This window comes from Acinetobacter nosocomialis (genome assembly GCF_041021905.1).
GTDB classification, from domain to species: domain Bacteria; phylum Pseudomonadota; class Gammaproteobacteria; order Pseudomonadales; family Moraxellaceae; genus Acinetobacter; species Acinetobacter nosocomialis.
In genome coordinates this window covers 2,076,171-2,133,841 of sequence record NZ_CP157432.1, presented here as the reverse complement: position 1 = coordinate 2,133,841, position 57,671 = coordinate 2,076,171, and the positions used below count along the sequence as shown (strand labels likewise).

Below are 57,671 nucleotides of genomic sequence, written 5' to 3'. Positions count from 1 at the left end.
CACTTGGGTTACGCTGCATGAGGGCTTTAATCGGCACAGCGCCAAGGTCATCGGCACGGACGGGTGCAAGGCCACCGGCATAACGGCCGAATGGAGTACGGATGGCATCGATGATATAAGCGTTTTTCATTCTTACATTTCCATTTTGAAATCTGTTGCTGTCATTGCTACATCGTGAAACTTTTTAGCATTTGCTGGTGCTGATCATGGTTACTAAGTTCGAAGTAGTCATGACGGAGTCTTATCGTGTTGAGTCAAATGCCAGTAGTTAATTCATGTCACTTTTTTAAAAAAGTAACCAAAAACCTTTGTTGAACAGAGGAGGCTTCCATGCCTCCCTGTCCAACGGGCGACATCCATGTCGCCTGTCACAATAGCGAATTACGGTAAAATCCAAATTAATAAGCAAGAACCGTATTCAAAGAGTTCCATTCAATGTTTCGCGTTGGCGACATGGATGTCGCCTCGTTGCTCAGCACAACAGGGATGTTGTGTCTGAGTAACAAAGGATTTTTGTTACTTTTTATCCTTAAAAAGTAAGGTACTGCCTATACAAAGGGCTTTCGAAGACCACTATCATTTACAGGCAATGACAGTAGTAGCATTGGCTATGCTGTGTAAACTTTACCCTTGAGTGGCATCGATCAAAGTTGCGCCCGTAAAAGCCTGTAACTCATCAAAGTTAAGACCTTCAACTTTCTCAATCACCTTTAAACCATCTTTGGTCACATCAATCACACACAGGTCGGTGTAAATACGATCCACACAGTGCTTACCCGTTACCGGATAAGTGAGCTCAGCGACAATCTTTGGTTCACCTTGTTTGGTCACATGGTCTGTGGTGATAAATACTTTCTTGGCACCAACTGCCAAATCCATCGCACCACCCACCGCAGGAATCGCATCCGGCGCACCGGTGTGCCAGTTCGCCAAGTCACCATTGGCTGCAACCTGAAAGGCACCAAGCACGGCAATATCAAGGTGACCACCACGCATCATCGCAAATGAGTCACCATGGTGGAAAAAGCTGCCGCCTTCAAGCATGGTCACAAACTCTTTACCTGCATTAATCAGTTCAGGGTCTTCTTCACCTGCAGCTGGTGGTGGGCCAAATGCCAATAGTCCATTTTCAGAATGAAGGAAAATATCTTTATCGTTAGGTAAGTAGCTGGCAATCTTGGTTGGTAAGCCAATGCCCAAGTTCACATAGGCGCCATCTGGAATATCTTGTGCCACACGTTGTGCAATCTGGTCACGGCTGAGTTTCTGGTAGCTCATGTTATTTCTCCTTATTGCTTACTGTGCTGGCGTTACTTGTACAACATGCTGTACAAAGATACCCGGGGTAATGATGTGTTCTGGGTCTAATCCACCCAGCTCCACCACTTCAGAAACCTGAGCAATGGTGACATCAGCAGCCATGGCCATGATCGGGCCAAAGTTACGTGCAGATTTACGGTAAACCAGATTACCCCAGCGGTCGCCCTTATAGGCTTTAATCAAGGCGAAGTCAGCCTTGATCGGATATTCAAGTACGTAATCTTTACCATCAATCTCACGAGTTTCTTTACCTTCGGCCAAAAGAGTTCCAAAGCCTGTTGGAGTAAATACAGCACCTAAACCCATACCGGCAGCCTGAATACGACAAGCCAGATTACCTTGCGGTACAACCTCAAGTTCCACCTTTCCGGCACGGTATAGTTCATCAAACACATAAGAATCTGACTGACGTGGGAAAGAGCAAATGACTTTTTTTACTGAACCGGCTTTAAGCAGTTTAGCCAGACCATAGTCACCATTACCGGCATTGTTGCTCACAATGGTTAAGCCTTTAACACCGAGTTCAATCAGACCGTCAATGAGTTCAGCGGGTTGTCCTGCGGTACCAAAACCACCAATCAGTATGGTTGCACCATCTTTAATCTGCGATAAAACCTCGCTTAGTGAGGACTTACTTTTGTCAATCATGTGAGAAACCTTAGAGCATGAGGTAACGTAATGTATTACTACCGCTAAAAATTTATTGAAATTCTTAATGGTAGTAATAAATGGAGTAAATTTTGTGAGTCAAAAGCGAACTTTTAACTCACATACACTTTCAATTAAGCACTAGCGCGACGACGTTCAACTTCAGTTGAAGGAGCAGCAGCGGCTTCTTTAACCAATTCAATGTTAAATGTGATGTGTTTGAAAGCGTGATCTAAACCACGGCGTTGAATTTCAGCAGGGTCTGTTACATCTACTGCTGTTGCCACTAAACCGTCACGAGTAGCGAAGGCAAAGTCATCCCATAAGTACTCATCACCTTCAATGTTGAATTGAGTAGTTAGCTTGCGGTAACCCGGTGCAGAAACGAAGTAGTGAACGTGAGATGGACGGTTACCATGACGGCCTAACTTGTTAAGAAGAGCCTGTGTTGTACCTTCAGGAGGGCATCCATAACCAACTGGCATAGTGGTTAACGCTACATATTTACCATCTGTATCAGTGAAAATGGTACGGCGTAAGTTAAAGTCAGATTGAGACTTATCAAAGAATGAATAGTTACCTAAACTGTTGGCATGCCATACTTCAACTTTAGCATTTTCAATAATATTGCCATCCGTGTCAGTTACTTTACCTTCAATAATTAAGGTATCGATTTTGCCAGTTTCAGTTCCATCATCCATACGTGCAAAACCAACTGATTCAGGCGCGCCAGCTACATAAAGTGGACCTTCAATAGTACGTGGTGTGCCGCCAGTAACACCAGCTTTGGCATCTGCTTCATCTGCACGTAAGTCAAGATAATGTTCTAAACCTAAGCCAGCAGCCAAAAGACCAAGTTCATTTGCTTGACCTGCATCGGTAAAATATTCCAAACCTTTCCAAACTTCAGAAGGCTGGATGTCTAAATCTTCGATGGCTTGAAATAAATCCCCAAGAAGGCGCACTACAATTTGTTGAACACGTGCATCGACTTCACCTTTTGCTGTGTCGACATTCATTTGTTTTACAAGCGCATCAATTTGTTGACGGTTCATACTAAAACTCCTTAAGTATGCAATACGGTTTTGGGTGGCAGCGCTGCGGGCATTTTGTTTTGCTAGCGAATAAGTGCCGCCACGTTCCTTGTTACCTTCTGAATAATCTGCTTGGTTTTTAAATGGACTTCAGAGATCACATTTAAAACATTCTTTGGATTTACGAATCATCATCACGAACAGAAGATGGGTGACGGTTCATTGCCATCACTTCAATGTCCATGTATGGATAGAGAGGTAAACCCTGTAAAATGTTGTGCAATTCTTCATTGCTCTCGACATCAAAAATGCTGATGTTCGAGTACTGGCCTGTAATTCGCCAGATATGACGCCATTTACCTTGGCGTTGTAATTCTTGCGAATAAGCTTTTTCAACGGCCTTAATTTCATTTGCTTTGTCGGCTGGCATATCAAGTGGAATATGCACATCCATACGTACATGAAATAACATGGGAAACTCCTTATCCTGTTGCCTTAACGACGTAATTTCTCAATCTTATCTTCATCAATTTCAATGCCTAAGCCCGGAGCTGTTGGCAAATGCAATTCAAAGTTTTCGTAACGTAGCGGCTCTTTTAAAATTTCTTCGGTAAGTAATAACGGACCAAATAATTCAGTGCCGAACGCTAATGTTTCAAAGGTTGCAAATACATGGGCCGATGCAATACTTCCTACAGGACCTTCAAGCATGGTGCCGCCATATAGGTCGATACCAGCCAAACCAGCAATTTTGCCAACTTCACATGCTTCAATCAGGCCACCAGATTGTTCAATCTTGACGGCAAATACATCTGCACCATGATTTTTTGCAATACGGTATGCACTGTCAGGTCCAGTTAAAGCTTCATCTGCCATAATGGCTACATCAAAACGATGGGTGAGGCGAGCAAGAGCTTCGGTATTTTGAATTGCACATGGTTGTTCGATTAAATCGATTCCACCATCTTGGAGCTGTTGAATACCATGAATACATTCAAGTTCTGACCATGCACGGTTTACATCTACACGTACACTAACATCAGCACCTAATGCTTTTTTAATCGCAATCACATGGTCAACATCTTGCTGTAAAGGACGTGCACCAATTTTAAGTTTGAACGTGTTATGGCGCTTTAGCTCAATCATTTTGCGAGCTTCAGCAATATCTTTTTCCGTGTCACCAGACGCAAGCGTCCAAAGCACAGGTAAACTATTACGCAGACGTCCACCTAAAACTTCGCTTAATGGCACACCTAAACGTTTGGCCTGAATATCAAGTAGGGCAGTCTGAATTGCACACTTAGCAAAGCGGTTACCATTAATATTTTTACGAATCAGTTTAAGTGTTTGTGCAACATTTAAATCTTTAACTGATGTCAGTAATGGTGCAAAGTAGGTATCAATATTGGCTTTGACACTCTCAGGACTTTCTTCACCATAGTTCAGCCCACCAATGGTGGTGGCTTCACCCCAACCGACAATACCATCCGTGGTCGTAATTTTAACGAGTACCAAAGTCTGGGTACGCATAGTAGTCACAGACAACTGGTGAGGACGGATAGTTGGAATATCCACAAGTATGGTTTCTATGGTTCTATACATGAAGTTTCAACTATTACGAACTTGTTTGTATACCATAGAAGAATGTAATAGCCTAAAATAGATATAGAACGGTATTTTAAGATACTAAAAAGGTATATTAATGGAATTAAGACATCTACGTTATTTTGTTACCGTTGTTGAAGAACAGAGTCTGACGAAAGCCGCAGAAAAGCTTTTTATTGCTCAGCCACCTTTAACACGCCAAATCAAAAAACTAGAAGAAGAATTAGGGATCGATTTATTCGAAAAAGGCTCTCGTCCATTAAAAGTAACGGAAGCAGGGCTGTTTTTTTACCAGCATGCGGTGCAAATTTTGACTCACACCGCTCAAGCTGCTTCGATGGCTAAAAAAATGAAGCTGGTCGAGAACGTTGTTAAAGTGGGTTATGTGAGTTCGCTTCTTTATGGGCGATTACCACAAGTCATCTATCTATTTAGGCAAAAAAATCCTGACATTCATGTTGAGCTTATTGAGTGTGGTACACGAGATCAGGTAGAAGCATTAAAACTTGGCAAAATCGATTTAGGATTTGGGCGATTACCAATTAGTGATCCAGCGATTAAGCGACTTCTGCTTAGAAAAGAAAAGTTAAAACTCGCAATCCATAAAAAACACCCATTAAGTGATTTCCAAGAGACAGGAATTTATTTATCTCAAATTATTAATGAGACAATTTTTTCTTATCCAACTACACCTAAACCAAATTTTTCGACCACTATTCAAGCTTTATTTACCAAATTAGGTCTTGTCCCAGCCAAGCTGACTGAAGTACGAGAAATTCATATGGCACTTGGCTTAGTGGCGTCCGGTGAGGGTATTTGTATTATTCCGGAAAGCGCCTGCGACATTGGAATGAAGAATCTAACTTATTTAAATATCTTAGACCTAGAAGCCTATAGTCCCATCTCTCTATCCATGCGCAACATGGACCAAAGTTCCTATATTCCTAAAATTTTAGATTGCATTGAAGAGATCTATAGCGAAGAAGATGTGTCTAGAAACTTGAATTTATAAACTTTTAAGGTTCTTAAACTGGATATTTCATGTTATTTTAAAACTTTAAACCTATAGGTAATATGTAAAAGGAATTATTGAATGAGAAAAATTTTAGGTTTAGCTTCACTTATTATGTCTACTAGCGTTTTACATGCGGAACAATTAAAAGAACAAGAAAAAACTTCTCCTTATAGCGCGAATGTGACTTTTGCTAGTCAATATATTTCACGTGGTTTCCAACAAACTTGGGGTAAACCAGCCTTACAAGGTGGACTGGATTATGCCAATCCTAGTGGTTTTTTTGTAGGAACTTGGGCATCAAGTGTAAGTTCCAACTATCTGCGAGATGCTTCAGTTGAATGGGATTTTTATACAGGTTATTTAAAAACAATCGATAAATTCTCGATTGGTATGTCTATTTTTTATTATTACTATCCAGGCGCGAAAAGTACACCAGAAACGGGAAATACGAGTTATAACTATGGTGAAATCGTACCTCAAATTGGCTATGGTCCTTTAAGCCTCAAATACTTTGTGACTTACACGCCAGATTATGCTGGTTATAACTCTAAAACCATGGGTGGACCTGCTGGTAAAAGGTCAAGAGGATCAAGTTATTTAGATGTTAACTTTACCCAGCCGATCAGTGAAACTTGGACTTTTGGTGCCCACTATGGCTATGAAAGAATCAAAAACTTTTCAGAGTCGAACTTTCAAGATGTTAAAGCCGAAGTAATTAAAGATTTAGGTGATGGTTGGAGTACAGGATTAGCCTATACCAAGGCATGGGATAAAAATGCTTATTATAAAAAGTATAGCAATGGTGAGCCGGGCGCACCTATTTCAAATCCAATTGATTCAACTTTTACAGTCTCTGTAAAAAAGGTGTTCTAATTTATAAATAAAAAGCCTGATCACTTTAATTTAGAGTCAGCAGGCTTTTTCTAATACATAGAGAAAATTATTTTTTAATTAAATCATAAGCCATCTTAGTGTCATCTAGCTGAACGAGTGAAGCATGGCGAGCAGAGAGCGGATCTTTATTTTCAATTGCTGTCAAAATTGCTTTATGTCTTGGTAGCGAATGGCCTTGTAAATTTGGACGTAGACTTGTCACTTGAATTGATTGCTGCAAAGGTAAAACCAACATTTTTGACATATAAGCCAATAAATCATTATGCGTTGCTTTAGCAATTGCTAAGTGAAACTGAATATCGGGTTCTATAAACTCTTCAACTGTTGTCGCTTTTTCCATGCCTTCATAGGCTTGCTTAATACGCTCAATATCTTCTTCATTTGCTGTACTTGCGGCAATATAAGCAAGCTCTGGTTCTAAAACGCGTCGTACAGTAGAAAGGGTTTTAAAAAACTCGTGTTCAGGGGTTGTTTGAATCAACCAAAACAATACATCCGGATCGAGCAAATGCCATTCTTCTTTAGGTCTAACCACAGTCCCGATTTTAGGTCTTGAGTAAGTTAAACCTTTAGCATTTAAAACACGGATGGCTTCGCGAAAGACAGGGCGGCTGACTTTATATTCCTCACATAAATCAACTTCACTTGGGAGTTTTTCATTTTCTGAGATTTCTCCAGAAACGATTTTTAATCCCAATTGTTGAACAATTAATGCATGTTGGCTTTTGCTTGGAATAGGATTTTTATAGTCAGCTTTACTCATATTTCACTATTACGAGATGTTGAATATCCTATGGTATAGATGACCTTGTGTTTTAACAAGATCATCTTTTTCAAGAATAAATATTAATGAGAATGACGTGGAACTTCCGAGCCGCGGCAACCGACCAAGAAATCAAAATCACAGCCTTCATCGGCTTGTAAAACATGTTCTACATAGAGCTTACGGTAGCCGCCAATAAAACTTGGTGGAGCTGGAGGCGCTAAATTTTCAAGACGTTGCTTAAGTTCTTCATCACTCACTTCTAGGTGAAGTTTTCCAGCATAGGCATCAAGTTCGATAAAGTCGCCATTTTGAACTACAGCCAAAGGCCCGCCTGCCATGGCTTCTGGAGCAACATGCAAAACTACAGTGCCATAAGCTGTTCCACTCATACGTGCGTCGGAAATACGGACCATGTCGGTAATGCCTTTGGCTAAAATTTTTGGTGGTAGTCCCATATTTCCGACTTCTGCCATGCCCGGATAGCCTTTAGGGCCGGCATTTTTCATCACAAGAATACAAGTTTCATCGACATCTAGATCTGGGTCATTAATCCGGGCTTTATAATCATCGAAGTTTTCAAATACGACTGCACGACCACGGTGTTTCATCAACTCCGGTGTGGCAGCAGATGGTTTAAGCACTGCACCTTTAGGCGCTAAATTACCGCGTAAAATACACATGCCGCCATCTTGTCGAATTGGGTTATCTATTTTCCGAATCACTTCATCGTTATAAATAGGTGATTGCTGGCAGTTTTCCCAAATGGTTTGACCGTTTACGGTTAAAGCTTGTGGATTTGGCAAGAGATTGGCTTCACCCATACGACGAATTACGGCTGGCAAGCCGCCGCTATAATAGAACTCTTCCATTAAAAAACGACCCGAAGGCTGTAAGTCGACAATGGTTGGCATACCGCGGCCAACACGGTTCCAGTCATCGAGTTGTAAATCAACCCCAATGCGTCCGGCAATTGCTTTTAAGTGAATTACGGCATTGGTTGAACCACCAATAGCTGCATTGACCTTAATGGCATTTTCAAAGGCTTCTTTGGTTAAGATTTTAGAAAGACGTAAATCTGCATGAACCATATCAACAATACGCATACCAGAAAGATGAGCCAACACATAACGGCGAGAATCTACCGCTGGAATGGCCGCATTGTGGGGTAAAGAAGTGCCTAGGGCTTCAGCCATACACGCCATTGTAGAAGCGGTGCCCATGGTGTTACATGTACCAGCCGAGCGTGACATACCAGACTCGGCAGATAAAAATTCATTTAAATCAATTTTGCCTGCTTTTAATTCTTCATGCATTTGCCAAACGATAGTACCTGCACCAATGTCTTTGCCTTTATGCTTACCATTCAGCATTGGACCGCCAGTCACTACAATGGCTGGAATATCACAGCTTGCGGCACCCATTAATAATGCAGGTGTAGTTTTGTCACAACCTGTTAGTAAGACCACACCGTCAATAGGGTTACCACGAATAGCTTCTTCGACATCCATACTGGCTAAGTTACGGGTAAACATGGCGGTAGGACGTAAATTCGACTCACCATTTGAAAACACAGGGAATTCAACAGGGTAGCCGCCCGCTTCTAAAATCCCTTTTTTTACATGTTCGGCAATTTTTCGAAAATGCGCATTACATGGGGTGAGTTCAGACCACGTATTACAAATCCCAATGATGGGCTTGCCTTGAAACTCATGATCTGGGATTCCTTGGTTCTTCATCCAGCTACGATACATAAAGCCATTTTTATCCGTTGTACCAAACCAGGCAGCCGAACGAAGAACTTGTTTGTTATTCATACAAATTTCCCTATATAGTATTACTATTAGAATTAATTGAATTAAAAAATACACCATAAATTTTATTTTTAAAAGGTTTGAAATTTAAATAGTATTACTATATTTTAAATTGAAAGGATAATTTACGAGCAAGATGCTCTATAAGTAAATAATAGGAAATGGAGTCGAACATGGATTTCGAAAAGGATGTAATACGGACGGTCACGTTTAAGCTGATACCTGCATTAGTCATACTATATCTGGTGGCATACATTGATCGGGCCGCTGTCGGGTTCGCTCATTTGCATATGGGTGCCGATGTAGGAATTGGTGATGCTGCCTATGGTCTAGGAGCTGGCTTATTTTTTATTGGATATTTTCTTTTTGAAGTTCCAAGTAATTTGCTTTTAGACAAATTTGGTGCTCGTAAATGGTTTACCCGCATTTTATTAACATGGGGCCTCATCACCATGGCCATGGCGCTTATTCAGGGCCCTAAAAGTTTTTATCTCTTACGGTTTTTACTCGGTGTTGCTGAGGCAGGTTTTTTCCCTGGTGTTTTATACCTGATTACACAGTGGTATCCGGTGCGGCATCGTGGAAAAATCATGGGAATGTTTGTGCTTTCACAACCGATTGCCATGATGATTGCAGGGCCTTTAGCGGGTCTATTACTTGGAATGGATGGCATTGCAAATTTGCACGGCTGGCAATGGTTGTTCGTTGCAGTTGGCTTGCCCGCGGTTTTATTGGCTTTACCGACATTTCTGTGGCTACCCGATAAGATTGATAAAGTAAAGTGGTTAAGCATTGAACAAAAACAATGGCTTAAAAATGAACTCATTAAAGATGAAGCCGAATATGACCAAATCCGACATGCCAATCCACTACATGCCTTAAAAGACAAACGCGTACTTTTATTAGCACTCTACTATTTACCGGTAACTTTAAGTATTTATGGTTTAAATCTCTGGCTTCCTACCATTATTAAGCAATTTGGCGGAGGTAGTGATATTCAAATTGGGTTCTTATCTAGCATTCCCTATATTTTTGGAATTATTGGACTCCTCATTATTCCGCGTAGTACTGACCGCCTGAACGATCGTTACGGACACTTAAGTTTTCTATATGCACTAGGTGCTTGTGCAATGTTTTTAAGTGGTTGGCTAAACTCTCCAGTTATGCAGTTGGCAGCTTTGGCTATAGTTGCGTTCTGTCTATTTTCATCGACTGCCGTGTTTTGGACATTACCAGGTCGTTTCTTAACAGGTGCAAGTGCAGCAGCTGGTATTGCCTTAATTAACTCTGTTGGAAATTTAGGTGGCTATGTCGGTCCATTTGGGATCGGACTGTTAAAAGAATACACGGGAAATATGGCTGCTGGTTTGTATTTCTTATCTATCGTCATGCTTTTTGGCTTGATTCTGACTTACATCGTCTATGCCAAGCTCGAACGCCAAAAAACACAAACAGTGAATATTCAAAAGCCTTTGTAAGGAATAAAACATGCAAATTATTCAATTTGAGAATCGTGCAAATCAACGTGCCGTCGCGAAAGTAGAAGGCAACATGGCATATCCGGTTAAAGATATTCAATCTGTTCGTGATTTAGCACTTTTAGCAATCCGCAATAAAGTTTCACTGGAACAACAAGTTGAGGCGTTAGGGTTTGAGTCCGAAACTTATGATTATTCATCGTTATTAGCAGACTTAAAGGTATTGCCGCCTTTAGATCATCCAGATTCAACGCATTGTTTAATTTCCGGTACAGGTTTAACCCATTTAGGTTCTGCATCTGCACGCGACAAAATGCATCAACAAAATTTAAGTGATGACAGCTCGGTGACCGACACTATGCGAATATTTCAATGGGGGCTACAAAAGGGGCGTCCAGCAGAAGGTCAGATCGGGGCACAGCCAGAATGGTTTTATAAAGGCGATGGTTCAATTGTGGTAAGACCGGGAGCAGAGCTGCCTTTACCTCCATTTGCCGAAGACGGCGGCGAAGAACCTGAAATTGCAGGCCTCTATGTTATTGGAGAAGACCTAAAGCCTTACCGAATCGGGTTTGCGCTGGGCAATGAATATTCTGATCACGTAATGGAGCGTCGTAATTATTTATATTTGGCTCATTCAAAATTACGTTTTTGTAGTTTTGGTCCCGCTTTACGGACAGGCGAATTACCAAAACATTTAGTCGGAACTAGCCGTTTGCGCCGTGATGGACAAATCATTTGGGAAAAAGAGTTTTTGTCGGGTGAAGACAATATGTGTCATAGCTTGGCAAATCTCGAATATCACCACTTTAAGTATCAACAATTCTTAAAAGCAGGCGATGTACATATCCATTATTTCGGTACAGCGACTCTATCTTTTGCCGATGGTATTCAAGCACAAGTTAATGATGAGTTTGAAATAGAAATGAAAGAGTTCGGGCATCCACTCAGAAATAAACTTGCTCATATGCAACCTGAATTACCGATCGGTTCAGTTATTACTCTCTAAGGAATATAAAAATGGTCATTGGACACAACTTTATTGGCGGTTCACGTAGAGCACAAAGTATAAGCTTATTGAAAAGTGTAAATGCAACAATGGGCGAAACTTTGCCTTATGAGTTTCACCATGCAACCGAGCAAGAGGTCAATCAGGCCTGTGAAGCAGCCAGTCAAGCGTTTAAGACTTACCGCCATACGTCTCCTGAACAGCGTGCTGTTTTTCTAGAAAATATTGCCGATGAACTCGATGCATTAGGTACAGATTTTCTTGAAATCGTTTCACAGGAAACCGCTCTGCCACTTGCACGCTTACAAGGTGAACGTGCCCGTACCAGTGGACAAATGCGTTTATTTGCCAAAGTGCTGCGCCGTGGTGACTTTTTAGGTGCCCGTATTGATACTGCTTTACCAGAGCGTCAGCCTTTACCTCGGCCAGACCTGCGCCAGATTAAAATCGGTGTTGGCCCTGTTGCAGTGTTTGGGGCAAGTAACTTTCCTTTAGCATTCTCAACTGCGGGTGGTGACACTGCTTCGGCACTAGCGGCTGGATGTTCGGTAGTAGTAAAAGCCCATAGTGGACATATGGCGACAGCAGATTTCGTAGCGCAGGCAATTGAACGTGCCGTAGAAAAATCAAATATGCCTAAAGGTGTGTTTAACATGATCTACGGTAATGGCGTAGGTGAACCTTTAGTGAAGCATCCTTTAATTCAGGCTGTAGGTTTTACGGGTTCACTGCGTGGCGGACGAGCTTTATGTGACATGGCCGCAGCTCGTCCACAACCGATTCCTGTGTTTGCTGAAATGAGCAGTATTAATCCGATGTTGATGTTGCCAGAAGCCTTAAAAAACCGTGGTGAAAAAATTGCACAGGACTTGGCTGATTCGGTGGTTTTAGGCTGTGGTCAGTTCTGTACCAATCCGGGCTTAATCTTGGGTATTAAATCAGCTGAATTTAGCCAGCTCATTAGCAACCTGACTGAAATTATGGGTGCTAAACCTGCGCAAACTATGCTCAATGCCGGAACCTTAAAAAGTTATACCGCTGCCCTTGAGCACTTAACTGAGCATCAAGGCATTAAGCATTTGGCAGGTCAAACTCAACAAGGCAATCAGGCTCAGCCACAACTGTTTAAAGCGGATATTGAGTTATTACTGGCGGGTGATCAGCTTTTACAAGAAGAAATCTTTGGGCCAACCACAGTCATTATTGAAGTTGAAGATAAAGCCCAACTCATTCAGGCGCTACAAAGCATGAATGGTCAGCTGACTGCGACTTTAATTGCCGATGAAACTGACTTAACCGAGTTTGCTGATGTAGTTCCTGTACTAGAGGAAAAAGCCGGTCGATTACTCATCAATGGCTACCCAACGGGTGTTGAGGTCTGTGATGCGATGGTACATGGCGGGCCATACCCAGCCACTTCAGATGCAAGAGGCACTTCAGTTGGAACCTTGGCCATTGACCGTTACTTAAGACCTGTGTGTTACCAGAACTATCCGCAAAGTTTATTGCCGGAAGCTTTAAAAGACAGCAACCCGTTGCAGATTTTAAGACTGGTCAATGGTGAGATGACTAGAGAAGCAATCTAAAAAATAAAAAGAGACCATATGAAGGTCTCTTTTTTATATTTCGAATAATAAATCTATAGCGGAGTAGGCAAATTAAGCACGACTTGTGCATCTTCTATAACATCTAAACGCAAAATTTTTGAAGCACCTAGTTCATTTAATAACTTTGTTAAAGGGCCTTCATTTTTCACTAATCTTACTTTCTTTGGAAAAAGTTTTTGCGCGAAAGAAAGAATGTTTGATTGAACCTCTGTCTGGTGCCATTTACCATCAACAACATGTAGCATGGTTGCTTTATTAATATGTGTTTCAGAGTCAACATGTTTTAAAGGGGGGACAGCAGTCTCTAAACTTAAATCTAACTTACCATTAAGATCAAAAATATTGGCTTGAACGCTTTTTGAGTTAATGTTCACGTCAATTTTAGTCAGCCATTTCGGTAACTGGTAACCATATACACCCCGCACTCTGGCAATTTCTGTATCGACAGGTAACGCTAAAACATGTGCATAAAAATGACGTTGGCGCATCGATTTGATTAGTTCTGCAATATGTGGCACATGCGCATTAGGCTTGCGTACCACAATCGCAATCGACACTTCGTTATAAGGGTCATTGTCACAAACCGAATAGGTAAAGAACGTAACAGCGACCAACCCATAACCCGGGAAGGGTTGTAATGGTGTTAAGTCAGCAGGAAGTTTTGCTTTAATCTGTTTAATAGGTGCAAGCATCAGCAGTTGCACATTTGCGCTACGATAATAAAAGTTGGGTGCCCAAACAGGACCTACACGGGACTCCATAATTTTTTTAGGAATATGACGGAAAAAGTCGATATTGCCAGCAGCAGGGTCTTGAGCGACTTCATCTAAATCGGGATTCATTCTAAAACGGTCATAATAACCACCTTTGGGTACTTTGATTTTTTGTTGTCCAAATTCAACCTCAGTAAATTGTTGTTTTATATCCATGAAAATTCACCTTTACATTAATTGACCGAGTATCTGATGCTGTCCATATGAAGACGTGTTAATTTAGAACCACTACAGAAACTATAAGTTTAAAGTTCACTTTAAAGTCAAGATTTTAATTTTGATGGCTAAAGGCTTTGACATTTAAATGAAATAAAAAAGGGGAAAGATGAGAAGAGTTTAAGGCCGTGCTTTCATATAAATTTTATTTTAAAAATACAATTAAAGTAATTGACCTTAAAGTTAACTTTAAGCTTAGTATCAATATTCAAATTTTATAACCAATCTATAAGTAGTTGTTTAGCAGGAGAACGAAGATGGGATACGTAACGACAAAAGACGGTGTAGAGATTTTTTATAAAGATTGGGGACCACGTGATGCCCAAGTTCTATTTTTTCATCATGGTTGGCCTTTGAGTTCAGATGATTGGGATACACAATTGCTTTTTTTCCTTAAAGAAGGTTTTCGTGTAGTTGCTCATGACCGCCGTGGACATGGGCGTTCGAGTCAGGTATGGGATGGTCACGATATGGACCATTACGCAGATGATGTTGCAGAAGTGGTTAAACATCTGAACATTAAAAATGCAATTCATATTGGCCATTCAACAGGTGGTGGTGAAGTGGCTCACTATATTGCACGTCATGGTCAAGAAAACGTTAAGAAAGCTGTTCTTGTCAGTGCAGTACCACCGCTTATGGTTAAAACTGAAAATAATCCTGAAGGTTTACCAAAAGAAGTTTTTGATGACCTTCAAAATCAGGTTCTCACAAACCGTGCACAATTTTTCCGAGACCTTCCATCTGGCCCATTCTATGGTTTTAACCGACCAGATGCGAAACCATCTGAAGGTATTATTGCTAACTGGTGGCGTCAGGGTATGACGGGCAGTGCAAAAGCACATTACGATGGTATTGTTGCATTCTCACAAACTGACTTTACTGAAGATTTAAAGAAAATCACTATTCCTGTTTTGGTATTACATGGTGACGACGACCAGATCGTGCCTTATAAAACGTCTGGTGTGAAATCTGCTGAGTTACTTCAAAATAGCCAACTCAAAATCTACCCAGGTTTTTCTCACGGTATGTTAACCGTAAACCATGAAGTAATTAATGCGGACTTATTAGCGTTTATTCGCGAATAATTTAAAGCTATAAACTTTAAAAAAGAGGCCTATTAAGTGCCTCTTTTTTATTTATAAGAAATTGAAATTAAAAGTAATAAATAGAGAAATAATAAAAGGTATTGACATTAAAGTTAGCTTTAATCTTAAAGTAAAGCCATACTGAATGAGGTCATTCCAATGAAAGTGTTCGAAAAATTAGTATTCCCAAATGGCTCATATGTTCCTAATCGTATTGCTAAAGCGGCAATGGAAGAAAATATGGCTGATTTAAACCATGCACCATCAGAAGAATTAATGCGTTTATATCAGGCTTGGGCAAATGGTGGCGTAGGTCTAATCATTACCGGAAATGTGATGGTAGACCGCCGAGCGATGACTGGACCGGGCGGCGTAGTGCTTGAAGATGAAAAGCATCTAGATACTTTCAAAAAATGGGCACAAATTAGCCGTTCCAAAGGTGCTCAGGTTTGGCTTCAAATTAACCATCCGGGTCGACAAATGCAAGCTAACCTAGGTCAGCAGACTTGGGCGCCTTCTGCAATTTCACTTGATCTTGGCAAAATGTCAAATCGCTTTAACACACCAATTGAAATGACTGAATCTATGATTGCAGAAGTGATTCAGCGTTTTGCAAACACGGCACGTTTAGGTGAAAAAGCAGGATTTACTGGTGTGGAAATTCATGCAGCGCATGGATATTTATTAAGCCAGTTTCTTTCTCCACTCAGCAATAAACGCCAAGATCGTTGGGGCGGTTCTTTAGAAAACCGCGCTCGTATTTTAATTGAGATTGTGGAAGCGGTTCGTAAAGTGGTTTCGCCACAGTTTACGGTCGCAGTGAAACTAAATTCAGCCGATTTCCAGCGTGGCGGTTTTAGCGCTGAAGATGCTCAGCAAGTGGTCAAAATGTTAAATGAGCATGCAGTCGATTTGGTTGAACTTTCAGGTGGTAGCTATGAAGCGCCTGCAATGCAAGGTCAGGCACGTGATGGTCGTACACTTGCCCGTGAAGCTTATTTTTTAGAATTTGCACAAGAAATTCGTAAAGTTGCCAAAATGCCTGTTATGGTGACAGGTGGCATACGCCGTAAACAAGTGGCAGAAAAAGTAATTGAAAGTGGTGTAGATATGGTCGGTATAGCCACAGCTTTAGCGATTGAACCTAATTTGCCAAATGCTTGGAAACAAGGCCAAAATATTTCACCTGAACTCAAACCAATTACATGGGAAAATAAAACATTGGCTTCACTTGCCAATATGGCTGTGGTCAAATTCCAGTTACGTAATTTAAGTGCTGGTAAAAAAACAAAACCAAATGTTTCACCAGCTTGGGCTTTAATTTTGCAACAATCAGCGATGTCATGCCGTACTCGCCAGTATAAAAAAGGCATGCGTAACTATTCATTTGCTTCTTAAAAAGTGAGTTGTGTTATGACAAATCTTAACGATTCAAACTGGTTAATTTATGGAGCAAATGGCTACACGGGCGAATTAATCGCTCGTGAAGCTGTACGCCAAGGTCTAAAACCGACTTTGGCTGGCCGTAACAAAGCTAAGGTTGAAGCACTTGCTCAAGAGTTGGGACTTGACTATAAAGCTTTTGGACTTGATAACGTAGATGCAATAAGTGAGCAACTCCAAGGTTTTAAACTGGTTATGCATTGTGCAGGGCCTTTTTCAGCGACATCGAAACCCATGATGGAAGCTTGTATAAAGGCAGGTGCTCACTATCTAGATATTACGGGCGAAATCTCAGTATTTGAGTTGGCACAGTCACTTAACAGCCAAGCCGAAAAAGCCGATATTGTGCTTTGTCCGGGTGTCGGTTTCGATGTAATTCCAACAGACTGTGTTGCTGCTGCCTTGAAAGAAGCACTACCAGATGCGACCCATTTAGCGCTTGGTTTTGACTCTAGAACTGGGTTTTCACCGGGTACAGCCAAAACAAGTACAGAAGGCATGGCCGAAGGTGGAAAAATTCGTAAAAACGGAAAAATTACCACTGTTCCGTTAGCACATTATGTCCGGACTATTGATTTTGGTGATGGCAAAAAAAGTGCCATGAGTGTTCCTTGGGGAGACGTATCGACAGCGTTCTATACAACCGGCATTCCAAACATTGAGGTGTTTGTACCTGCATTTCCTAAAATGATTTTTGGTGCAAAAATGCTGAACTATGTACGCCCAGTATTAAAAATCAATGCTGTGCAGAAGTTTATTAAATCACGTATTGAAAAAACGGTTGTGGGGCCAAATGAGGAGCTTCGAGCGAAAGTACCTACCTATGTTTGGGGTGAAGCAAGAAATGCACGTGGGGAAATCAAAACTGCCCGTATTCAAACGGAAAACGCCTATAGTCTTACCGTAAATGGCTCACTGACTGTGGTGAATTATTTACTCAGAAATACCGTTAAAGGCGGTACACATACACCCGCAAAACTGATGGGCTATAAGCTAGTGACCGAGTTGCCGGGTTCTGGCCCGCTAGTCATTACGTAACCAAGCCTTTATTAAAACAGTACGTTTATAGATAACCCGAATAAGGAGCCATTCTTGTTCGGGTCATTTATATAATTTATAAATATTTCAGGAAGATATAGAGCTATATAGATACAAGAAAAATCAGAAAACAAAACACTCCATAAGAAATCATTTAAATTGAATATACTAAAAAGCGATAAATCTTATTCATAACAAAGGAATGAAAATGAGAAAACTCATACTGTTTCTACATGCATCGCTTGATAGTTTTGTCGAAGGTCCAAATGGGGCAATGGACATAGGTTGGATTGCTTACGATGCCGATTTGGCAAATCATGCAAAAGAAATCTTGAGCACTGCCGATACGGTAATTTGGGGACGTGCGACTTACCAGATGATGCATAATTATTGGCCAACCATGCTTTCAAACCCCGAAGCTTCGGAGCATGAACGAAATCATGCTGAGTGGATTGAAAAGACTGAAAAAATCGTTTTTTCAACCACCTTAGATACTGTTGAATGGAATAATTCCAGACTTGTGAAAGATCATGTTGAAGAAGAAATTAATAAGCTCAAGCAGCAACCGGGCAAGGATATGGTGATTTTGGGGAGTCCACGGTTTGCACACTATCTCATGCAACTTGGTTTAATTGATGAATATAAAATTACGGTTTCGCCCGTTTTAATTGGTAGTGGCTTGCCGCTATTTCAAGGTATTCAGCAAAAGACCAATCTTAAACTTATTGAAAATAAAACTTTTGCTTCTAGTGCGATAGCTCTTCACTATCAAAAGGTTGGTTAATTTTTTCTATAATATTTATATGAAAAAGACGAATTACAAGGCTGGTCTGTAATTCGTCTTTTTAGATTTATTTTATGCTGCTTAAACGTTTAACGACTGCTTCGGCAATTTCTTTACTCGACTGAGGGTTTTGTCCAGTAATAATTCTGTCGTCTGAAACCACATATGAGGTAAACGGAATAAAAGCTTGTTTATATTTTGCACCACGTTCAATGAGTCCATTTTGTAAAGAAAATGGAGCTTGAGACTTAATACCTGAAAGTGTTTCTTCTATATTTGCAAAACCCGTAACAGTTCTACCTGCAATTAACGGTTTGCCATTTTCATCCTGTAAAGGTAATAAACCACCTACGCCGTGACAAACTGCTGAAACGACTCCACCTTGGCCATAGATCTGTTCGCTAATGTTTTGCAAAGTTTTATTATTTGGGAAATCCCACATGGTACCGTGCCCACCCGTATAGTAAATGGCTTTGTACTGGGTAGGATTAATCGCGTTCGGAGCTAATGTTGTTTTTAACCGTTGCATAAATGCTGGGTCGGCTAAATGCTGACGAGCGGATTTGTCTAAGTAAATAGACTTTAAGCTACGTTCATCTAGAGGCACTTCACCACCTAAAGGACTTACAAAGTCCATTTCATAGCCGGCAGCTAATGCAACATCATAAAAATGGGTGAGCTCGGTTAGCCAAAGTCCTGTTTTATCTGAACGAGAAGGGTAAGCCGAGTGATTAGTCATTACGACTAAAATTTTTCCACTTGTTTTTGCAAGGCTTTGAGCTTTATCTGAACCTGCGGCATAAACCACATTTGTAGATAAAAGAATGGTAAAAATAATGCTTAACCAACGTTGAAAATTCCACACTTTAAACATCACAGGTTCCTCATTTATCACCTGTGGTCCATCGTATGTTTAAAGTGTACTTTAAGGTCAATAGAATTCTATAGGTTTACGGCGTTTTTGATTTATCGTAATAGAGATTCATAAGGCGTTCGGCATTTTCTTCACAGGTAATTTCATCGGGTTTGTTATTAATTGCTTCAATCATGGTGAGTAAATTTTGCTTACTGACTTTAAGCTTTTGTTCTAAAAGTTCGATTTCCTGAATTTTAGATTCAAGTGTTTGGATGAGTGCGTCATGGTTCCAAGTAGTCACTTTTGACGGTAAAAATGATTTAATTTCTGCTAAAGAAAAACCAACTTGCTGGGCCTGTTGAATTAAAGAAAGTTGCTTTAAATCGTTATCTGTATATTCACGATAACCATTCGACTTTCTTTTTGCTTTAGGCAAGAGTTTGATTTGCTCGTAATAACGAATTGTAGGGGTACTTAAACCACTTAGTTTCGATAACTCGCTAATATTCATAGCCACATACTCTATTGACATTCAAGTTAACTTTAGACTTATAGTTACTTAAAATCAAGGTTCATAACTTTACCAAGCACACACTTTCAGTAACAGCTTTCTATGCTTTGATAGATGAAAGAATAGAATTATAAATATGAAAAATGAGGTGAGAAAATGTCTAAACGCATATTACATGTCGTGACCAATATTTCACGCTATAAGGATGTAGATGAGCCGACAGGACTGTGGTTGGGCGAGCTCACTCATGCTTATGATGAATTTGAAAAGCAAGGTTATGTGCAAGATATTGTCAGCCCAAATGGCGGAAAAACCCCGATCGAGCCTAAATCGCTTGCGCCTTTGGTTGCAGATAAATCTGTTAAAGCCAGAGAAAAAGACCAAGCTTTTATTACCTTGTTAGCAAATACTTTTAAGCCTTCCGATATTCATTGGCAAGATTATGACGTGATCTATTACACGGGTGGTCACGGTGTGATGTGGGACTTTTTAGATAATCCTGAACTGCAAGAAATCACCAAAAATATTTATGAAAAAGGTGGCATTGTTTCGAGTGTATGCCACGGTTATTGCGGTTTGCTTCACGTCAGACTTTCAAATGGCAAGCGACTCATAGAAGGTAAAAAGTTAACTGGCTTTGCATGGAGTGAAGAGGTTCTGGCAGGGGTAGCGAAAAAAGTGCCGTACAATGCCGAAGAGCTCGCTAAAGAATATGGCGCTCGTTATGAAAAGGCTTTTATTCCTTTTGCGCCGTATGTCGTTCAAGATGGCAATTTGATTACTGGTCAAAACCCGTTTTCAGCTAAGAAGACGGCTTTAGCGATTATAGAAACGCTTGAAAAGAGTGCTTTGTGAAAATTATTCAAAGTTATAAATAAGATAAGCCGAATACTGCAAATGGAGTGTTCGGCTTATTTTTATCGAACTATGAACGCCACCAATAATTTTCAACATTCGGCTCGTTTAAGTTCAAAATTTGTCCCATTTGCGGTGTGCTAATGGCTAAATTATTTTCATGAGCCAAAGCCACGATACGTTCAAACGGGTCGTCCCAAGCATGAAGCGCCAAGTCAAAAGTACCATTATGTACAGGCAACAAATGACGTCCTTTTAAGTCTAAATGTGCTTGTAAAGTTTGCTCTGGTTGCATATGAACATCGGGCCATTCAGGGTCATAAGCACCAGTTTCTAACATGGTCAAATCAAACGGACCATAACGATGTCCAATCTCTTTAAACCCGTCAAAATATCCCGTGTCACCGCTAAAAAACACACGTAAGTCATTATCAATAATCACCCACGAAGCCCAAAGCGTTGCATTGCTATCGCCCATACCACGGCCTGAAAAATGATGGGCAGGGGTAGCGACCAGTTCAAGTCCATCTACATGCGTGGTGTCCTACCAGTCGAGTTGTTGAACTTTTTCTGCTGGAATTCCCCATTTAATGAGTGTATCGCCTACACCAAGCGGCGTTAAGAAATGTTCAACTTTATCGTTAAGCTGCATAACCGCATGGTAGTCGAGGTGGTCGTAGTGGTTATGCGACAGAATCACACCTTTAATGGGTGGTAAGTCTGCAATGCTAATCGGTGGCTGGTGAAAACGTTTTGGACCAATCCATTGAAAAGGTGAAGCACGTTCAGAAAAAACAGGGTCGGTTAACCAAAACTCATTTTGCAGTTTTAACAAAATGGTTGAGTGGCCCAAACGAAATAGAGAGCGGTCAGGTGCACTTAAAAGCTGTTCTTTTGACAAACTTAAAACAGGAATTTCTTTGTTGGGTACTGTGTCTTTTGGTTTGTTAAAAAGAAACTTCCACATAAGTTGAAGTGTTTTACCAAAAGAAGGCTTGTGTTGGTTCGGACGCGTATTTCTAAATTTGCCATTGTGCTGCTGAGATGGCATTAAGGGAGAAGGCAAGTTTGTTGTGTTTGAAATAGTCATCTTGTTTTTCCTTATTGGAACAAACCTATATGTACAAATAAGAACTTGGGTTAAGTGCTTATTTTAATTCATTTAAATGAGTATTTACTCACTCATTAATTGGTTTAAAAATAAGGACGCCGCGCATCCTTATTCTATGATTTATATTGAAACTGCATGCCAAAACGCTTCAAAACCAGATTTGCGATAAAGCTCGGTTTGAGAAGGGTCTTGGGCAATAAAATTAAGTGTAACCTCGGCAAGCGCACCTAAAATCGAAGCAATAAATAACGGTGGATAATCTCTTAATTTGCCATCGTTAATACGTTCTTGAATGTTTTGAGTAAAGTCACAAAAGGTTTGCATACCAATTTGTTTGCTTTGCTCAGTAATTTGTTCTGAGGTCGAAAGCTGCGCCATTACTTTACGTTTAAGGGGAGCTTCTAAACTCCAGTCCAAATAACTTTGCCAGATATGCGACATTTGTGTTTGTAAATCTGAGTTGGTAGGGTAACCAAGCATCATGACCTGACGTAGCTCAGCCTTGAGCGAAAGATATAACTGGTTAAGCAATTCTTCTTTATTACTAAAATAGGTAAATAAAGTGCCTTCTGCCACGCCAGCAACTTTAGCAATTTTTGAAGTAGACGCACGTTCGCCAAGCTCTGCTAATGTTTCGATAGCAGCACTTAAAATTGCATTACGTTTATCTTCACTACGAGGACGAGCCATATACAAACAGATTAATTGAGTGATTACTCAATCATAAATAAAAATAGAAAAAATGCAAGCAAAATAAAAAAAGCCCTCAAAGAAGGGCTTTTAGGATTGAGTTATATGACTGAGTAAAACTTTTACTCAGGATCTAAGTAAACTTTACCGAGATCAATTTTTTTATAATGTTCAAAATTAGCTTTTTCTTCTGGAACTTGTTCATTAAATTTTCCTGAGTAATCTAATGTTTTGTTTTGATAATTTTTAAAGCTAATATAAATTAATGGCGGAAGATTTTTATAATCCTCTAAACTAGGTTCAATGAAAAAATATTCTTTTGTTAATGGTTTAATAGTAAAACTACCATCATTACTTACTCTTATGGTTGTTGATTTTTCATCAGGTAAATAGAAACCTATATATCCATTTACATTGTGTAGAGGCTGTTTAGTTTTACTGTCATAAAGATAACCAGTTGCTTCAGGAGTTAAATATAAAATTTTTTTTGTACAACCTGAAGCAATTGAACACGAGAGTATAAGAAAAAAGAATATTAAATATTTTTTCATTTTTTAGAAATCCCTGAAATAAATAACAATCCCATCGTATCTTTTTCGTTCGCTACCATGCGTGTATCCCAACCAGATATGGTAAGTAGATTACCCTTTGCATATTTCATTAGATCGATTTCACCAGTTTTTGGATATATGGTTCCAGCTTTAGGATTCTGATCATAGCCTGATGATCCATGATGTGTAACTGATTCATTGAAACCTGCATATGTTTCAACAATTGCATGGCCAGTCTCATGAGCTATTGTCTCTTTAAACTTTTTATCAGATAAAGAATACTCATAAAAAGACCAACCATTATCGAATTTTAAGTATCCTGTCATGTAGGCAGTTTTTCTGGAAAGTGCCCAGTTAGAACTACGGAACATTAGATCATTCGGGTTTACATTAGTTACAAATGTAAGTTTCATTTCGGGCATAGCTTGAACTTCGGAAGGTTTAGCCTTTACAAAAACTTCATATTCATCTCCATTAATTTTTATATTTTTTCCGGTCGGATGCGTATGATTTCTACCCCAATAATAATTGATACCATCTAATGCTAATTGGCGAAGCTGATCGAAAGTTTTGGTTTGAGTACTATATGGCTTAATTTTCTTAAAGGAAATTTGCATAGGAGGGACTGAGTTACCATTAAAAAGACCTACCGCTCCTCCATCGACAAAATTTACACGTAAATCAATTAAGACATGTTTTGTCTTTCGGTTAATGACAATATCCATCCAGTCTTTATTAAAATACTTGAATTTAAATATTTTCTCATCTGAACATTGAACTGAGCCACTTGAATAGCCTTTAACTTTAAATTTGACTCCTGATGGTTTCGTCATAAATTTACTATTATAGAAATCTTTAATAAAGCCATCCCAATTGAGTGAAATTTGCTGACCAGAGGAAAAAGCTTTTTGTATTTTCTTTACTTCTACAAAGGTTCCGTCCTGCTCAACTTCTAGACTTATAGCATCACATATTCCTTTTTTTATTTTTATGAAAAATGAATGTTCTTTATTTGATGGTTTACCTTCAGAGGTAGGAACTCCAAGGGGAATAAAAGGTGTAACTTTTAAGTCAACTAGTTCAATCTCAAAATCTTTCTTTTCAATAAAATTTTCTTGAGTAGATTGTTGAGTATTTTTATAACTACTATTACTACCAGTGCTACCACCATTATCTTGAACAACTAGATTTTGTTGCGGAAGTAATTTGCAGCCACATGAAAGTGAGTCGTTCACTCGTGCTGCAGATTTCCCAAAAATTTGCATGTATGGGTCACCAGACACAATGGTTGCAAGAACTTTATGTGTGGGACATGTAGCTTTATCACCAACGCAGGCAACGGGAATACCATCAATTAGAAACTTGCTGTTCCCAGAAATGACTTTGCCACCCCCAGATGTTGGGCAGCCTATAGTTATATACGGGGTTGCCATATTACTCCTTGTTATTTTCATGAATTGGCCCGAATGATAACAAAGTGGGGTATACAGAACTGTATAGTTTTATTGTATAAGTTCCTATAATAATTAAGTTAGAAATTTAACTATCTGAATTGTTTTCTTATGTAGATAGGAATTTTATTTTAATTCAATATGAAACTGTGAATTAGCATGACTTAAACTTAAGATTTTAATCGAATAAAATTATAATTATTTAAATACCCTCTAATAAACCTTCACAAAAATACCAACTTAAAAAGATAGCTAACCGTTATGATCTTATGCTTGGCTGTTGGGGAATGAAATTAAATGAAAATTTTTGCTGTTGACCAAAATAGTGCTTTAACGCGCTATGCAGGACAAAGTCTGGTTATTAAATTTGATGACGGAAAAATACTAGAGATCAATGACAGCCAAGAACCTTTAGCCGCGTTCCCTGAAGGCATTCTTATATGGAGTGGTCGAGCTCCCAATCAAGATGCTATAACTGATTTGCAGTTTTCCCAACTAAGCATCACGCCAGTTGCTAGTAATGGAATTATTATCGCGCCATACCAAGAACAAATAGCGACAGCTATAAGCCTGACCATGTTCGTTACCGATGAAAATGCGCAATTACTCCCAATTAAAGAAAAAAATGTTGTGATTGAGCTTAAAAATGGAAAAACCATAGAAGTACTCGAAGACTATGCTAAAAAAGGCTTGTTGGTTTGGGGCGGGCGTGAGCCGATTTCAGGACTTTCTATAGAACAATTGAAAGAAAGAACCGAAAGCCTAGGGATTTATCCTATGGCAAGTAATGTCATTTACGTATTTCCATTTAAGTTGCCATAAAAGGCTCAAGGTGGGCTAAAAGAATTGCTAATTGGAACGGATATTTGAGCAGTGACACGAGTAGAGTGTTTTGTTTTTATGCATTTTTATAAATAAAAAATTAACAATAAATTTTAACTATTTATCCTTACTTTTTAATGATCTATTTTAAAGCAAATGTCATTTTGTATGCTTGACTGTAAGTGACTTGGATACTATCCTTTGCGGGCTGGCCTACATTGCCAGTCGGTTTTGACGGACCGCTATTTCAACCACTTCAGGACTATTTCTTCTGAGGAATAGTTTTGTGTGCACACCTCGTTCCCTCCCGTAGCGGTAGGACGGGAGTGGGACACTTTCGAGTGTGCTGGAGTTGAAACCAGTCCGTCAACCCGCTTCCGTTCTGCCACCATAATTTATAATGCTTTGGCAGAACTCCCAAAAGAAGGAGTTGGCTATGCACATTCATAAATTATTGGCAGTCACTGTCAAAAACTATCTCGACACCACTTAAATCAATTTAAATCAGCTTGATTGCCTATAGGCTTTTTAGGCTTTAAATCGTCACGATCAAAAACTTAGCAACAATAAAACTTGAGATGTGCCAAGCACAGTCTTTATAGGCTTTGCTGTGCCTTTTTTTCTCCCAGAAAAGGCACAGGCTTTTTAATCTCATTTAGAAACAACAAGAATTTATAACGGCAAAACTATGTCAAATTTAGAAATATCTTCGAAAAAACTACATGTTATTCAAACTGCTATACACCTATTTACAACTTACGGGTTTCACACAGCGGGCGTAGACCTGATTGCTAAAGAAGCCCAAATCACCAAATCCACCTTTTATAAATATTTTGGCTCAAAAGAAGGCCTGATCGAAATGTGCATTGCCTTTCAAAAAAGCCTGCTCAGAGAAGAAGTGCTCTCCATTATTTACTCAGGCCATTACCGCACTTCAAAAGATAAAATCAAAGAGATTATTGTTTTACATGCCAACTTTAATAGCCTGTACTACCTTTTACTAAAAGCCTTTTTTGAAATTAAAATCGCTTACCCACAGGCTTACCGTATGGCAATAGAATATAGAAAATGGCTACTTCATGAGATTTTTGACCTCATTTTTAGTTTAGAAACTCATGCATTCAAACCCGATGCCAATCTGGTTTTAAACCTAATTGATGGTTTGATGTTCCAGATTTTAAGCTCAAATAGTTTGGATGAGCGGGATGTGGTGGTGGGGAGGTTTTTTGGGGAGAATAATAATTAACTATTAAATTTTAAAATTAACTTTTAATTGAATTAGAAGTGAAAATGAATATTTATAATTAATTATATTTTTATACTAATTAATCTTGAATGATTATTATATATATCTATTCAATTAAATAAAACATTTAACTTTTTGGTTAAAAAATAATCGTTTGTAAAAGTAGTGAAAATTGAATAGTTTGTTTTTTTGTGTAAAATAAAATTTTTATACGTACTATTCTGTATATTAGATGTTAAATAAAAACTTTATAACTTTTTCCATTATTTTTTTTGCAGGTTTTAATCAATATGTTTATGCCATTGAAGATGTCTCTTTACCAGGTCAGGTATTACAAGAGCAACGACTCAAAGAGCTGAGTCAGCAATTACAAGACCAACTTACTCAGCAAACTCCTTATCAGAACAGCAAATCTTCGCAGGACTTTAAACATCTGGTTGTTGAGGAGAGTCCCTGTGTAGCGGTTAAAAAAATTAGTCTTTTACCGTTAAAAGATCAATCTGTTGCTGACTTAAAGCAATTTGATTTTGTAGTAAAAGCTATTCAAAAACACCCACAGGTTGTTTTAGGAAAATGTATTGGCACGCAAAGCCTACATAACATCGTGAACTATGCTCAAAATGAGCTTTTAAAAAAGGGTTTTATTACCAGTCAAATTGTTGTAAGTCCACAAGACTTAAATCAGGGTAATTTATATTTAAGTGTACAAATTGGTCGATTGAATAAGGTCGTTATACAAGAAGGAAAAATTTCCTCATTACAGCTTAAAACAGGATTACCGTTTAAAGCTGGCGATATTATTAATCTGAAAAAATTAGATCAGGGACTGGAAAATTTAAAACGTGTTTATGCTGTAGATATGCAACTTACTCCGGCAGTTTCTACAGATAAAGAATTAACGGGCTTTACTGACTTAATACTTAAACTACAACCACTGCAAAAGGTTAATTTTAATTTAAGCGTAGATAACTCGGGTAATCAGGAAACTGGTACCTATATGGGTAATATAAGTATAGGAGTTAATAATCCATTTCATTTAAATGATATTTTATCGTTAAACGTGAGTCACTCATTAGATAACTTTCATGAAGATTTAAACCGAAGTTATTTCATTAGTTATCAGTTGCCTGTTGGTTATTATGATTTAGGTTTTAGCTACAATGACTATCAATATAAGCAAACAGTCTTAGGAGGGAATGGTCCACTGCTTTACCATGGCAACAGTCAGCAAGCCAACCTGAATTTATCTCGTGTGATTAGCCGTAGTGGGCAACATAAAACCAGCGTGTATGGAAAGCTTTATCATAAAGAAAGCCAAAGTTTTATTGACGATATTGAAATTAATGTTTTACACCGAAGAACCTCAGGCTGGAATTTAGGCGTTCAACACCGTCAATATTTAGGAAATGCGGTATTAGACGGCAGTATCGATTACCGTCGTGGGATGGGGGTGGGTGCCCGAACTGCACCAGAAGAAAATATTACCGATGTTTACGGAAACCATCTTCCTGTTGAAGGTTACTCCCGTGCTCCGCTTTGGAGTGCAGATCTGCGTTTTACTACACCATTCCTTTTGCTTGATAAACCTGCCCAGTACCGACTTAACTGGCGTGGACAATATGCACCGAAAATTTTAGTACCGAATGACCGCTTCTATATTGGTGGGCGCTATAGCGTGCGTGGCTTTGATGGTGAGCTCATGCTTTCCGGAGATAACGGGCAGTATCTACAGCAAGAAATCAGCTTGAATGCACCAATTCCTAATACCCAGTTTTATATGGCAGTCGATCAGGGCTGGGTCAATGGTCGCAATAGCATACCGGGTCAGCGTTATTTACTCGGAAGTGTTTTAGGGCTACGCACTTATCAAAATAGTTTTTATCTGGATGCCTTTACAGGTCGGGGGCTGATTGCACCTGACAGCATAAAAAAAGACTGGGTTACCGGTTTTAGTATCAACCTTTCTTATTAATTTACTTTAGAAAAGACTTTATTCATGAACAAGAATAGTTATCGCATTATTTATAGCAAAGCACGTCAAATGTTTGTGGCTGTGGCTGAAAATGTACGAAGCCAAACCAAGGCATCAGGCCAAAGTGAAGCAAGTACCCAGAACAATATTGATAACACTGAATCTCAGGCATTTCATCAACTTTGGCAAGTGAAGGCACTGGTTGCCAGTATAAGTTTGTGGATGCCTTTAGCACCTGTGTATGCGGGTATTGTAGCGGACAGTGCCGCAAATGCTGCGAATAGAGCAGTGATTGGTGCTGATAAGAACTCGGCAGGTACAGTCGTTCCTGTAGTTAATATTCAAACTCCGAAAAATGGTATATCCCATAATATTTATAAACAGTTTGATGTACTGGCAGAAGGTGCAGTACTCAATAACAGCCGTCAGGGTGCTACGACACAAACAGTAGGAAACGTTGCAGCCAACCCGTTTTTAGCTACAGGCGAAGCGCGAGTTATTTTAAATGAAGTAAATTCATCAGCCGCTTCACGCTTTGAGGGGAACTTGGAAGTTGCAGGGCAAATGGCAGATGTGATTATTGCCAACCCGTCTGGTATTAATATTAAAGGTGGTGGTTTTATTAATGCCAATAAAGCAATTTTTACCACAGGTAAACCTCAGTTAAATGCTGATGGCAGCATCAAACAGTTTACGGTTGACCAGGGAAAAATTACGGTTTCAGCAAATCCTAATTCTAAATTTGGTTTGGGGGGAAATAATAACGACGCAAATTATGTAGACCTCTATGCGCGTGCATTAGAACTCAGTGCGGAACTTCGTGCCAAAAATGATATTCAGGTCATTGCCGGGGCGAATAATATCAGTACAGATTTGCAGGGTGTTACAGCTAAAACAGGTACTGGAACTGCACCGACTTTAGCGGTAGACGTTAAAGCACTGGGTGGGATGTATGCCAATAATATCTATTTGATGGGAACTGAAAAAGGTTTGGGCGTGACTAACGCAGGGACGATTCAGGCAGTAAACAATCTGGTGGTTACCAGTGCCGGAAAAATTGAACACAGTGGCACAATCAGTTCGACTAATAAAACCCAAGGTTTAGTGAACATACAAACAACGGGTACGGGTGCAGCTGCCGATATCAACTCATCAGGCAGTATTAACAGTAATAGTGCCTTAAATATCGATTCAGGTAATAACCTGAATGTAAATGCTAAAGAAATTATCATTAATAATGGCAGCTTGGCTTCCTCTCCTTTAATCGTTAATGTCAAAGGTAATATCAATCTCGCCGCTGATACCCGCATTATGGATGACTCACAAGGTGGAGATGTCTATATTGATGCAGCGAATATCAATCTTGCAGCGGGATCGGAACTCAAAAGTAACCGTGGTACAGCAAGCATACAAGTAAAAAAAGACTTAGTTGCAGCCAAAGGCGCAAAACTGATTGCTGCCCAAGATTTAAATGTTTTAAGTAACGGTAAGTTATCACTTACAGAGAACCATATACAGGCATCATTAGGTTCAATCAACCTACAAGCAAATTCGGCTAATACCCAAAATCTGATTGATCTCCAAGGGGGAACGATTTATGCAGGTAAAGATTTAAACCTGTATAGTTCAGGAGATTTAAATCTAAAGAATCTTGGATTTTCACTTGAAAATGCTGCAACACGTGTCAAAAACATTAAAGCCTACAGTGGACGTGATCTAGTCTGGAACAATGCTGACAAAGCACTTCCGCTTATTACAGGTCTGGTTCAGCTGGATGCAGCCAATAATTTAACCGTTACAGCAAAAGAAATTTCCAATAAAGATAGTATTCAATTACATGCCAATCAAATAGCACTCAATAGTGCACTGACTTCACAAAAGAATATTGATGTGAGTTCTGAAATTGCTGATCTTGTTTTAAGTCAGGCACTCAAGGCTCAAGGTGATATTAATCTAACCGCACTTGCTGGTGGAGTTGCTGCAAATAGCTTAAAGGCCACATCTTCGGCTGGAAAGATTTCTATACTCGCGAATAAAAATATAAATTTAAACTCGACCCAGACAAGCAAGGCGGTGCCTGCGACTGATAAAGATGAACTAACAACTGATCAGATTGTTATTAGTGGTTTAAAAGGCGTAACACTTGGCTCGATTGGGGATGGCACTGTTAACTTGCAATCGGTACAAGTTAATGCGAATCAGGGTGATATATTGGTTTCGAGTAATAATGGAATAAATTTAAAGGCGAATACTGATGTAATTGTTACTGGAAATAATGGCCAATTTAAAACGGTAAATAATGTTCTAAAGGGACAAATCGTTTCGATAGAAAATAGCAAATCCGATATTAAAATCCAAAATACAGATCTAAGCTCTACGGTTGGTAAACTTGCGATCAATAGTAGAGCAGGCATGAGTATGATTACAGATAGCGTATTGACGTCAAAAGGTAATACCGAACTCTATGCAAAAGATTTACTGACTTTACAGGGGGTGAATGCTACATCAGATCAGCATCTGGCAGTAAGCTCTGGCCTTTCAGTTTATAGCAATAGAGAAAATACTCCATCGCCGCTACTGATTGCAGATAAAGTAACCAATTTAACTTCTAAAGGGGTAACCTCTGTAACCGCAACAGGAAATCAGGTATTAAAAAATACAAATTTAACGGGTGGAGCTGTTTTATTAGAGGCGGGCGGTTTTATTACAGGCCAGACTGGATTGAACTTAAATGCAGTCGGAAGTGATTTACTCAAGAATGATACAAAGTTAAATAGCTTGAATGGTGATTTAACAATTCAAAGCAATTCTAACTTAACCATTGATCCAAAAGCTTACAACTTAAAGGCTGTTGGTGATATCGAGCTCGTTTCTAAAGCTGGTACTTTGACTTTAAAAGGATATGGCGGGACTGCGGGGAATGGATCAGAACAAGTTGTTAAGTTGGATACAGCCAATGGCGGTATCAATTTAGAGGGTGCTAAAGTTGATATTCAAGGTTCACAGTTAACCGCACAAAAAGATATTAAGATCGTTTCAAGTAAAGATGATGTGTTAGTTGATGGAATAAAAAATACATTAAATAATATTTCTGCTGATTCAAAGAATATACTTAATATCGAAAAAAATATTAAGGAAATTGATAACAGTATAAATATACTATCTAACAGTAAAGAATTTCAGGAAAGAAATACACTTATTGATAACATAAAAAAAACAAAAAATAGTCTTGAAGCAGCTCTGTCATATTTATTTGATGGTTCAAATGGAGAATATAGTGCTGGTGCTTTATCGAATGTAGATGTAAGTAATATCTTTTTCTATGAAAATGCTTATATACAATCATTTTCATCAGAGGGAGCGAGTGATACTTATGCTATGGTGATTAATAATGATATAGTAGGTTTCTTACCTTCAGTAGATTCTATAGGGACTTTACTAAGTTCTTATAAAGCAGAAATAAAAAAATATAAAAATTTAAATGAAAGCGAAAAAGTTAAAGATTTGCAGAAATTAATCTCTAAACTTGAGTCTGATAAGCAATCAGAAATAAAATCAAAAGAATTATTAACTAAAGGAGTAAATGGCTCAGAACATACTGAAGCTAAATTAACTTCAAAATCAGGAAACATTAATATTACTTCTGCTAAAGGATTATCTATTAGTGGTGGTGATATTTCTGCTCAATCTGGTCAAGTCAATTTGGAGGCAAGTGCAGCTCTATCTGAACAATATAAATCTACAACTACTACAAATACTAATCCACAGCCAAGAATATTAAATGCAAGTATTATTATTGATGGTCATACTGACTTTTATGATAAAGGCAGTGAAAATGATCAAAATTATAGTATGAGAACACTAGTCAGCCCTTCTATTATTAATGGTGATAAAGGGGTTAACATCAGAACTGTGGGTAAATCTAAAGATGATAACTTGGTTTTACAAGCTACCGGTATTACTTCAAAAAATGGTGATGTGAAAATAGAATCAAATAAAAGTATTTTATTTGATGCAGCTGTTGAGCAAAGTTATGACCGCTCAATAACTACTGAAAAGAAAAAATCATGGGGTGGTTTAAAGAAAAAGTATATTACTACGGTAGCTGAAAGTAATAGTACTAATGCAGCATCAGTTGATATTTCTGGTAAAAATATTTTCATTGAGACGAAAAAATTAGACCCATCTGTAAATGTGAGTACTCCAGATAATAATATTGATATTTACTCAGGTCGATTCACCGCAGAAGGAGGACAAATTAAGATTAACTCTGGTGGTAATCTTAATTTCTACACAGTAGAAGAAAGTTCTAGCAGTAATGTAGATATTACAAAAAAATCATCATTTGCGGGTATTAAATACAATACCTCTAAAACCAACGCAACACGTACCCAAGTGAGTGAGTTACCTGCAACTTTAAAAGCTGACTACATTGGTACTAAATCGGGGTTTGATACCAGACTTGTTGGAACAGAGTTTGAATATTTAAAAGATGCAACTATCGAAGCTGGCGGTAAGTTAGAGCTAATTGCCGCAAAAACATCTATTACTGACTTAGTTAAAAAAGAAAAGAATTCTGTAGTCTGGCAGTCAATGCAAGATAAAGGCTCAATTACTGAAACTGCTCAATTACCAAGTTTTAATGGTCCAGTTTTACCTACTTTTAAAGCCGCTGGTGGTTTAAGTGTACAAGTTCCAATTAGTGAAAAAGATGCTAATAAAGTTGAGTTGCGGGATGAAATTCTAAAACTGGCTAATCAGCCAGGAAATGCTTACTTAAAAGAGTTAGTTAATCGTAAAGATGTAGATTGGCAGCAAATACTTCTTACTCAAAAAGACTGGGACTATAAGTCACAAGGGTTAACTGGAGCTGGGGCTGCGATTATTGTCATTATTGTAACGATTGTTACGATGGGTTCAGGTACGGCTGCAGCGGCTGGTGCAGCAGGAGGTGCTGCTGCTAGTGGTACTACTGTTGGACTTGGAGCAAGTATGCTTGGTGCTGCTGGTGTGACTACCACAGCGGCAGGAGCAATCGTACCATCTACTCTAGGTGCTATGGCAAATGCAGCTGTTACAAGTTTAGCAACCCAAGCAAGTGTAAGTTTAATTAATAATGGTGGAAATATAGGGAAAACGCTTAAAGATTTAGGTAGTAAAGATTCAATTAAGAATTTAGCAACATCTGTTGTTACTGCTGGCTTAATGAGCCAAGTTGGTTCTGCTTTAAATTTAAAACCAGATAGTACAATGTTACCTGATAGACTGATAAATAATATAAGCAGTTCTGTTGGTTCGACTCTAATACAAACAGCTATTAAGGGCGGTGATTTAGAGGAAAATCTTAAAGTTGCTCTACTTTCAGGTCTTGCAGGAGCTTTACAGGGGGAATTAGCTAGCCAAATTGGAGATAGTTTATATAAGTCAGATCCAACAATATTACAATATACAATACATAAGATTGCTCATGCTGCAGCTGGATGTGCTGCCGCAGCCGCAACTAAATCTAGTTGCGAAGCAGGAGCAATAGGAGCTGGAATTGGTGAAATTGTTGCTAGTTTAATGCCTAAACCTATCAATGGAATTGAATATAATGATGAGGAAAAAGTAAAAATTAAAAATGTAGGGAAAGTCGTTGCTGGTGTAGTATCTGCATATGCTGGTTATGATGTAAATACAGCAGCTAATTCTGCTGATATTGCTATACAGAACAATTATCTAACTCATTATAGTAAAGCGAAATTTGTTGCAGATTTAGCAAAATGTAAAGTAACATCTTCAAATTGCGATACTATTATACAAAATTATCAGAATCTTTCTAAAACTAATGATCTAGAACTGGCAACCGTTTGTAATAATACAGCTCGAAGTCGAGATTGTAATAATATGCTTAAAGCAGCATTAGATTACGCTGGAAATGATTTTAATCAAATTTATGGAATAAATTCTCCAGCAATGGCTAATTTAAAAGCTGATCAGATTCGGAGTAGGGAGCTTGTATTAAAAAATATATTTAAAGATGTTAATAATTGGTATGGCATGATAAATGATATTGATTTAAGAGCTGATTTTTTTAGTGCAATGTATGCTAAAACGGGAGCTGAATGGTTTAGAGTGGCTAATGAAACATCTCGAGCAGCTATTGTGGGCTTAGGAGCGGAAGGAGCATATTCAGGAGCAACCTTTGCAATAGGTGGTGTTATTAGTTCGATAACTTCTGCAGGTTCTGTCAATTTGTTGGATGTTTATAACTGGAGATCTGAGGCTGGTTATGCATTAATGAAAGCTGGCTACAACAATTTCAAACAGCTTTATGATGGTAAAGTAACGGATATAGTTGCTTGGAATATTAGTCAAATGCAGCAAGAGCAAAAACTATTGCAACCTATACATGAAAAGTATTTTAAAAATTCTAAGTTATTTGTACCTCAAACTTGGGTGCCTACGAAATTTCCTAATAATCCTGTTAACTTATTGGATTATAATAGCCGCGTAAAATATGGTTGTATAGAAATGGGATATACAATAGCACAAGGTTGTAAGCCATGATTAATTCATCAATTATTAGAAAGAAATCTTCAATTTTTATTATTATTAAAGGTTTCTTTATTTTTGGATTAATTTGGTTGTTATCTTTAGTTTTGTATGGACTTATTAACTTTGAAAGCTATTACTCTTCAATAATTTACCTAATTAATTTTTATATTACTTATTTTATTGGGTATTTTGTATTTAAGAATGTGATAGGAAGCTCTGATTGTAATGATGTCGATCGAGTGAAATATTTAAGTCTTATTCTATTTTTTATTTATTATATAATAGTATTTCCCAGATATTATTTATTAGAGGGTAAGCATGACTTGTATGGTTTTAGACTTATATTTGGTTTTATATATCCAATTTGGATACTGACACCAATTTTTATCACTAATCCGAAGAGTAAATTTTATGTTTACTTATGTATTTTGCTATGTACTCTAGAAGTGATTTTTTGGATATTGTTTTTTAAGATGAGTGGGTCTGAATTTTATAAAAGGCCTTCCTTTGTTAGTGTATTAATAAGTTCTTTTATATTCGCATTAACTTTTCCTTGGTATTTATCATGGTTGAGAAAAATAGATATTAAAAAATGGACTTTCCCATTCTTTTTTAAAGAAAATAGTTTTATATCTAAGCTAATATCATGGGTGGCAATAGGATTCGGTAGTTTTTTTATGTTTTTGTTCTTTTTTTTCTTCTAATGATATGAATATGCTAAATATAATATCTAACATGTTCATAATATGAAAAAGTAAAGATTTGCATTGAAAAAAAGAGACCTTAAATTGGTCTCTTTTTTAATGAAAACTTAAACCATTTTTTGAACATTTTGTGCTTTCGGTAAAGTTTATTTTATTCCTAAATACAACGCAATCACGGCACCAACAAATATCATAATGAATAACGGTACACGAGATAAAGGGAAGCCACCTGAGTAATCTTTCACTATACCCGTAATAGATTTCATAAGACCAGTAACAAATAAAAAATGATCTTCTAATATTTAAAATAAGTTTTATGCGTTTGTAGAGGTAAGAATAATCAAATATTTCATTATTCTAGAAGATTCTTTTTTTATCTTTATTGAGAATTTCATTCTATATAGAGTAAATGCTAAATCGAAATCTAAGGAAATTGCACTATTATTGGCGTTAAAGACGGCTCTCAAAGTTGTAGGCTTATTTATTACACATTGCTTAAAAAACATACAGAAACCTCTCTAAAACGAATTGGAACGCTACAAACGCGGATGTTAATTTGAATTCCACTCTTCCCTATAAGTGAGGTGAGCAATGAAATTGTTAGCTTTAATTAGCATGGGAGTTGCAGCAAGTTATTGGTATAAAACTATAAAAGATAGCAAGCCAACTCTTCTGAAACCAAATTTTGATGAAATAGTAAAAAACTTCGTATTAGCAGAATTTAAAGTCTAATGCATATTTTTAAATTTAGTTAAATAAAAAGCTCATCGGAAGATGGGCTTTTTCATTGGAGTAAACACGGACAAATTTATAGTTTCCGTATAAGAATAGGAAAATATTGATCCATCTTAGCTTCTATATACTTGTTATAAATAAAAAAAGAGACCAATAATTAGTCTCTTTTGATTAAATTTGTTATTTCTAAAAGCTAAACCACTTTTTGAACCTTTTGTGCTTTCGGTAAAGTTGGTTTTCTTCCCAAATACAATGCAATCACGGCGCCAATAAATGTCAGAATGCAGAGTGGTAAAAGTGACACAGGGAAACTACCCGAATAATCTTTGACTATACCCATAATAGAGTTCATAAGCCCAGTACCGATATGCGCAATGGTATTTACCGCTGCAATACCTACAGCCACTAAAGTAGGCGGTAAGCGCTCAGAAACCAACGCCCAGAAAGGACCTTTAATGGCATAGTTACCCATCAAAACGAGTGAGAATAAAAGTAAGCTCAAGGTTAAAGATGAAGTAAAAATAGTAAGGAGCAAACCAAAACTGGTCACAAATAACGGAATAGCTGTGTTGAGACTTTTATTGCCACTTTTATCGGCATGTACGCCCCAAACAATCATGAAAGCGGCAGCTAAACCAAACGGAATCATATTTAAAAGACCCGTCTGCATAGCAGTTAAATGGAAAGCTTTTAAAATCTGAGGCATCCATAACGATAAAATATTGCTGGTTGCTGAACTTCCTGCATAAATAATTGCGAAGAACCATAAATATTTATTGGTAATCAGAAGTTTAAACTTACTCTTTTTCTGTTCGGCACTGTCTTGTTTTTCAGTATTTAACTGTTGGTTTTTTTCAAAAGTTAAGGTACTCGATAGCCATTCTCTTTCCTCAGAACTTAACCATTTAACATGATTCGGTTTATTTGGAAGCCAAACTAAACATAATATGCCAAGAAGAATTGCAGGTAATGCTTCAAAAATTAAAAGTACTTGCCATCCACTTAAACCGACTAAACCATGCAAGCCCAACAGTAAGGCAGATAATGGTGAACCAATAAAATTAGATAAAGGAATGGCAACCATAAATACGGCAACAATTCGAGCCATATATCGTTTAGGGAACCATAGGGTTAAATACAGTAATACACCAGGAAAAAATCCGGCTTCGGCAGCACCAAGTAAAAACCGTGAAATTGCATATGAAATAGGGCCAGTAATGAAGGCGGTACAGCAACCGACAATGCCCCAAGTAATCATGATTCTGGCAATCCAGATACGTGCACCTAGCTTTTCCATGGCCATATTACTTGGAATTTCAAATATGACATATGCAATAAAAAATAATGTCGCACCAAAACCAAAGGCAGTCGCGGTTAAACCAATTTCTTGATTCATGGTTAAAGCGGCGAAACCAATGTTTACTCGGTCAATATATGAGATGAAATAACAAAGAATGAGGAAAGGAAGAATACGAAAAGAAAGTTTACGGATCGTTGACTTTTCTACTTCCGATATAGATATATCATTTTTCATACATACTCCTTATGTACGTGAGAAACCAAACAGCTCGGTAGGGTTCTGATTTAAAATTAAACATTGCTCATGTTTATCAAACACAATCTGTTTAAAAGCTCTAAATGCATTTTCATAAGTAATTAAAGATTCATGTTGGGTATGTGGCCAATCACTTCCCCAAATGAGTTTGTGTAGAAAGCCTTTTTCTTTAAAAATGTTATAGGCCTGTCGAGCTGTATTTGTATTGTTTGGAGCGGCACCCAAACGGTAGAAACCGGACACTTTAATCCAGTGCTGTTTTACGTTAAGTAAGCTTAAAAATTTCTGATAATCCGGATCTTCAATCCCTTTAACAGGGTCAACTCGGCCAAAATGGTCAATTACGACATCAAAGCTGTATTCATCTAATTGTGGCAAAAGCTGAACCAGATATTTTGGCGGTGCGTGTAATTCAACTTGCCAGTTGAGGCTTTCCACATTACGTAAAAATTTTTGCCAGTCAGGCGTATTTAGCGCAGGAGGGTTAAGACCGAATAGATTTAAGCGAACACCAACGATGCCTTGTGCCTTGAGATTCACTAGCTCCTCAAAAGTCGTCGTATGTTGAACAACGGCGATCCCTTTTAAACGCTTAGGGTATTGCTGAATTGCGTTTAACATCGCTTGGTTATTGGTACCCAAAAAGCTGGGTTGAACCAAAACACCATGCGTGAAATTGTGTTCATCAAGATGAGAGATAAAACTTTGTACAGTTGCCTCATAATCAGGTGCATATCGTGCTGTTTCGATACTGTGGTCCTGAGTCGAAAAAACATGTGCATGTGTATCTATACAGTTCATTTTCATCTCACATTACAAATTTTAAAGCGAAAATAGCGATTAAAGCGGCAATGACTCCTACAGGGATTGCTTTAAATAACAGTTGATTAAAGAATTTGGTTTTGTCGATGTCTGCTGGTGCTGAAGCCATAATGAGACTACCGCCAGAGGAGAAAGGAGAAATCGCTGTAGACTGAGCGCCAACCACAATACAAATGAATAGCACTAGTGGATTTAGGCCAGAGCTAAGTGCAAGCGCTGGAACAATTGGGAATAAGGTAGGAGCAACTACACCTAGAGTGCTTGAAAATACAGACATAATGGCACTGATCAGGCATAACAGTACTGGTATAACCCACACAGGAACATTGTTTGCTAACCATTCAGATAGGGTCGTAATAATGCCAAGCTTCACACCTAATGCGATGAGCATACCGACACCGCAAATCATGATCAGTGTTCCCCAAGGCACAAGAGCAATGACCTTTTTCTCATCGGCAAGTTTCATAAGTAAACTAATGAGCGAGAAGGTAATCGCAAGGAAGGCAATATCAATTTTGGAGTTTAAAAAGCTAATCGTTTTTACATCGGGAAAAACAAGGTGCAAGATTGGAAAAATTAAAACAATCGACATCATTAAAACAATAAGGAAGATAGATTGTTTCTGTTTTTTGTCGAATGGCTCAGGCTTTTGATCTTCAATCACAATTGAATTACTTTTTCTATTCCACAGGGTATAAATGCCCAACACCGCAATTGGAATAATTAAAGTTAAGATAAAAATGCCACCGCTATATGAAAAAGCGGTTTGTGAGCTAATGCCAGTATTTTCCATTAAGCTTCGGAAAATAATGCCACTTTGCGATGTCATAAAATTTGCGCCAGCTAGAGCACCGTAATTTGCCGCCATCCCGCCAATAACCATATTCATATTGGTTTTTTTACACAGCAGCAGTGTAATGGGTGCCATAAAGGCAAGTACCGTATAAAAACCAGCACCTAGGCCAGCAATAATGGTTGCTGCGAAAAAAATCGCTAAAGGTAAAAACTGAGGAAACTTACGGCATTTATATAAAAGATGGCTGGCAAGCTTCTCTAGTGCGCCATTTGCCAAAGCAAAGTTATAAAACAGAGTGATAGATAAAATAATAAAGAAAATTTTGACAGGCCATAATTCAATAACTTCAGAAGGTTTAAGACCCATGCCAAAGCAACCAATCAGGTAAGCAAACGCTATCGTAAAAAATCCGATATTGATTTTTGTTTTATAACCTAAGCCTATAGATACAGCTAAAGCTATCAGCATCAATGCGGTCATATTATCTTCCTTGATAAATATATAAACATCTAAACATATATATGTTTGCTTTTTTGTATTACACAGAACTATGCTAATATTGTCAAATCGATTTCATAATGTTTAACGCAAATGCTTGATGAGACTGCATTTAAAAATTTTAAATTGCCAAGATATGAAAAGGTCCGTTGGGAACTTCAAAAACTACTGATCCAGTCAAAATGGACAGTTGAAGAGCCTATTCCAAGTGAACAAGAACTTGCGCAAATGTATAGCGTATCGGTAGGAACCGTAAGAAAGGCGGTTGAAGGACTGGTTGAAGACGGCTTATTGGTTAAACAGCAAGGAAAAGGAACTTTCCTTAAACAACCTAATTTTGAAAATTCACTCATTCGTTTTTTTAGATTACGTAATAAAAAAGGCGAGTTCATTCAGCCACAAGGACAAATCAAAAAAGTAGAAGTGTGTGATGCAATTACGGAAGTAAATGCCGAGTTGGGGCTTGAGCACACCGAAAAATTGCTTTATATCGAGCGTGTCCGTAAGCATGAAGATGTCGTTGTATTAAGTGAAAGAATCTGGCTGCCTGAACGCTTATTTAAAAATCTGGAAGAAATTCCAATCGCTGAGTTTGGGAATTTACTTTATCCTTTTTATTATCAGCACTGCGGCCAATTTATTTCTTCTGCAACAGAACGGTTAACTTTTGAGAAAAATATCAAAGATAGCTATTTAAATAATCACCTTGAAGACCCTTTAGTGAAGGTATGTCGTATTGCAAAAAATCTTGAAGGTATAGCGGTCGAATACCGTGAGTCTTATGGTTTGGCCGATAATTTTCATTATGAGATAGCGATTAATTAGTATCTAACGGTGATCCCTGATTTCAGTGTTTATTTAATTGCTGGAATCAGGGTTTTTGTCTTTATAAATGATTAAAAGAAAAATTTAATTTTGCCAATACGGTGTGTCTCCATAGATTTCAGCAAAATAATCTATTACCACTCGAATATTTAAGGGCGGATGGCGAACATTGGGATAAATGGCTGCGATATGCTGGGGTTGTGATTTAATCGCGACTTCATATTCAGGTAAAAGCTTTATTAAATCACCTTGTTTTAAAGCTTCGCCAATTAGCCAATCAGGAAACAAAACAATCCCCATGCCATGTAGCGCGGCTGTCATTAAACTTTCAGCATTGTTTGAAGACAGCAAAGGAGTAATTGGATAATGTACCCATTCTTCATTGGGCTTTCTTACTAACCAGCGGTTAGGACCTTCAAAACCTTTATATACAAGGCATTTGTGCTGATTAAGCTCTGTCGGATGATCAAGCGTACCGTATTTGGCAACATACCGAGGAGATGCTGCCAAATGATATTTTTGTGTACCAAAAATATGTGCATGAAATGATGAATCAGTCAGTGCTCCAATACGAAATATTAAATCTGTGCTTTCGCGTAATGGGTCTATAAATTCATCGGTTTGAATTAGTTCTATTAAAAGTCTTGGATAACGCTCTGATAACCCAGCTAACCACGGAGCAATATGTCGTTGCCCAAAAAACACTGGTGCATTGATTCGGACGAGTCCCGATGGCTCTATGGTTTTATCTTGCAATGCCTTTTGGGCTTCATCAAATTGTTCGGTAATTTTTTTCGCGTACTCAAAAAATAATTTGCCCGATTCGGTCGGTGTGATTGCTCGCGTATTTCGGTAGAAAAGTTGTTGTCCCAACGCATCTTCAAGTTGTTGGATGGTGCGAGAAATCATGGAAGCAGACACATCTTCTTTACGTGCTACATTTGAGAAGTTTTGAGCATTGTAAACACTAATAAAGAAGCGAAGCGTGCGAATATCAATCGAATTTGTTAAATCCATTTGTGCAATTTCTGCAAAAGTGATTCATGAATTATGCTGTTTTTCTGATGAATTGGCTACCTTACTATTCGTTGCTTAGATACAGATGAGGCAATGTAGATGCAAATTCTATTACTACTCCTAACCATTTTAGGGGGTATGGGGCTATCGGTCGAAGCAGGGCTTTTAGGGCCGTTAGGAAAAGAAGTGGGTGAGTTGTGGGCCACGTTTAGTATTTTTGGTGTGGGGGCAGCACTTACTTTTCTACTCATGCTGTTTTTTAGCCCACGGAATAGTCCTTCATTTTTTACACTTCCATCTTGGCAATTACTCGGTGGTGTTCTTGGTCCTGCTTACGTCATTATTTTAACCATTACCACTCCAATTATTGGTATTGCAATGACCATGATTGGCATTTTAGCGGGACAGGTATTTAAAAGTCTGATTATCGACCACTATGGTTTACTGGGAACTCCACATCGAAAAGTAGACCGTAAACGGGTAGTGGCACTCATCTTTATTGTTGTCGCACTTATACTTGTGGCAAAAGCGTAGGAGATAGCCATGACAATTTTAATGATTCTTCTCGCCGTCATTGGTGGTGCTTTGCTGAGTGTGCAGGCCGCAATTAATGGTCAACTTGGAGCGAAAGTTGGTGTATTTCGTAGTGCTTTTCTGACTTTTTCGGTCGGTGCTCTAATTACGACTCTCCTTATTTTTTACTTTGAACCTAGACAAACCTTAACGTTACTAGATGTTCCTAAATGGCAGTTATTAGGTGCTATGTGTGGCGTACCTTATATTGTCATTATGGTAATGGCTGTACAAAGAATTGGGGCTGCGGTTGCTACTGTGGCTGTGATTTTTGGACAACTTTTGATGAGTATCTTGATTGATAACTTTGGCTGGTTCGGTAATGAAATGCTTCCTTTTTCACTGTATCGATTAGGAGCGCTAATTTGCTTAGGGATCGCTTTGTACTTTATCTATTCAAGTAGCAAAGATAAAAAGGTAGAAGGGTAAAATACGAGCCAAATTTGGTATTGAATTTGATGAAGCCTCATTAGGTGTAAGACTAACAATGAGGCTCATTTAAAGTTTTTAAGTGCTCAGTTGATTCCGTTTATTTAGTCGTATCCACAGAAACCACAACAGATAGACCAGGGCGCAACAACTTAATATCCGGCTGGTTCTCAAGGAGTTTGATGCGTAAAGGTAGACGCTGAACAATTTTAGTAAAGTTACCCGTCGCATTTGTTGCTGAAATTGGCGAGAAAAATGCGCCAGTCGATGGTGAAAAACTGTCTACCATGCCTTTTAACTCAATATTGTAAGCGTCGACATAAACAGTGACAGGCTGGCCGATTTTAATTTGTTTTAGCTCAATTTCACGGAAGTTTGCTTCTACATATACTTGATCTAAAGGCACAACCACCATGAGTGGATTACCTGCGCCAACAAAGTTGCCCACATTTGCAGACTTTTGCCCAATCATGCCATCAATAGGCGCTCGAATTTCTGTATAGCTCAGATTCAATTTTGCTTTGTCAAGCGCAGCTTGGGCTTGTTTTAAAGCGGCTTCTTTAGCCTGTACCTGAATTTTATATTGGTTGAGTTGATACTGTGCATCTGTGACTTTTTCTTTACTGCTGTCCAAGTCGGCATATTGCTCGGTTAATGTGGTTTTTGACTGTTGCGTAATCAATCTAGACTCAGCACCAAGCGCCTGTAGTTGCTCATAGCGTGCGGTATTATCTTTAGTGAGTTTAATGCCAGCTTCTACTTTTCTAAGCTGGGCTTCTGTTTCTCGAATAACAGTGGGTTGTCTTTCTACTGCCAGCTTTGCTTCATTTAAGTCAGCTTGTGCTTTAGCATAATTAGATTCTGCTTCAGCTAAAGCCGCCTGATAATCTCGTGCATCAATCCGTGCCAAAAGTTGGCCTTTTTTTACGGTCTGGTGATCTTTAATATAAATTTCTTCAATATTGCCTGACACTTTAGGAGCAATGGTTGAGTACTCGACATCTACCCGTGCATCGTCAGTTTTAACCACTGAAGAAGGTAAAAATATAACTTTTAAAATCCATAAAATGGAAACTAGAACGATAATAAATGCAATAACCATAACCCAGTGTTTCTTAAGATATTGCATCTTTGTTAACTTGGGTGACTCGGTCATGGAGTGATCTTGGGCTTCGAGAGTACTCATAAAGATTTTCCTGAGTTATGACTATTCATTAACTTAATGAGAGCAATGCGTGGTGGATAAGTTCTAACTGGCAAAATCAGCATAACGATAAATAAAATTGCAGTAAGTCCCGCTAAAATCAGATATTGATCGCTAATGACTAACACTGATTGCTGTGCCTGAATCGCAGAATTTAAGGCAGATAAACCACCGGAAACACGTTCGGTACCATCTGCACTTAGCCCAGGCGGGGTAAGCGGGTTAATAACAGGACCTTGAATATTTTGAAAAATATGTTGTGCGGTATTTTCAATCAGCCGTGTTGAATGGTATTCACCACGTACTCGATTGACCCAGTCCAAAAGGCACACACCGAGTACGCCGCTAATAGCACGCGGGGTATTAATCATAGGCGAAGCATAGATTGCCATAGTTGGGTGGACACTATTTGTCCCCATCATGAGGAGCGAAAGCACTACACAGGTTTGACCTAAACATGAGATTGCATGCCAAAAATAGAATTGGTCTTGGTTCCAAGTCGTATCAAGTTGACTTGCACCTAAGCAGCCAGCCATCACCAAAAGCAAACCAAACCCATGTACATATCGGCTATCAACCCAAGCTTGGTTCAAAACTTTAATGACAATTGGAATATAGATAAACTGTAATGCGGCAATTTGTAAGCCAATCCACATGGTTTGAGTGGGCTTATAACCATGTACAGCGCTTAAGTAATTAAGGGGTAATGTACTGGTTGACATACCAATAATCACAAAGCAAAACAGCGCAATAACAGCATAGCCAAAATTTCGTATTTCGAGCATTTGCGGTTTAATTAATGGTGTTGGATAGCGCCATTCATGTATTAAAAATAAAGGTAGGGTAATGGCACTCATTAAAGCCAAAACACAAATCAATTTTGAATTAAACCAGTCCAAATGATTGCCATGCAAAAGCATGGTACTTAAGCTTGCCAAGCCAATAATGGCTAGAACCGCACCAGTCCAATCATAAGTTTTTATTCTTGAGTAATTTAAAGGATCTTGGGGAATACCGAAGTAAACCAGTGCAGCACTTAAAGCACAAAAAGGAATGGTTTGGAAAAATATCATCTTCCAACCAATCACATCTAAATAAAAGGCAGCAATTGCAGCACTTAAGTTGGGGAAAAAAGTTGCTGTTAATGCATAGCAGGCCAAACCCCATAGACGAATTTCAGGTCCTAGGAATCTAAGGGCACAGGCCATAAGTAAAGGAATGGTTAAACCATTAGCGAGTCCTTGCAAGCCCCGTAATAAATAAAATATTTCGATATTTGGGCTAAAAGGAATTAAAACGCTAGAGAAGAGGCAAAGTCCTATCGCAAAAAGAAGAACCCGACGCATGGAAAAAATAACGGCCCAACTGGTGGACAGGATCATGCCAATAATCATGGCACTGGCATAAATACTACTGATCCAATAACCAGCGTCGACACTAATGCCCATTGCACCGCGAATATCGACCAAGGTAATGCTGCTAATTCGGTTATTAAATTCGACAGTCATGGCTGCAAAAATTGCACCTGCCAAACCGATGAGTGGTCGTATATTCATCTTTTACCTTAAATTTTAAAATGAGCTTGTTGCACCGAACAGGGCAAATATTAAGCTCAACTGTACCGATCGGTACTCTACTATCTTATTAAAATTACGTCAATTCTCGATTTTGAACTTTTCGATGAGTTAAACTAAGAATGAAATTGCTAAATATGTTTGTAGGTTCGTATGTCAGATTGCACTAAAATCAAAGAGAAAGATCAAAAAATTCTAGAGGCAGCAACAAAGTTTTTTCTGATCCACGGATTTAGTGGCACAACCACAGATATGATTCAAAAAGAAGCAGGTGTTTCAAAAGCCACCATGTATGGTTGTTTTAAAAATAAAGAAGCGATGTTTGCTGCCGTCATTGAGCGCAAATGTGCCAATATGCAAGAGCAAATTATATTGGTTGAGACAAAGGCCAAAAACTTACGTTCAGCTTTAACCGAAATTGGGAAAACTTATTTGTGTTTTATTTTATCGCATTCGGGTTTGGCATTCTTTAGAGTCTGTATTGCAGAAGCCGTAAGATTCCCAGAATTATCTGAAAAGTTCTTTGAAGTGGGGCCACAACGTCTGGCAAATATTATTGCGGGTTATCTTGAAAAGTCGGTTAAACAAGGAGAAATTGAATTAACTTCTTCTTCGGAAGTCGCAGCAAATATATTTTTATCACTGTTAAGAAGTGATGCTCATCTAAAATGTTTGACTCATCCTGATTATTTAATATCAACCGATGAAATTAGTGCTTGGGTTGATTACGCGGTTGATTTGTTTTTAAAAAATATCAATTACAAAACAAGTTAATTTGGCAATTTATATTATATACGTAAGATTTGATTATCGATAAAAAAGAGACCAACATATGGTCTCTTTTATTTTTTAGATTGCTTCTCTAGTCATCTCACCATTTACCAGTCTTAAAATCTGCAACGGGTTGCTGTCTTTTAAGGCTTCTGGCAATAAACTTTGCGGATAGTTCTGATAACACACAGGACGTAAGTAACGGTCAATGGCCAAGGTTCCAACTGAGGTGCCTCTTGCATCTGAAGTGGCTGGGTATGGCCCGCCATGTACCATCGCATCACAGACCTCAACACCCGTTGGGTAGCCATTTATAAGTAATCGACCTGCTTTTTCCTCTAAAACTGGTACTACATCTGCAAACTCGGTTAAGTCAGTTTCATCGGCAATTAAAGTCGCTGTCAGCTGACCATTCATGCTTTGTAGCGCCTGAATGAGTTGGGCTTTATCTTCAACTTCAATAATGACTGTGGTTGGCCCAAAGATTTCTTCCTGTAAAAGCTGGTCACCCGCCAGTAAAAGCTCAACATCCGCTTTAAACAGTTGCGGCTGCGCCTGATTGCCTTGTTGAGTTTGACCTGCCAAATGCTTAATACCTTGATGCTGGGTTAAGTGCTCAAGACCAGCGGTATAACTTTTTAAAGTGCTGGCATTGAGCATAGTCTGTGCAGGTTTAGCACCCATAATTTCAGTCAGGTTGCTAATGAGCTGGCTAAATTCAGCTGATTTAATACCCAAGATTAAGCCCGGATTGGTACAGAACTGACCACAGCCTAAAACCACTGAATCTGCCAAGTCCTGTGCAATTTTTTCACCACGGTTTTTTAAGGCTTCAGGCAACATCAACATCGGGTTAATGCTGCTCATTTCAGCAAACACCGGAATCGGTTGTGGACGGGCTGCGGCCATGTCACATAAAGCACGACCACCTCGCAATGAACCCGTAAAACCTACAGCCTGAATTAAAGGATGCTTAACCAGTGGTTCACCTACGCCATTACCATAGATCATGTTAAATACACCTTTAGGCATATTTGATTTTTCGACTGCACGTTCAATTGCCTGTGCTACAAAGTCTGCTGTGGCCATATGTCCACTATGGGCTTTCACCACTACAGAGCATCCAGCCGCCAGTGCCGAAGCAGTGTCACCACCCGCAGTTGAGAATGCTAAAGGAAAGTTACTTGCCCCAAAGACTGCCACCGGGCCAACACCGATTTTAATCTGGCGCAGGTCTGGCCGAGGTAAAGGCTGACGCTCTGGTAAAGCAGTATCAATACGGGCACCTAAAAAGTCACCACGGCGCAGCACTTTGGCAAATAAACGCATTTGTCCACTGGTACGGGCACGTTCACCTTGCAAGCGAGCAAGTGGCAGAGCAGTTTCCTGTGAAACGATTTCAAGAAAATCTGTACCCAATGCGTCGAGCTCACTGGCAATATTTTCTAAAAAAGCAGCACGCTGTTCAGGAGACGTATGGCGGTAAGTCTTAAACGCTTGACTGGCTGCTTCACAGGCCTGATTGACCTCTTGCTCGGTTGCATGGTGAAACTCATAAGGCAAAGTTTCGCCCGTTGTTGCATTTACACTTTTCAATAAGCTTATACTTTGTGCTCTACGTGAACCGCCAATAAAGTTGTGTCCAATAATGGTCATAACAAATATCCTGAAATTAATGAGAGTGTCTTGGAAGGTTGTCTTGGTTTACGACTCGCATATATAAAGTTGCGGGTTCCAAACAACCGCCAGTCGATAATTGACCTACCATGTTGCGATACATTTCTTGCCAAGGTGTTTGAGAGGCAGAGACCGTCGGCTTCCATTCGCGGCGGCGTTGTTCTAACTCTTCGTCAGAAATGAGCACGTTGATAGAACGTTTATTTAAATCAATACGTAAACGGTCATTGGTTTTAAGCAAGGCAATTCCACCGCCTATAGCCGCTTCGGGTGACATATTAAGAATAGATGGGCTGGCAGAAGTTCCGCTTTGGCGGCCATCTCCTAAGCAAGGCAGTGAATCAATCCCTTTTTTAATCAACTCCGCTGGTGGAGCCATATTGACGACTTCAGCACTACCCGGATAACCCACTGTACCTGCGCCACGAATAACCAAAATACAGTGTTCATCAATGTTTAAGGCAGGGTCATTGATACGTGCGTGATAGTCTTCGGGACCTTCAAAAACGATTGCACGTGCTTCGAAGCTATTTTCATTGTTTGGATCTGATAAATAGGTTTTTTTAAATGCTTCGCCCACCACAGACATTTTCATAATGGCACTGTCAAAGAAGTTGCCACTAAGCACAATGAAACCGGCACCATGTTTAAGAGGTTGCTCATAAGGAAAAATGACATCTGCATTTGAAGTTTTTGCATTTTTGGCAATTTCCCCAATTGTTTTACCGCTAACCGATGCACAATCTTCGTGTAATACACCAGCTTTTTGTAATTCGTGTAGAACGGCAGGAACACCACCCGCACGGTGGAAACCTTCACCCAAATATTTACCCGCCGGCATACAGTTCACAATAAGCGGAATATTTTCCCCAACACGTTGCCAGTCTTCTAAACTCAGCTCAATCCCAATATGACGGGCAATTGCAATGAGGTGAGGAGGGCAGTTACTCGATGCACCTAAAGCTGAGGCTACAGCAATTGCATTTTCAAAAGATTGTTTGGTCATAATTTTAGAAGGACGTAAGTCTTCTAAAACCATTTCACATATTCTTTTGCCGGTCATATAGGCCATTTGCCCACGTTCGCGATACGGCGCCGGAATACTGGCACATGTTGGTAAAGACATGCCCAACGCTTCTGCCAAAGCATTCATGGAAAGTGCTGTACCCATAGTGTTGCAATGTCCGACCGAAGGTGAAGCAGAAGTGGTCATTTCCATGAACCCTTCATAGTCAATCTCACCGGTCGCGAGTAAATTTCTTGCATGCCAAAGCACAGTGCCGGAGCCAATTAATTCACCTTTAAAATGACCATCTAGCATTGGCCCACCAGACAACACAATTGCAGGTATATCTGTTGTGGCTGCTGCCATTAAACATGCAGGAGTAGTTTTGTCACAACCAGTGGTCAGCACCACACCATCAAGCGGATAACCATGCAAGATTTCAACCAAACCTAAATAGGCCAAGTTGCGGTCAAGTGCAGCAGTTGGACGACGGGTTTGTTCTGCAATCGGGTGGACGGGGAATTCCATTGGAATACCACCTGCGTCTCGAATACCCGCTTTAACGCGTTCAGCAAGTTCTTTGTGATGACGGTTACATGGGGTTAAATCACTCCCGGTTTGTGCAATTCCAATAATCGGGCGACCTGATTGTAACTCGGCACGGGTCAAACCATAATTCATGTAACGCTCAACATATAAAGCGGTCATGTCGGCATGTTCAGGATCATCAAACCATTCTTGGCTACGTAAAAAAATCCGTTTATTTTGATCATTCATTTTTTGATCCTTTCACTCATACTTTTTGAAATTTAGTTTATTTACGAGATGAATCTTGCAATTCAATCGATCGATAATACGTGAAAATTATAGTAATTCACGCTGCTTCAAATTACGCATCAAAGCATTTATTCCAAAATTCCACGGCGTTGCTTTGTCACTGGTCATAACCGTGTTGTATAAAGTACCAAGTTTAGGTGAATGAATACGGACGACATCTCCGACTTTATGGGTAAAGCCAGCCCCAGCTTGTTCTCGATCTTGAGTAGGTGCAAATAAAGTACCCAAGAACAAAACAAAACCGTCTGGATATTGATGGTTTTCATTAAGAGTTTGTTGAATTAAATCTTCAGGATCTCGGCTAATTTGCGACATAGAACTCACACCATTTAACACAAAGTTATCGGTGCCTTGAATTTGCAGTTCAACATCGCAAGTACGAATATCATTTAAAGTAAAAGTATGGTCAAAAAGACGAATAAATGGGCCAATCGCACAAGATGCATTGTTATCTTTCGCTTTACTCAACAGTAAGGCACTACGGCCTTCAAAGTCCCGTAAATTCACATCGTTACCTAAAGTCGCGCCTAAAATTTTACCTTGGCTATTGGCAACTAATACGACTTCCGGCTCTGGATTATTCCATTCAGACTTTGGATGAATACCAATATTTTGTCCTGTGCCTACAGCTGCTAAAACAGGGGCTTTAGTAAAAATCTCGGCATCTGTACCAATACCCACCTCAAGATATTGAGACCACATTTTTTGTTCGATTAAATATTCTTTGAGTTGTAGCGCTTTTTCAGAACCGGGTTCGATTGTTTTTAAATTATCACCGATTACGCCTTGTACAACTTCACGAATCGATTGAGCTTTTTGCGCATCGCCACCAGCTTGTTCTTCAATCACACGTTCTAACATACTTGCAGCAAAGGTAACACCTGCCGCTTTAATTACTTGTAAATCAATTGGGGCTAAAAAGTATGCCTTGTTGGTATCTGGCTCGGCGACAGTATTGGCAAATAATTTATCAATTGAACCAACTCGTTTTCCTTCAATTTCAGATAAAGCTTTTAAAGGATCAGCGCTTTCAAGTAACTCGGAAATAGTATGAAATTTTTCCGAGATATCAAAAACTTGATTGCCTCTTAAAATAATAGGGGATGGACCCGAAATTTGACTTGGAATCCACGCACGGCCAATTAAACATCCTTGAGTCGCGTCGTCTGGTAATGAGTTCTGGGAATTTAACGTAAAGTTCATTTAAAGCATCCTTCTTTTATTTGAAATCATGATATGTTTCTTATTTAATAAACACCAATCGTAATAATTTAATTATTAATAACCTGTGGTTATCAAAAAAGGAATTTTAAAAATGGCAGATCTGACTTACTCAAGTTTAAATAACTGGCTTAAATTCAAGCACTTGGTTTTGTTGGAGACGTTAGCTCGAACCAATAACATGCATTTGGCTGCCGAGCAGATGAATTTAAGTCAACCTGCTGTAAGTAAAATGCTAAAGGAAATTGAGGGCCTTCTCGGGTTTCAGGTCTTTGAGCGACTGCCCCGAAATATGCCCGTAACGGCATTGGGTGAACATGTCATTCGTTATGCCCAGCGGGTTTTGAATGACGCAAAACATTTTGTCGAAGACATTGAGATTTTACGGTTGGGTGGACATGGGTTTTTAAAAGTAGGGGGAATATTTGCAGCAACCGCCGTGGTAATTCCAAACTCTATTATCGAAATTAAGAAACAATGGCCGCTACTTTCTATCGATGTTGTTGAACAGACCAGTGACCATTTAATGGAAATGTTGAGTGAACATACTCTAGATTTAGCCATAGGCCGTTTTACCGATGTTACGCAAAGCCAGTTTTTCGATTTCCAGCCTTTAGGCCCAGAGCCGTTCTGTATTGTTGTCAATAATGCGCACCCATGTGCCCAGAAAAAGTTTTGTACATTAGAAGAATTATTAAAATGGCCGTGGGTACTTTATCCTAAAGGCACACCCATTCGGGAGCGTATGGAAGGTGCATTCGCCAGAGCTAAAGTCAAAATTCCTTTAAATACGGTAAATACCATGTCGATGCAGACCTTTTTACAGATCTTAAAAGGGGCGCCTATGGTGGGAATGTTGCCAGAAGCAATGGTAATTGATCAGGTGAAAGAAGGACAGCTACAGATTTTAGAAACAGACCTGATTTTAGATGCTCAAGATTATGGAATTTTGACACGTAAAGATGAACCAGTGTCTGATATAGCCGCAGCATTTATCAATATTTTACTTAAAAATGCAAAACGTAAGTAAAGTCCTTAGCTTCAAGACATAGAAGACTTGGGACTTTTAAATTAAAAGAAAGCCTACTTAATTTAGTTAATGTTTCACCATGAAACTGATATTAAAAAGTTATCAATATTTAGAAATTATTCATTGGAAATTATTGCAGGGACTCCTTATCGTTTAATTCATGATGATTAAAAATCTTTAAGTGAATAAGAATTAGGAAAGGATCCCTGTATGAACGTGTTAATTACTGGTGGCACGGGTTTTATTGGAAAGCAAATTGCCAAAGAGATTTTAAAAACCGGAAGCCTGACTTTAGACGGTAAACAAGCTAAGCCTATCGATAAAATTATTTTGTTTGATGCATTTGCTGGTGATGATTTACCACAAGACCCTAAGATTGAGGTAATTGTAGGGGATATTACCGACAAAACCACAGTCGCAAATATCACAGAAAATATTGATGTTGTTTGGCACTTGGCTGCTGTGGTGAGTTCGGCAGCAGAGGCTGATTTTGACTTGGGAATGGATGTAAACCTTTATGGCCTTTTAAATTTATTAGAAGAATTAAGAAAAAAACAAACAATGCCTCGAGTCATTTTTGCGAGTGGCTGCGCTGTATTTGGTGGTCAATTACCAGAAGTTGTGACAGATGATACGGTGGTTACACCAAAGTCCTCTTATGGTATGCAAAAAGCAGTAGGAGAATTGCTCGTTTCAGATTATTCACGTAAAGGCTTTATTGATGGCCGTGTTTTAAGATTACCGACAATTGTGGTTCGTCCGGGTAAGCCTAATAAAGCCGCATCTACATTTTTTAGTTCAATTATCCGCGAGCCTTTAAAAGGGGAAACGGCAGTTTGTCCAGTCCCGCCAGATACTCCAGTTTTCATTACTTCACCACGACGCTGTGTTGAGTCAATGATTAAGGCTGCGTCAATTTCTTCAGAGGCACTCCAAGATAACCGAATTATTCCCTTACCTGGATTGACCGTTACCGTTAAGCAAATGCTTGAGGCTCTTGAAAAAGTTGCCGGTAAACAAGCAACTGATTTAGTGCAGTGGCAAGAAGATAAAACGATTCAAAGGATTGTTCAAAGTTGGCCGGTTCAAGTGAAAGCTGAATATGCCGAATCTTTAGGTTTCCAAGCAGATGAGAATTTTGAAAGCATCATTCAGGCACATATAGAAGATACCCAAAATTAATGGCAGTGATCGCCAATTCATGTGAGAGTTATTATGGAAGATATCAAAAATGTCACTGCTCTCGAAGAGCAGACAATTAAGCGTATTTCGAGTCGAATTATCCCGTTTCTTATTATTTTATTCATTATGGCCTTTCTAGACAGAACCAATATTGGTTTTGCTGCGCTACATATGAATGATGCAATTGGAATTACCCAAACTATTTTTGGCTTAGGTGCGGGTGTATTTTTCTTGGGTTACTTTATTGCAGAAGTACCGAGTAACGTTTTACTTCATCGGTTTGGAGCACGGATCTGGATTGCCCGAATCATGATTACTTGGGGAATTATTGCCGGACTTATGGGATTTATCCATAGTGGTACCCAATTTATTATTTTACGGTTTTTACTGGGTATTGCAGAAGCGGGTTTCTTTCCGGGAGTTATTTTTTATTTAACCTTATGGTTTCCTGCTAAATATCGTGCCCGTGTCTTCGCGACCTTCTATTTAGGGTTACCAATTGCTCAAATTATCGGAGCACCAATTTCGGTCGGTCTTATGCAATGGGGTAATACCATTGGCTATGAAGGCTGGCGTTTGATGTATATTTTAGAAGGGATTCCTTCCATTATTTTAGGACTGGTTTGCCTAAAATATTTAACCAATAACCCAAAAGAAGCACAGTGGTTAACAGCTGAGCAGCGTCAATGGCTCATGAATACGCTAGAGCGTGAAGAACGAGAAAAACAGCAATCTGCCGATGCTGCTTTAACAAAAGGTGAACTCATTAAACAAGTGTTTAAAAATCCTTTAGTGTGGATTATGGCAATTGTTTATTTTGGAATTACGTCTGGTTCAAATGCGATGTTCTTCTTCTTACCAAGTGTTTTAGAGTCGTTCCGTAATACCTTTGGTATGCAAATCAGCCTTATCCAAAATGGCTTACTCACCGCTATTCCATATGCATTTGCGGCGGTTGGAATGGTTTTATGGAGCCGCCGTTCTGACCGTAAACAAGAACGTTATAAACACGGTGCTTGTGCTGCACTTATGGCGGCTTTCGCAATTGCGATTGCTTTAATTGTGAATCAACCGTGGGCAATTATTGTGGGCTTTATTCTGCTCGCAATCGGTGTATTTAGTGCGATTAATATCTTCTGGACTATCCCTGGGCAGACTCTAACAGGAGTGGGCGCTGCAGCCGGTATTGGCTTAATTAACTCTGTAGGTAATTTAAGTGGTTTTACTGGTCCATATTTAACAGGCTATTTATATACTACCACGGGCACCTATACAGTAGCGTTCCTTGCCATTGCAGGATTTGTTGCCATGGGCGGTTTGGGGTTACTGCTTTTGGCAAAGTTAAAGTCTGATAGCCTAAAAGTAGAACAACAGCGACTTAAAGTGCGGACTGCTACGGAGATGAAATAATGGCTCAAATTGGTTTTGTTGGAACTGGTATTATGGGAATGCCAATGGCCATGAATTTATTAAAAGCTGGCCATCAAGTTAAGGTCTGGAATCGAACTTCATCTAAAGCAGAAAGTTTAAAAGAAGCGGGTGCCCATGTTTGTAGTGAACTTGAGCAAGTCGGAAAAGATGTAGAGTTTCTGATTTGTATGCTCAGTGATGGAAAAACCTGTAATGAAATTTTATTTCAAGAAAATGGTGCAATCTCACAGCTAAAACCTGAAAGCACGGTCATTGTGATGAGTTCAATACCGGTTGAAGTTGCAAAAACACAAAGTGAAAAATGTAAAGAAAGAGGACTTAGATATTTGGATGCACCTGTTTCTGGGGGGGAAAAAGGTGCTCAAAATGCAAGTCTGGCAATTATGGTAGGTGGCGATGCTCAAATATTTTCACATGCTGAACATGTTCTATCTGCCATGGGGCGACCAATTTTAGTCGGAGATGCCAGCTGTGGAATGCTGGCAAAACTCGTCAATCAAATGATAGTCGCATCTACCATTGCAACCGTGAGTGAGGGTTTATTGCTTGCCACTAAAGCAGGAGCTGACCCGATAAAACTAAAACAAGCATTAACAGGCGGTTTTGCTGATTCACCGATTTTGCAACAGCATGGCGAACGCATGTTAAATCGAGATTTTAAACCGGGAGGTACAGCTCGAAACCAGCATAAAGACATTCATACAGCCGTTAGCTATGCGAAATCGCTTGAGTTGAATTTACCTATTGCCCAAAAAGTCAGCCAATTATTCGAAAATATGCTTGCTGCCGGAGACGGTGAGCTTGATCATTCTGGCTTAATTCGTGAATTAGAACGCATGAATCATGTGTAATTATTGCTTTACTTAAGATCGGTATATTTTAATTTATTTATAAAAAGCAGCAGATTCGTTCTGCTGCATATTCAAACTCATTTGTAGTGCTGGCATTTTTATTGCTTAATCATAATTATCTTCTTCACAATATTTGATTTGCTAACGTATTAATGATCATTCAAATAGTCTCTTGCTCACTTATGGTGTTTTTTTCACATGAAAAATGCACTAAATAAGCACATCTTTTTATTTTGCACTCTATTTGTGCATTTGGGGCCATCATGAGGTTGTTGGCTCCCATACTCACATTGTTGATTCTATGCGGATGCTCTTCATCTGAGCAAAATAGAAAAACTCAAGAAAACTCAACTTCCCATTCAATATGTGTTTTTGATAGTAGAAATACTAAAGTCTGTGTAGCTAAACCAGCGCAAAGAATCGTTTCTCTGTTTGAGTCGGGTTTAGATGGCCTTTATATGCTAGGGCAAGGTCATAAAGTGATTGGTATACCGGCCGAAGTATACATTCAACCTTTATTATTTAATGCCTATTCAAAAATAGATAAGCGTATCGCCAATAAGCAGCTTGCAGCACCTTCACAAGGAGCCAATGCAACCAATATTGAAAGTCTCGTGTTGTTAAAACCAGATTTGGTCATTTTGGGAAGTGGGCAAGCCCAAACGATTGAACTGTTACGGCAGTTTGGCATCGCTGTATATGTAATGGAGTCAGGCACCTATAAACAGGTGAAAGAAGAGCTATCTGAAATTGCCGTTCTTAGTGGTGCCCAAAAGCGTGCTCAAGAAATTTTAAGTTTTTCGGATGAAATTGTGGCGGAAGTCGCAGCCAAAACTGCACGTCAGCCAAATAAACAATCGATTTACTATGCATGGTCAGGAGGGCGAATTTTTTCTACTTCAGGACGGGAGTCGATTACCAATGATTTTATTGAACTGGCTGGTGCTTACAACATTGTTCAGACTGCTGCTAACCAGCCCAACGTAAATCCCGAGACTTTAATTGAATGGAACCCTGACAATATTGTGCTTTGGAATACCAACCCTAAACTGATTTATGAACGAAAAGAATTACAGGGTTTAAGCGCCGTACAAAACCGAAAGGTATTTAATTTGAGTCCTGCATTTATATATAACCCCCACACCATCAAAATTATTATTACGGCGATTTATCTAAATCACAGTATTTATCCTGAACAGTCCGATTTACCAGTAAGTGCTTTACAACAGCGTATTTTAACCAAGTTGTATGGTAAGCAACTTGCCAAAGTGTTGGTGTCATAAATATGGAAAAGCTGAAATATTATTGGTTTTACCCGTTACCTTTCCTCATGATTTTTATCTCTTTGCTCATTGGACCAACTCAAACATTAAGTGCATGGGATTATTTGCGGTGGGGGGTACAAGCAGTCTTTGGTACACCATATTTTGATGCAGAACAATTTAGGCTGATGCAGAACATTATTGTGAATGTCAGATTGCCTAGAATTTTACTGACCTTTATGGTGGGAGCCGCATTAGCAACTGCGGGTAATGGCTTGCAAGCATTGTTTCGTAATCCCTTAGTCGATTCGTATGTACTCGGTATTTCATCTGGTGCAGCGTTCGGTGCAGCTTTAGCGCTTTCATTAAGTTGGCTTTCGCCAAATCTATCAGCCTTTATTTTTGGTGTATGCGCTGTTGGCTTAACCTATTTATTTGCGCACCAGAAACATGAAAGCCAGACGTCTTTAGTCATGGTAATTTTATCAGGCATGATTGTTTCGGGGCTGTTTTTGGCAGGACTTACCGTTATTCAATACT

Annotated in this window: 48 protein-coding genes and 2 pseudogenes (2 of these 50 cut by a window edge); 26 read left to right on the top strand and 24 right to left on the bottom strand. The window is 38.9% G+C overall.

The window, feature by feature from the left end; all coding sequences use genetic code 11:
• The 6 genes from pcaF to ABLC00_RS09820 form a co-directional block, all read right to left on the bottom strand.
• Positions 1–130 carry the 5' portion of a 3-oxoadipyl-CoA thiolase gene (gene pcaF / locus ABLC00_RS09845; RefSeq protein ID WP_004887057.1) on the bottom strand. Its footprint begins 1,085 nt before the window's first position, so 130 of the gene's 1,215 nt are visible here — the first part of the coding sequence; its start codon is at positions 128–130; the stop codon falls past the left edge of the window.
• 494 nt (positions 131–624) lie between these two features.
• The gene (locus ABLC00_RS09840) at positions 625–1,278 is read right to left on the bottom strand and encodes a 3-oxoacid CoA-transferase subunit B (RefSeq protein WP_004887060.1); all 654 of its coding nucleotides are present in this window, start codon (positions 1,276–1,278) and stop codon (positions 625–627) included.
• A gap of 18 nt (positions 1,279–1,296) precedes the next feature.
• Positions 1,297–1,968, bottom strand: coding sequence for a 3-oxoacid CoA-transferase subunit A (locus tag ABLC00_RS09835; RefSeq protein ID WP_031982708.1), 672 nt, complete (start codon positions 1,966–1,968; stop codon positions 1,297–1,299).
• Between the two features lie 134 nt (positions 1,969–2,102).
• A complete protein-coding gene (gene catA, locus ABLC00_RS09830) occupies positions 2,103–3,023 on the bottom strand; it encodes a catechol 1,2-dioxygenase (RefSeq protein WP_004708601.1) in 921 nt (306 codons plus the stop codon).
• Positions 3,024–3,183: 160 nt separating this feature from the next.
• Entirely contained in the window at positions 3,184–3,474 is a 291-nt protein-coding gene (catC, locus tag ABLC00_RS09825) for a muconolactone Delta-isomerase (protein WP_000897237.1), read from the bottom strand.
• 23 nt (positions 3,475–3,497) lie between these two features.
• Positions 3,498–4,604: a muconate/chloromuconate family cycloisomerase gene (locus tag ABLC00_RS09820; RefSeq protein WP_004747037.1), complete on the bottom strand. Its 1,107-nt coding sequence runs from the start codon at positions 4,602–4,604 to the stop codon at positions 3,498–3,500.
• 100 nt (positions 4,605–4,704) lie between these two features.
• Here ABLC00_RS09820 and ABLC00_RS09815 point away from each other — a divergent pair, with 100 nt between their 5' ends.
• Both ABLC00_RS09815 and ABLC00_RS09810 read left to right on the top strand, forming a co-directional pair.
• Entirely contained in the window at positions 4,705–5,619 is a 915-nt protein-coding gene (locus tag ABLC00_RS09815; RefSeq protein ID WP_004887067.1) for a LysR family transcriptional regulator, read from the top strand.
• A gap of 81 nt (positions 5,620–5,700) precedes the next feature.
• Positions 5,701–6,495, top strand: a complete 795-nt coding sequence (locus tag ABLC00_RS09810; RefSeq protein WP_004887069.1) for a TorF family putative porin — start codon at positions 5,701–5,703, stop codon at positions 6,493–6,495.
• 67 nt (positions 6,496–6,562) lie between these two features.
• Here the strand turns inward: ABLC00_RS09810 and ABLC00_RS09805 are convergent, their stop codons facing one another.
• Together ABLC00_RS09805 and ABLC00_RS09800 are read right to left on the bottom strand one after the other, a co-directional pair.
• Complete coding sequence (locus tag ABLC00_RS09805) at positions 6,563–7,279, bottom strand: FadR/GntR family transcriptional regulator (RefSeq protein WP_000029961.1); 717 nt, start codon at positions 7,277–7,279, stop codon at positions 6,563–6,565.
• An 83-nt stretch (positions 7,280–7,362) separates the two neighbouring features.
• Complete coding sequence (locus tag ABLC00_RS09800) at positions 7,363–9,096, bottom strand: IlvD/Edd family dehydratase (RefSeq protein ID WP_004887070.1); 1,734 nt, start codon at positions 9,094–9,096, stop codon at positions 7,363–7,365.
• 170 nt (positions 9,097–9,266) lie between these two features.
• Here ABLC00_RS09800 and abaQ point away from each other — a divergent pair, with 170 nt between their 5' ends.
• The 3 genes from abaQ to ABLC00_RS09785 are packed head-to-tail and all read left to right on the top strand — an operon-like array spanning position 9,267 to position 13,166.
• Positions 9,267–10,571: a multidrug efflux MFS transporter AbaQ gene (gene abaQ, locus ABLC00_RS09795; protein WP_004887071.1), complete on the top strand. Its 1,305-nt coding sequence runs from the start codon at positions 9,267–9,269 to the stop codon at positions 10,569–10,571.
• 10 nt (positions 10,572–10,581) lie between these two features.
• On the top strand, positions 10,582–11,580 hold the full coding sequence (gene araD1 / locus ABLC00_RS09790) for an AraD1 family protein (protein WP_004887074.1): 999 nt from the start codon (positions 10,582–10,584) through the stop codon (positions 11,578–11,580).
• A gap of 11 nt (positions 11,581–11,591) precedes the next feature.
• Positions 11,592–13,166 carry an aldehyde dehydrogenase (NADP(+)) gene (locus ABLC00_RS09785; RefSeq protein ID WP_004887078.1) on the top strand — a complete coding sequence of 525 codons (1,575 nt, stop codon included), beginning with the start codon at positions 11,592–11,594 and terminating at the stop codon, positions 13,164–13,166.
• Between the two features lie 53 nt (positions 13,167–13,219).
• On the opposite strand, the gene ABLC00_RS09780 is transcribed toward ABLC00_RS09785, so the two are convergent.
• A complete protein-coding gene (locus ABLC00_RS09780) occupies positions 13,220–14,116 on the bottom strand; it encodes a hypothetical protein (RefSeq protein WP_004887080.1) in 897 nt (298 codons plus the stop codon).
• A gap of 317 nt (positions 14,117–14,433) precedes the next feature.
• Between ABLC00_RS09780 and ABLC00_RS09775 the strand changes: the two genes are divergently transcribed.
• The 4 genes from ABLC00_RS09775 (at position 14,434) to ABLC00_RS09760 (ending at position 18,529) form a co-directional block, all read left to right on the top strand.
• Positions 14,434–15,264, top strand: a complete 831-nt coding sequence (locus ABLC00_RS09775; RefSeq protein ID WP_000542615.1) for an alpha/beta fold hydrolase — start codon at positions 14,434–14,436, stop codon at positions 15,262–15,264.
• A 159-nt stretch (positions 15,265–15,423) separates the two neighbouring features.
• A complete protein-coding gene (locus ABLC00_RS09770) occupies positions 15,424–16,662 on the top strand; it encodes an NADH:flavin oxidoreductase/NADH oxidase family protein (protein WP_002050809.1) in 1,239 nt (412 codons plus the stop codon).
• A gap of 15 nt (positions 16,663–16,677) precedes the next feature.
• Complete coding sequence (locus tag ABLC00_RS09765; RefSeq protein ID WP_004887084.1) at positions 16,678–17,745, top strand: trans-acting enoyl reductase family protein; 1,068 nt, start codon at positions 16,678–16,680, stop codon at positions 17,743–17,745.
• A gap of 208 nt (positions 17,746–17,953) precedes the next feature.
• A complete protein-coding gene (locus ABLC00_RS09760; protein ID WP_004887085.1) occupies positions 17,954–18,529 on the top strand; it encodes a dihydrofolate reductase family protein in 576 nt (191 codons plus the stop codon).
• Between the two features lie 67 nt (positions 18,530–18,596).
• Here the strand turns inward: ABLC00_RS09760 and ABLC00_RS09755 are convergent, their stop codons facing one another.
• Both ABLC00_RS09755 and ABLC00_RS09750 read right to left on the bottom strand, forming a co-directional pair.
• Positions 18,597–19,403 carry a type 1 glutamine amidotransferase domain-containing protein gene (locus ABLC00_RS09755; RefSeq protein ID WP_004887086.1) on the bottom strand — a complete coding sequence of 269 codons (807 nt, stop codon included), beginning with the start codon at positions 19,401–19,403 and terminating at the stop codon, positions 18,597–18,599.
• 76 nt (positions 19,404–19,479) lie between these two features.
• Positions 19,480–19,896, bottom strand: coding sequence for a MerR family transcriptional regulator (locus ABLC00_RS09750; RefSeq protein ID WP_002050803.1), 417 nt, complete (start codon positions 19,894–19,896; stop codon positions 19,480–19,482).
• 156 nt (positions 19,897–20,052) lie between these two features.
• Here ABLC00_RS09750 and ABLC00_RS09745 point away from each other — a divergent pair, with 156 nt between their 5' ends.
• Complete coding sequence (locus tag ABLC00_RS09745) at positions 20,053–20,751, top strand: type 1 glutamine amidotransferase domain-containing protein (RefSeq protein ID WP_006581658.1); 699 nt, start codon at positions 20,053–20,055, stop codon at positions 20,749–20,751.
• 70 nt (positions 20,752–20,821) lie between these two features.
• Here the strand turns inward: ABLC00_RS09745 and ABLC00_RS09740 are convergent.
• From ABLC00_RS09740 to ABLC00_RS09725, 4 genes and pseudogenes are all read right to left on the bottom strand, one after another.
• Positions 20,822–21,841 (bottom strand): annotated as a pseudogene (locus ABLC00_RS09740) (MBL fold metallo-hydrolase).
• 141 nt (positions 21,842–21,982) lie between these two features.
• Complete coding sequence (locus ABLC00_RS09735) at positions 21,983–22,552, bottom strand: TetR/AcrR family transcriptional regulator (protein WP_004887092.1); 570 nt, start codon at positions 22,550–22,552, stop codon at positions 21,983–21,985.
• A 122-nt stretch (positions 22,553–22,674) separates the two neighbouring features.
• Positions 22,675–23,103 carry a hypothetical protein gene (locus tag ABLC00_RS09730; RefSeq protein WP_004887094.1) on the bottom strand — a complete coding sequence of 143 codons (429 nt, stop codon included), beginning with the start codon at positions 23,101–23,103 and terminating at the stop codon, positions 22,675–22,677.
• Positions 23,104–24,197: 1,094 nt separating this feature from the next.
• Positions 24,198–24,536, bottom strand: a pseudogene (locus ABLC00_RS09725) (PAAR domain-containing protein); the annotation flags it as partial.
• A gap of 315 nt (positions 24,537–24,851) precedes the next feature.
• Between ABLC00_RS09725 and ABLC00_RS09720 the strand changes: the two are divergent.
• The 6 genes from ABLC00_RS09720 (at position 24,852) to ABLC00_RS09695 (ending at position 36,567) form a co-directional block, all read left to right on the top strand.
• A complete protein-coding gene (locus ABLC00_RS09720; RefSeq protein ID WP_049083240.1) occupies positions 24,852–25,376 on the top strand; it encodes a hypothetical protein in 525 nt (174 codons plus the stop codon).
• 288 nt (positions 25,377–25,664) lie between these two features.
• The gene (locus ABLC00_RS09715) at positions 25,665–25,826 is read left to right on the top strand and encodes a hypothetical protein (protein ID WP_153227538.1); all 162 of its coding nucleotides are present in this window, start codon (positions 25,665–25,667) and stop codon (positions 25,824–25,826) included.
• 238 nt (positions 25,827–26,064) lie between these two features.
• Positions 26,065–26,622 carry a TetR/AcrR family transcriptional regulator gene (locus ABLC00_RS09710; RefSeq protein WP_033846557.1) on the top strand — a complete coding sequence of 186 codons (558 nt, stop codon included), beginning with the start codon at positions 26,065–26,067 and terminating at the stop codon, positions 26,620–26,622.
• Between the two features lie 232 nt (positions 26,623–26,854).
• Positions 26,855–28,594, top strand: coding sequence for a ShlB/FhaC/HecB family hemolysin secretion/activation protein (locus ABLC00_RS09705; protein WP_033846558.1), 1,740 nt, complete (start codon positions 26,855–26,857; stop codon positions 28,592–28,594).
• 24 nt (positions 28,595–28,618) lie between these two features.
• Positions 28,619–35,143, top strand: coding sequence for a DUF637 domain-containing protein (locus tag ABLC00_RS09700; protein ID WP_227517045.1), 6,525 nt, complete (start codon positions 28,619–28,621; stop codon positions 35,141–35,143).
• 1,283 nt (positions 35,144–36,426) lie between these two features.
• On the top strand, positions 36,427–36,567 hold the full coding sequence (locus ABLC00_RS09695) for a hypothetical protein (protein ID WP_002050829.1): 141 nt from the start codon (positions 36,427–36,429) through the stop codon (positions 36,565–36,567).
• Between the two features lie 196 nt (positions 36,568–36,763).
• On the opposite strand, the gene ABLC00_RS09690 is transcribed toward ABLC00_RS09695, so the two are convergent.
• Genes ABLC00_RS09690 through ABLC00_RS09680 form a run of 3 tightly spaced genes read right to left on the bottom strand, consistent with a single transcriptional unit; the run spans position 36,764 to position 40,223 of the window.
• Positions 36,764–38,104, bottom strand: coding sequence for an MFS transporter (locus tag ABLC00_RS09690; RefSeq protein WP_033846560.1), 1,341 nt, complete (start codon positions 38,102–38,104; stop codon positions 36,764–36,766).
• Between the two features lie 9 nt (positions 38,105–38,113).
• Positions 38,114–38,926 carry an amidohydrolase gene (locus tag ABLC00_RS09685; RefSeq protein ID WP_033854286.1) on the bottom strand — a complete coding sequence of 271 codons (813 nt, stop codon included), beginning with the start codon at positions 38,924–38,926 and terminating at the stop codon, positions 38,114–38,116.
• A 7-nt stretch (positions 38,927–38,933) separates the two neighbouring features.
• Positions 38,934–40,223: an SLC13 family permease gene (locus ABLC00_RS09680; protein ID WP_033846561.1), complete on the bottom strand. Its 1,290-nt coding sequence runs from the start codon at positions 40,221–40,223 to the stop codon at positions 38,934–38,936.
• Positions 40,224–40,334: 111 nt separating this feature from the next.
• On the opposite strand from ABLC00_RS09680, the gene ABLC00_RS09675 reads away from it, so the two are divergent.
• Positions 40,335–41,066, top strand: coding sequence for a GntR family transcriptional regulator (locus ABLC00_RS09675; RefSeq protein WP_033846563.1), 732 nt, complete (start codon positions 40,335–40,337; stop codon positions 41,064–41,066).
• Positions 41,067–41,150: 84 nt separating this feature from the next.
• On the opposite strand, the gene ABLC00_RS09670 is transcribed toward ABLC00_RS09675, so the two are convergent.
• Entirely contained in the window at positions 41,151–42,083 is a 933-nt protein-coding gene (locus ABLC00_RS09670) for a LysR family transcriptional regulator (protein WP_033846564.1), read from the bottom strand.
• A 99-nt stretch (positions 42,084–42,182) separates the two neighbouring features.
• On the opposite strand from ABLC00_RS09670, the gene ABLC00_RS09665 reads away from it, so the two are divergent.
• Both ABLC00_RS09665 and ABLC00_RS09660 read left to right on the top strand, forming a co-directional pair.
• Complete coding sequence (locus ABLC00_RS09665; RefSeq protein WP_004887118.1) at positions 42,183–42,617, top strand: DMT family transporter; 435 nt, start codon at positions 42,183–42,185, stop codon at positions 42,615–42,617.
• A 9-nt stretch (positions 42,618–42,626) separates the two neighbouring features.
• Positions 42,627–43,085, top strand: coding sequence for a DMT family transporter (locus tag ABLC00_RS09660; RefSeq protein WP_033846565.1), 459 nt, complete (start codon positions 42,627–42,629; stop codon positions 43,083–43,085).
• 100 nt (positions 43,086–43,185) lie between these two features.
• Here ABLC00_RS09660 and ABLC00_RS09655 read toward each other — a convergent pair whose 3' ends face one another.
• Both ABLC00_RS09655 and ABLC00_RS09650 read right to left on the bottom strand, forming a co-directional pair.
• Complete coding sequence (locus tag ABLC00_RS09655; protein ID WP_033846567.1) at positions 43,186–44,271, bottom strand: HlyD family secretion protein; 1,086 nt, start codon at positions 44,269–44,271, stop codon at positions 43,186–43,188.
• A complete protein-coding gene (locus ABLC00_RS09650; RefSeq protein ID WP_033854281.1) occupies positions 44,268–45,845 on the bottom strand; it encodes an MFS transporter in 1,578 nt (525 codons plus the stop codon). The genes ABLC00_RS09655 and ABLC00_RS09650 overlap by 4 nt, the downstream gene beginning before the upstream one ends.
• Positions 45,846–46,016: 171 nt before the next feature.
• Between ABLC00_RS09650 and ABLC00_RS09645 the strand changes: the two genes are divergently transcribed.
• Positions 46,017–46,637, top strand: a complete 621-nt coding sequence (locus ABLC00_RS09645) for a TetR/AcrR family transcriptional regulator (protein WP_033846569.1) — start codon at positions 46,017–46,019, stop codon at positions 46,635–46,637.
• A 75-nt stretch (positions 46,638–46,712) separates the two neighbouring features.
• Here ABLC00_RS09645 and ABLC00_RS09640 read toward each other — a convergent pair whose 3' ends face one another.
• The 3 genes from ABLC00_RS09640 to ABLC00_RS09630 form a co-directional block, all read right to left on the bottom strand.
• Positions 46,713–48,290: an aldehyde dehydrogenase (NADP(+)) gene (locus ABLC00_RS09640; RefSeq protein ID WP_033846570.1), complete on the bottom strand. Its 1,578-nt coding sequence runs from the start codon at positions 48,288–48,290 to the stop codon at positions 46,713–46,715.
• A gap of 16 nt (positions 48,291–48,306) precedes the next feature.
• Positions 48,307–50,094: an IlvD/Edd family dehydratase gene (locus ABLC00_RS09635; RefSeq protein WP_033846571.1), complete on the bottom strand. Its 1,788-nt coding sequence runs from the start codon at positions 50,092–50,094 to the stop codon at positions 48,307–48,309.
• A gap of 87 nt (positions 50,095–50,181) precedes the next feature.
• Complete coding sequence (locus ABLC00_RS09630; protein ID WP_033846572.1) at positions 50,182–51,357, bottom strand: fumarylacetoacetate hydrolase family protein; 1,176 nt, start codon at positions 51,355–51,357, stop codon at positions 50,182–50,184.
• Positions 51,358–51,469: 112 nt separating this feature from the next.
• On the opposite strand from ABLC00_RS09630, the gene ABLC00_RS09625 reads away from it, so the two are divergent.
• From ABLC00_RS09625 to ABLC00_RS09600, 6 genes are all read left to right on the top strand, one after another.
• Positions 51,470–52,405, top strand: coding sequence for a LysR family transcriptional regulator (locus ABLC00_RS09625; protein ID WP_000774594.1), 936 nt, complete (start codon positions 51,470–51,472; stop codon positions 52,403–52,405).
• 210 nt (positions 52,406–52,615) lie between these two features.
• A complete protein-coding gene (gene denD, locus ABLC00_RS09620) occupies positions 52,616–53,587 on the top strand; it encodes a D-erythronate dehydrogenase (protein ID WP_033846573.1) in 972 nt (323 codons plus the stop codon).
• Positions 53,588–53,620: 33 nt separating this feature from the next.
• Complete coding sequence (locus tag ABLC00_RS09615; protein WP_000389445.1) at positions 53,621–54,997, top strand: MFS transporter; 1,377 nt, start codon at positions 53,621–53,623, stop codon at positions 54,995–54,997.
• Positions 54,997–55,869 carry an NAD(P)-dependent oxidoreductase gene (locus tag ABLC00_RS09610; protein WP_033846575.1) on the top strand — a complete coding sequence of 291 codons (873 nt, stop codon included), beginning with the start codon at positions 54,997–54,999 and terminating at the stop codon, positions 55,867–55,869. The genes ABLC00_RS09615 and ABLC00_RS09610 overlap by 1 nt, the downstream gene beginning before the upstream one ends.
• 263 nt (positions 55,870–56,132) lie before the next feature.
• The gene (locus ABLC00_RS09605) at positions 56,133–57,152 is read left to right on the top strand and encodes an ABC transporter substrate-binding protein (RefSeq protein ID WP_033846576.1); all 1,020 of its coding nucleotides are present in this window, start codon (positions 56,133–56,135) and stop codon (positions 57,150–57,152) included.
• 2 nt (positions 57,153–57,154) lie between these two features.
• Positions 57,155–57,671, top strand: partial view of an iron ABC transporter permease gene (locus tag ABLC00_RS09600; protein WP_006581568.1) — the 5' portion only. The gene runs 494 nt beyond the window's last position; the window shows 517 of its 1,011 coding nt (coding positions 1–517); it begins with the start codon at positions 57,155–57,157; its stop codon lies beyond the right edge, outside the window.

What these genes read in the sequence shown, in the direction of transcription:
- ABLC00_RS09775 (WP_000542615.1), top strand. Translation starts at nt 14,434, where the DNA reads ATGGGATACGTAACGACAAAAGACGGTGTAGAGATTTTTTATAAAGAT.
- ABLC00_RS09815 (WP_004887067.1), top strand. Translation starts at nt 4,705, where the DNA reads ATGGAATTAAGACATCTACGTTATTTTGTTACCGTTGTTGAAGAACAG.
- ABLC00_RS09605 (WP_033846576.1), top strand. Translation starts at nt 56,133, where the DNA reads ATGAGGTTGTTGGCTCCCATACTCACATTGTTGATTCTATGCGGATGC.
- denD (WP_033846573.1), top strand. Translation starts at nt 52,616, where the DNA reads ATGAACGTGTTAATTACTGGTGGCACGGGTTTTATTGGAAAGCAAATT.
- ABLC00_RS09760 (WP_004887085.1), top strand. Translation starts at nt 17,954, where the DNA reads ATGAGAAAACTCATACTGTTTCTACATGCATCGCTTGATAGTTTTGTC.
- ABLC00_RS09675 (WP_033846563.1), top strand. Translation starts at nt 40,335, where the DNA reads ATGCTTGATGAGACTGCATTTAAAAATTTTAAATTGCCAAGATATGAA.
- ABLC00_RS09645 (WP_033846569.1), top strand. Translation starts at nt 46,017, where the DNA reads ATGTCAGATTGCACTAAAATCAAAGAGAAAGATCAAAAAATTCTAGAG.
- ABLC00_RS09670 (WP_033846564.1), bottom strand. Translation starts at nt 42,083, where the DNA reads ATGGATTTAACAAATTCGATTGATATTCGCACGCTTCGCTTCTTTATT.
- ABLC00_RS09730 (WP_004887094.1), bottom strand. Translation starts at nt 23,103, where the DNA reads ATGAAAAAATATTTAATATTCTTTTTTCTTATACTCTCGTGTTCAATT.
- ABLC00_RS09710 (WP_033846557.1), top strand. Translation starts at nt 26,065, where the DNA reads ATGTCAAATTTAGAAATATCTTCGAAAAAACTACATGTTATTCAAACT.
- ABLC00_RS09765 (WP_004887084.1), top strand. Translation starts at nt 16,678, where the DNA reads ATGACAAATCTTAACGATTCAAACTGGTTAATTTATGGAGCAAATGGC.
- ABLC00_RS09695 (WP_002050829.1), top strand. Translation starts at nt 36,427, where the DNA reads ATGAAATTGTTAGCTTTAATTAGCATGGGAGTTGCAGCAAGTTATTGG.
- ABLC00_RS09635 (WP_033846571.1), bottom strand. Translation starts at nt 50,094, where the DNA reads ATGAATGATCAAAATAAACGGATTTTTTTACGTAGCCAAGAATGGTTT.
- ABLC00_RS09800 (WP_004887070.1), bottom strand. Translation starts at nt 9,096, where the DNA reads ATGAATAACAAACAAGTTCTTCGTTCGGCTGCCTGGTTTGGTACAACG.
- ABLC00_RS09750 (WP_002050803.1), bottom strand. Translation starts at nt 19,896, where the DNA reads ATGAATATTAGCGAGTTATCGAAACTAAGTGGTTTAAGTACCCCTACA.
- ABLC00_RS09780 (WP_004887080.1), bottom strand. Translation starts at nt 14,116, where the DNA reads ATGGATATAAAACAACAATTTACTGAGGTTGAATTTGGACAACAAAAA.
- ABLC00_RS09690 (WP_033846560.1), bottom strand. Translation starts at nt 38,104, where the DNA reads ATGAAAAATGATATATCTATATCGGAAGTAGAAAAGTCAACGATCCGT.
- ABLC00_RS09840 (WP_004887060.1), bottom strand. Translation starts at nt 1,278, where the DNA reads ATGAGCTACCAGAAACTCAGCCGTGACCAGATTGCACAACGTGTGGCA.
- ABLC00_RS09785 (WP_004887078.1), top strand. Translation starts at nt 11,592, where the DNA reads ATGGTCATTGGACACAACTTTATTGGCGGTTCACGTAGAGCACAAAGT.
- ABLC00_RS09820 (WP_004747037.1), bottom strand. Translation starts at nt 4,604, where the DNA reads ATGTATAGAACCATAGAAACCATACTTGTGGATATTCCAACTATCCGT.
- ABLC00_RS09680 (WP_033846561.1), bottom strand. Translation starts at nt 40,223, where the DNA reads ATGACCGCATTGATGCTGATAGCTTTAGCTGTATCTATAGGCTTAGGT.
- ABLC00_RS09720 (WP_049083240.1), top strand. Translation starts at nt 24,852, where the DNA reads ATGAAAATTTTTGCTGTTGACCAAAATAGTGCTTTAACGCGCTATGCA.
- ABLC00_RS09755 (WP_004887086.1), bottom strand. Translation starts at nt 19,403, where the DNA reads ATGTTTAAAGTGTGGAATTTTCAACGTTGGTTAAGCATTATTTTTACC.
- catA (WP_004708601.1), bottom strand. Translation starts at nt 3,023, where the DNA reads ATGAACCGTCAACAAATTGATGCGCTTGTAAAACAAATGAATGTCGAC.
- ABLC00_RS09770 (WP_002050809.1), top strand. Translation starts at nt 15,424, where the DNA reads ATGAAAGTGTTCGAAAAATTAGTATTCCCAAATGGCTCATATGTTCCT.
- ABLC00_RS09610 (WP_033846575.1), top strand. Translation starts at nt 54,997, where the DNA reads ATGGCTCAAATTGGTTTTGTTGGAACTGGTATTATGGGAATGCCAATG.
- ABLC00_RS09700 (WP_227517045.1), top strand. Translation starts at nt 28,619, where the DNA reads ATGAACAAGAATAGTTATCGCATTATTTATAGCAAAGCACGTCAAATG.
- ABLC00_RS09745 (WP_006581658.1), top strand. Translation starts at nt 20,053, where the DNA reads ATGTCTAAACGCATATTACATGTCGTGACCAATATTTCACGCTATAAG.
- ABLC00_RS09835 (WP_031982708.1), bottom strand. Translation starts at nt 1,968, where the DNA reads ATGATTGACAAAAGTAAGTCCTCACTAAGCGAGGTTTTATCGCAGATT.
- ABLC00_RS09685 (WP_033854286.1), bottom strand. Translation starts at nt 38,926, where the DNA reads ATGAACTGTATAGATACACATGCACATGTTTTTTCGACTCAGGACCAC.
- ABLC00_RS09655 (WP_033846567.1), bottom strand. Translation starts at nt 44,271, where the DNA reads ATGAGTACTCTCGAAGCCCAAGATCACTCCATGACCGAGTCACCCAAG.
- catC (WP_000897237.1), bottom strand. Translation starts at nt 3,474, where the DNA reads ATGTTATTTCATGTACGTATGGATGTGCATATTCCACTTGATATGCCA.
- ABLC00_RS09665 (WP_004887118.1), top strand. Translation starts at nt 42,183, where the DNA reads ATGCAAATTCTATTACTACTCCTAACCATTTTAGGGGGTATGGGGCTA.
- ABLC00_RS09735 (WP_004887092.1), bottom strand. Translation starts at nt 22,552, where the DNA reads ATGGCTCGTCCTCGTAGTGAAGATAAACGTAATGCAATTTTAAGTGCT.
- ABLC00_RS09660 (WP_033846565.1), top strand. Translation starts at nt 42,627, where the DNA reads ATGACAATTTTAATGATTCTTCTCGCCGTCATTGGTGGTGCTTTGCTG.
- ABLC00_RS09615 (WP_000389445.1), top strand. Translation starts at nt 53,621, where the DNA reads ATGGAAGATATCAAAAATGTCACTGCTCTCGAAGAGCAGACAATTAAG.
- ABLC00_RS09705 (WP_033846558.1), top strand. Translation starts at nt 26,855, where the DNA reads ATGTTAAATAAAAACTTTATAACTTTTTCCATTATTTTTTTTGCAGGT.
- ABLC00_RS09625 (WP_000774594.1), top strand. Translation starts at nt 51,470, where the DNA reads ATGGCAGATCTGACTTACTCAAGTTTAAATAACTGGCTTAAATTCAAG.
- abaQ (WP_004887071.1), top strand. Translation starts at nt 9,267, where the DNA reads ATGGATTTCGAAAAGGATGTAATACGGACGGTCACGTTTAAGCTGATA.
- ABLC00_RS09805 (WP_000029961.1), bottom strand. Translation starts at nt 7,279, where the DNA reads ATGAGTAAAGCTGACTATAAAAATCCTATTCCAAGCAAAAGCCAACAT.
- ABLC00_RS09810 (WP_004887069.1), top strand. Translation starts at nt 5,701, where the DNA reads ATGAGAAAAATTTTAGGTTTAGCTTCACTTATTATGTCTACTAGCGTT.
- araD1 (WP_004887074.1), top strand. Translation starts at nt 10,582, where the DNA reads ATGCAAATTATTCAATTTGAGAATCGTGCAAATCAACGTGCCGTCGCG.
- ABLC00_RS09650 (WP_033854281.1), bottom strand. Translation starts at nt 45,845, where the DNA reads ATGAATATACGACCACTCATCGGTTTGGCAGGTGCAATTTTTGCAGCC.
- ABLC00_RS09640 (WP_033846570.1), bottom strand. Translation starts at nt 48,290, where the DNA reads ATGACCATTATTGGACACAACTTTATTGGCGGTTCACGTAGAGCACAA.
- ABLC00_RS09630 (WP_033846572.1), bottom strand. Translation starts at nt 51,357, where the DNA reads ATGAACTTTACGTTAAATTCCCAGAACTCATTACCAGACGACGCGACT.